The organism is Acinetobacter nosocomialis NIPH 2119 (assembly GCF_000368085.1).
In the GTDB taxonomy this organism is placed as follows: Bacteria; Pseudomonadota; Gammaproteobacteria; order Pseudomonadales; family Moraxellaceae; genus Acinetobacter; species Acinetobacter nosocomialis.
The window spans coordinates 57,672-115,342 of the sequence record NZ_KB849239.1 but is presented as its reverse complement, the minus strand read 5'-3'; the positions used below and the strand labels follow the sequence as shown (position 1 = coordinate 115,342).

Genomic DNA, 57,671 nt, shown 5'->3' with positions numbered 1-57,671 from the left:
AAGAGTATCGACCCAAAATAAGAGGCGGATCTAGCATAATTACTTGTGAAAAAAGCTCAGGGCGTTTAAAAGATGCCATTAAGGTTAAAACTGAACCTAACGAATGACCAAGTCCAATCACCTTGCGCCCCTTCGCTTGGCGTACAATACTATCAATCACCTGATCAACCAAAAAAGGCCAGTGATTGGTAATCGGATAACGTTTGTCAGGCCCAATGAGTGGAACATAAATTACGTCATACTCATCTTTTAATTGATCAAACAACTTTTGATACACCTTAGACGGCACGCCATTGGCATGCGCAAAGTGTATAACCGGTTTTACTGACATACCGTTATCCTGATTTAAATTATTGTAGCTTTGCGTCTTGGCTCGTCTGTAAACGTTGAGCAACTGACTCACTTAAACCTTTACCCATTTCTGCTCCCATTCGACCTAAAATAGATTGCAGTGGATTACGTTCAATTGTGTAGTCAACTTTATTATCAAGCTTCAGTTCACGCATCAAGCTCGTAATGTTACCTGAGCGGTCAGCGACACCCAACTGGATTGCTTGCTCGCCAGTCCAGAAAAGACCTGAGAAAATAGCAGGATCATTTGATTTTAAGCGTTTCCCGCGTCCTTCTTTCACTGCATTAATAAAATGAGTATGGACATTATCGAGTACAGATTGAATATGCTCTCGTTGTACAGGATTAATCGGTTTTGTCATACTTAAAATGTCTTTATTGGTGCCCGCTGTCAAAGTACGGTCTTCAATTCCAAGTTTTTGAGCTAAACCAGTAATGCCATAGTTCGGCATAATGACACCAATTGAGCCTACCAAACTTGATGGATTCACAATAATTTCATCAGCCGCAGAAGCAATATAATAAGCACCTGAAGCACCCATATCGCCAATCACTGCATAGACTTTCTTGTCAGGATGTTCTTTTTTCAAATAGCGAATTTCTTGCCAAATTTCATCCGACTGAACAGGAGAACCGCCAGGAGAATTAATATTAAGTGCAATTGCTTTGCTATTTGAAGCTTCAAAGGCGCGTTTAAGCGCTTTATTCGTATCTTCACTATTTACTGCTTGATTGCTTGAAGCATCAATGGTTCCAACAATATCAACCACAGCCAGATGAGCACTGCTACTACTTGCTGCTGAGCCTTCTTTGCTGGTCGAACAACCTTTGCCCATTAACACAACAATGAACAATAGATAAATAAAAGTAAGTGTTTTAAAGAATATACCCCAGCGACGACTACGGCGTTGTTCTTCTACAGAAGCCAGCACAGCTTTCTCAAGGATTTGCCATTCCGGTCCGTTCTGTTTAGAGGTTATAGGTTCATTTTGTGGTTTTGGTGGCCAATCGGACATAAAATTCCAATCCAAATCAATCGAAATGATGTCATTATATACGTTGATTTGATAAAAACTGTCTAAATAATATGATTTCATTTATAATATTTTTGTCTTTTTTTACTTGTTGTTTCCTCCTTACTGCTATAGATGACCAGACCAGATTCAAAAAGCATGAACTATCAATTACTCAAAACATTTAGCCGACTACCTATTCAATTTGGGCGTTCTATTGCTCGTCTATTGGCTGGCCTTGTAAATACTTTAAAAATTACTAAAACTTCAAAAAGTATAGAGCTTAACTTAAGAATTGCACTGCCCCACTTAACACCACAGCAACGTATAGCAATTACAGAAAAAGCTGTACGTAATGAATTAACCTCATATTTCGAGTTTTTAAGTATCTGGGGTTCATCTAATGAAGAGAATATTGCTCGTATCCATCGGATAGAAGGCGAACAATACTTTCACGATGCTTTAGCAGCAAAAAAAGGTGTTGTACTCATTGTTCCTCATTTTGGCACTTGGGAAGTCATGAATGCATGGTGTGCTCAGTTCACAGCAATGACTATTTTATATAAACCAGTGAAAAATGATGATGCTGACCGTTTTGTACGAGAAGCTCGCAGTCGTGAACAAGCAAATCTAGTCCCGACCGATGAAACTGGTGTAAGACAAATTTTTAAAGCACTCAAACAAGGTGAAACTACAGTAATTTTGCCAGATCATACTCCGAACATTGGGGGAGATATGGTGAACTATTTTGGTGTGCCACTTGCTTCAAGTAATTTAAGTGCAAAACTCATCCAGAAGACTAAGGCAAAAGCTTTATTCCTTTATGCGATCCGTAATGAAAATGATGGTTTTACCATGCATATCGAACCAATGGATGAGAAGATCTATGAAGGAACTGCAGACGATGGTACTTATGTCATCCATCAGGCAATTGAGCAACTCATCCATAAATATCCAGAACACTATCACTGGAGCTATAAACGCTTTAAAGCAAACCCAGCTTTAGACAATGTTTATAATATTGACCCTGCAGAAGCGATTAAAACCGTGAATAGGCTCAAGGCTGAAGCTTTAGGGAACTCTACGCAACCAGAGGCGCTCAAAACGTCGGTTGTGTAAAACTATTTTTTGGTTTTCCAAAACAAAACTTAACGTTCCTTGCTCTACTGTACTTTTAAGCGGGATATGAAGGGCTTTTAAACGATTGATAACCTCTTGGCTTGGATGGCCATAACGGTTATCAAACCCTGCCGATGCAATTGCCAGTTTTGGTTTTAGGGTTGCTAAAAAATCATAAGCCGAACTGTGCTTGCTTCCATGATGGCCTAATACCAAAACATCTACTTTTAAACTTGGATAGTCTTCTAACAATTCGTATTCTGCCTCCCATCCAGCGTCTCCCATAATCAGAAAATTTTGGTAATCACTAATTCCTTTAAAATGCAGATATACCACACAGGAATATTGATTCTGTTCAGAATGGACAAAAGCCAAATCTTTTTCTTTAGGCCATAAAATTTGAATATCTAACTCAGGATATTGCCATTGTTGACCTTGATGACAATACTGAAATGGCTGCTTTAGAGTAGTGGAAGATTGCTCATTTGAGAGAACCTGCTTTATAGGAATCTCCTGCTGAATGAAAGGAAAAGCCCCACTATGATCTTGATCAAGATGAGAGAGCACAACACGATCTAATCGCTTCACTCCTTGTTGGCGTAAGAATGGAACTACAACATTTTGACCAATACTAAAGATCTTTTCATCATAAGAACCACCTGTATCAATTAGCCAGTTTTGTTCAGGCTGCTGCAAGAAAATAGCCTGCCCCTGCCCAACATCTAAAATATGAAGTTGAATTGGTTGGTTCGTTTTATTCACAACAATGAGAGGTAAACAACAGAGCATTCCCCATGTTTTTGGCAAAATGCCTTTAGGCAAAAATAAAATAAGGATGCCTAAACTCACTGCGAATAAAGCCAGTGGCGTCAAGCTTATACCTTGTAGTGGTAAAGACAGTTTTTCTAATAAGCCTAAACAACTCAGCAATATACTGAGCAAGATATCATTGAAATAAAAAAGCATGTTTCCAAATGGTTTGACAATAAACCATGTACAAGCAGCCAGAATATTTAAAGGAACAATAATCCCACCAACGATAGGCACCGCAACAATATTGGTTAATGGAGCAATCCAAGAAATTTGTTGAAAGAAAAGTAAGGTTAAAGGACTCAATGCAATAAAGATTTTGCCTTGAGACTCAATTAACACCTTAGTCATAAAAATCATTTTCGAGCGTAAGCTTAAAAAATGTTGATCAGGTATTTGAACTATAGTTTGATAAATTCTTAATAAAATAAAACATGCCCCATAAGACAACCAAAACCCTGCAGACAAGACACTAAACGGGTCCATGAGTAATAATAAACTTGCGCTGTATATGAGCAATACAAATGGTTTAAGAGGTTGTTTTAATAATATAAAAGAAATAAATATAAAGACTGACAACAATGTTCTTAGTGCAGGAATTTCGAAACCCACAAAAGCTGTATAAATTAAAACACCGAAACAGCATGGTATAGCCATCAAAACTTGTTTGGGTTTCCATAAGTAAATTTGAGGATAATAACGGCAGATGACTTGATGACAGGACCAAGACAACATAATGGCAAAAATAAGTACATGTGGCCCTGAAATCGCTAACAAGTGAGCAATTCCCAATTGTTTAAATTGTATTTGGGTCTCATCTGATAAAAGGCTTTCATCACCAGTCAGCAAAGCTAAAATTAGTCCTTTTTGTTGTAGTGAAGAATTTTCCAATAGATGTCTAAAAGTTAAGCGCAGCTTTTCTATATTTATTTGAAATCTATTAAAAAAGGACTGCTGTTCTCTTGAATGCTGTTGATATCCCAATCGATAAATTTCATCAAGGCTTAAAGGCTCAATATACTGAACAATAAAACCAGACATTATATTTCGCTGAATAAACCACTTTTCCTGATCAAAAGCTCCTGCTGTGGCGTAACTATGAGCAGGTTTTGTTTTTCCAGATAGTCGATAGTAATGGCCTAATTGAAGTTCTTGATTGCTCTTCAACATACTTTGATTATCATTTTTTAAATACAGTAGCCAATTTACCGGATCTTTAGATAGGTTTAATACTTGAGCACTTTGTTGAACTTTATTGTCTTTTTCTTCACTTAGTTGATTTATATAAACAATAATATCGAGATTTTTTGAATCCATTTCTCTTTGTTGTAAGCGTTCGACCAACGCATTCTCGGCATATTGATACCCCACAACAAAAAGGCTGGCTGCACATAACAAAGAATACATTGCCTTTAAAAATGGTCGGCTAACGAATACTGAGCGTTTAAAAAGATAGAAAATAAAAGCAAGTAACAGCAGAGCTTTGCCTACTTTTCCATATTGCATAATTAAAGGTAAATTAATGCCCATCAATGCAATACCACCAACCCACCCCAATAAAATAATTTTAAACATTTAAAATCTTGTCGTTATCATTTTAGGGGCAAAATTAAAGCCCAACTCAGTGGGCTTTAACAATGTGATTTAATGACAATTTTTTAAGAACCGCTTACCCACAAACCATCTTCCATATGCAAGATAGAATCTGCTGCCTGAGCTAATTGCTCATCATGGGTCACAATGAGCATCGCCATATTTAGTTCTTTCTTCAAGTCGGTAAGTAATTGGAAAATACCTACAGCTGTTTTACGGTCCAAATTACCGGTTGGTTCATCAGCTAAAACGACCGCAGGCTTAGTCACCAATGCTCGAGCAAGAGCCACACGTTGACGTTCACCACCAGAAAGTTCACCTGGTTTATGGTCCATACGATGAGATAACCCAACTCGATCTAACAAATACTCAGCCTGAGCCTTAACCGACTTATATTGACTGTCCGCTCGAAGCATTAAAGGCATTGCCACATTTTCAAGCGCACTAAATTCAGGCAATAAATGGTGAAACTGGTAAACGAAACCTAAATACTGATTACGTTGAAAACCACGTTCTGCTTCACCTAAGTTATCAAAGCGCTGACCATTTAAAAAGACTTGGCCTTGAGTCGGTTGATCTAAGCCACCGAGTACATGTAACAAAGTACTTTTACCTGAACCACTTGCACCAACAATAGAGACAAACTGTCCTGCTTCAACTTGTAAAGAAAGACCTTTAATGACTTCAACCTTAGATTTACCATCATCAAAATGCTTATAAATATCTTTTGCTTCTAGAACGACTTTACTCATAACGCAATGCCTCGGCAGGTTGAACTTTGGCTGCACGAAGCGCCGGATAAATTGTTGCCAAGAAACTTAAGAGTAAAGAAACAATCACGATAATTGTCACGTCTTGCCATCTTAAGTACGAAGGTAAGTAATGTACAAAATAGGCATCGAACAAATTAAGTCCAAGAACATTATTAAACCAAGAAATAATATCACTGATCGTAAGTGCCAAAATTACACCTAAAACCGTGCCCGCAACTGTACCAATCACACCAATCACTGTACCTTGCACCATAAAGATTTTAGTAATCATGGATGGTGACGCACCTAAAGTACGTAAAATTGCAATGTCCGATTTTTTGTCAGTTACCACCATGACCAAAGAAGAAACAATGTTAAATGCAGCAACCACAATAATCAGTACAAGTAATAAACCAACTAATGTTTTTTCCATTTGAATGGCATTAAACAAATTACCGTGTGTATAGGTCCAGTTCGTTGCGTAGAAATTGCTTGGCAAGTTTTTCACAATATCATCGGCAACTTGAGGTGCTGCAAAAATATCATCCATTTTTAAACGGACGCCTTGAGCACCATCAGGTAAACGCAATAAAGTCGATGCATCATATAAAGCAATGTATCCGACCATTGAGTCCACTTCAGCACCTACGCTGAAAATACCCACCACTTTAAAGCGCTTAAAACGAGGCACAACACCTGCTGGTGATGGCGTTGCTTCTGGTAATACTAATGTCACACTGTCATTTAGACGTAAACCAAGTGAATCGGCCATGTCTTTACCAAGCACAATACCAAACTCACCCTTTTTAAGTGAGTCGAGGCTACCGGCAACAATATGATTTTGAATGATAGATACATTCTTTTCATATTTCGGATCAATACCCGTCACCATGATACCAGCCACTTGCCCTTGAGCAGTTAACATACCTTGTAATTGAGTAAAAGGTGCAACTCCAGTCACATGGGGATGATTTTCAACTCGTTTAATCAGCTCAGGCCAATCCGTAAGAATTTGCGTTGAAGAAACTGTCGCTTGCGGTACCATTCCCAAAACACGATTTTTCAATTCGCGGTCAAAACCGTTCATTACAGAAAGTACCGTGATCAGTACAGCGACACCAAGTGTCAAACCGACCATCGAAACCAATGCAATAAAAGAAATAAAATGATTACTGCGTCGTGCGCGAGTATATCTCAACCCTATATACAGTGAGATTGGTTTAAACATACCTTCTAAATCCAAGGTCATTGATGGAAAATAGAGAAGTGCGATCCACACTTCTTATTTAGCCATATCGTTAGATGCTGTATTAAGGTTTAAAAATCAGTAAGTTCTGACCTACCCTTAACAATCCTAATATTATATTGCTGCGCTATTTTCTACTACTTAAGATATGAGATCAATTTGATCATGCATTTAGCTACGAATTAGAACAATTTAATGAATAAGCTCAACAAATTACCCTCATCTTCTCCTATTTAGATTTAATATGTTGGGCAAAATTACGGTTTGCTTGAATGTCTTTATAGAAATACAGGAATAGACCAAACAAGATAATAAATGCCCCCACAAAAACCATCATTGAAAGATGTTCATGGTTTAAAACAGCACCAATCATCATAGCTAACATAGGCGTAATAACGGTTGTAAGCGATAAAGTAGTTGCTTTGATATTTTGTACAAGTTTGAAATAACAGAACATAGCAACGAGTGAAGCCATAAGAACTGTATAAATTAGAGCAAATAAGGATTTAGCTTGCGGCAAATGGGTCGGAGCATATTGCCAAATAAATGGAATAAGACAGCTCGCCAAAAGCGATGAGACCAAGATTGAACCTGTTGCCTGAGCCATAGGTTGAATTTGGGCATTCACTTTTTTTACCCAAAAAATAGAAAATGAATAAACAAAAACACTGATCAACATTAAAACAATGCCAAATGGATGCACGTGCTGACCAGATCCATTCAAACAAATGATTGCTAGACCACAAACGGCAATCGCCATACCAAGCCACTGCAATTTATAAAGATGCTGACCAAAAGCAAAACGGCCAATTAATCCAGCCATGATAGGCGCCAGACCAAACATGAGTGCGATCATGCCTGAACTTAAATATTGAGTTGCAGCATAAGTAAAAATTTGAGAGCCAATCAAACTAAAAGACCCTGCAAAATAACTATGGAGAGCTTGCTTATGAGTGGGAAAAGAAGTTTTTAGAATAAGTAAAACAATAACCGAAAGAGGTAAAGCAATATAAAAACGTAGTAGTAAGGCCCACATGACATGTAAGTCAGACACGCTCCATACAATGGCTAAAGGTGTCGTTGCCCAAATAAATACAAGCAAGACATAAGTTGAAGCCAAGTTGGTCTGGGATGGCATAAGAAGCTCACTAAGCAGTTTTACGTTTTTGCTTTAAAATTGTTTGGTCGAGTGCACTGGAAAATTCACGCTTATCACGTTCTGAAATTGGAGGAGGACCACCTGTCTGGACTCCAGCACCACGCAGCGTGTCCATAAAGTCACGTAAGTGCAATCGTGCCTTAACATTTGCAGTGGTATAAATCTCACCACGTGGATGAATCGCGATACCACCTTTTTCAATAACTTGAGCAGCAAGCGGAATATCTTGTGTAATTACAATGTCATTTTCAGACATACGATCAACGATTTCCTGATCGGCCTGATCAGCCCCACTTAAAACCTGTATTGATTTAATGCGTACCGATGGGGTAATGCCGACATTTTGATTGGCTACAAAAATCACTTCTAACTGATAACGATCTGAAGCTCGCAAAATGACTTCACGCAGAATTTTAGGTAATGCATCTGCGTCTACCCATAACTTAAATGGCAGCACGTTATTCTCTATTTCCACTAAAAATATAAGTCTAACAGATGCATTTCATTAGAGAATAGCGCTAAATATAAAACTTGTTTTCTAAATTTAATTTTAACAATCTCTTAACAGTCGACTAAATTCACTCTTAAAAGCACGTGTTTTGCCTATTGAAAGGCTTTTTAATAAGTAAATATGTGCTTTTGCAAGAGAATTTACATATGTTGACTTGAAAAATAGCAATTACCCTCGATTTAATATAACAAGTGAGATAAACCCAACATCAATCGTACTTATGAAAAATCAAAACAGTCCAGAAGTTATTACGGTAAACGACCAAAATTTTGGTAGTCATGGCGAGCATTGGAATCTACTGACCGCCCATCCAGAGACAGATGTACCAAAATGGCTTGGACTGGCGCTTGATGCTCCTGTAATGCCAATGGGTTTATGCCAAAGTGAAGATGAAATGGATCAATCTTTTTGGCTGATTCAAGGTCCTCAAGGGCAAAATGTCACCATTAACCAAATTATTGCAGTTGAAAATCAAAAGCCTCGTGCTTTAAAAACAGCATTTCCTAGTTTTGAAAGCCCGTATCAATATAATGCACAAATTGAACGCATCATTACTTGTGATTCAGCAACTCAGGCAGTATTAAGTTTAAGATTAAATAAAAATACGACTGTTTATGCATTTGATAATTTATTTAGTGTTAATCGTTGTCAATATGACAAAACCCAAACTTACCAAGTTCAATTTAATGCATGGGCTTATGAATTAGAGTCCGTCCCTGCCGGCGAAACAATTGTTGTAGATGATCCGGCATCAATTAAGCATCACCGTGCGTTAAATGCAATTTTAACTGAAAATAATGGTATTGCACCTGAAAACCTACAAGAACTCATTAATGAATGGCAACCAAAAACTGAGGAAGATCAACAACCTGTGACGGTTGATTTTTCAAAAATGGTTGCATATTTATATGGGGAAAATCTTGGTCAAGAAGACGAAGCATGGTTCCAAGGTAATATTGTCGGTAAAACTTCAATGACATTTATGGGTGCAGAATATACCCTTTACGATGTCACTTTAGTTTTAGAAGACAATCTTCCTGCCATATTAGTGCGCATCGCGACTCAAAATGATTTGTACAAAAACTTTAATATTGGTGAATATATTCGCGGTAATATCTGGATTCAGGCGAATATTTATGCTAAAAATAGTGAAACTAATTGAATTTCACTAATATTTTAAAAATTAGGCTATTGAATGAAGATTATACCTGAACAAACCACCAGCCTCATTCAAACTAGTAACCCACGTATAAGGGTCGATACTGGTGCGTTTTGCTTTTTCATTTTAGGTATGTTCTTAGCTGCGATGATGATACATCAATTTGGTTTTATGCCTTTTTAATTAATAAATTATATAAAAATAAAGCCCTCTTTTTGAGGGCTTTATTTTTTTGATTTACTTAACCATTACGTTTAGCAAAATCATCCATAAAGCGAATAAGTGCTTGCACGCCTTCTAATGGCACAGCGTTATAAATACTTGCACGCATACCCCCAACTGAGCGGTGACCGGCCAAGTTCAATAAATGATTTTCTTCAGCTTCTTTCAAGAATTGCTTTTCTAAAGCTTCATCTGCCAACGTGAATGGTACATTCATAATTGAACGGTTTGGAATAGCAATCGGGTTATTATAAAAATCGCTTGAATCGATATAACCATAAAGTAACTGAGCTTTTTCAAGGTTAACTTTATGAATAGCGTCTACCCCACCCTGCTCTAGTAACCATTCGAATACTAAACCAGACAAGTACCAAGCATAAGTTGATGGTGTATTTACCATAGAACCATTTTTCGCTTGGTCACCATATTTTAAAATGCTTGGAATTTCTGGCTTAGCTTGGTCAAGTAAATCATCACGAACAATAACGATTGTTAAACCAGCAGGACCAATATTTTTTTGTGCGCCGGCATAAATTAAACCAAACTTGGTCACATCTAATGGAGCTGATAAAATACTTGATGAATAGTCGCATACAAGTGGCGCTTTAACATCAGGAATACCTGCAAACTGTAATCCGCCAATTGTTTCGTTATCTGCATAATGAACATATGCTGCATCGTCAGACAAGTTCCATTCGCTTTGATCAGAGATGGCGAACTTACCATCTACTTTAATACCTGCTTCTACAGTATTAATATCGCCATAGCGTTTTGCTTCTTTTAACGCTTTTTCAGACCAAATTCCTGTATGGATATAATCTGCTTTGTTATTTTTACCAAGCAGGTTTAAAGGAATTGCTGAAAATTGTAATGACGCGCCACCTTGTAAAAACAGCACTTTATAGTTTTCAGGAATATTCATAAGCTTACGCAAATCTGCTTCAGCTTTTTCAGCTACGGCAACATAGTCAGCACTACGATGACTCATTTCCATGATGGATAGACCTTTACCTTGCCAATCCAACAACTCTTTTTGAGCTTTTTCTAAAACGGCAGTAGGTAATGCAGCAGGACCAGCACAGAAATTGTACGCGCGCATGATTTTTCCCTTGTAAAGTGAAACACAATAAAAAAAGGCATTTAACCACAGATTGCTTAAGCTTGCAGCAGCTTCTCTAGTAAATATTTCAATGCTAGGGCGTATTTAGGTTTATTTTTTCAATAACTATTTTATTTATTTCTTTGCTTTCACTTATTTTTTTATAAGTTTTATTAAATAAAGTTCAACTTGACTTGTTAATCGAGTTCCCCATACTGTGAGGAATATATAAAGTTTGCTGTATGATTTTCCGTCAAGCAAAATAAACTCAAAATCATTTTGTGCTTTTATACAATTGTATAATAAACAATATGATAATTGAATTTAATAACAAGAAATTTAAACTATAAGGGATGATCAAAAATTGTTATATAAAATGCCAACACATCAGTATCGACAGTCAATACGCCCTTTTTTCTTTAAACCCAATTACCTTGCGTTGGTATTGGGAGTATTTATTGCAACGCCTATTTATGCACAAAGCTTAAGTTATGCTGAAGCAGAACAACAAGCTTTAAAAAGCTCGTATAGCACTCAAGCCAACCAAGCTTTACAACAAGCCTCTCAATTAGAAGCCGAAGCAGTAAAAGGTTTAGGCTTACCCAGAGTTGATTTAAACGTTAGAGCATACGCGTTTCATAGTGAAACAGATGTGCCACTTAGTGGTTTTAAGCAAAAACTTGAGAATGATTTAAGCCAAGGATTAAACGACAAATTGTCTCAGTGGAACAATGTCATTCCATCAGATGTTTTAGGACAAGTTCAAGAAGGTTCAAACCAAATCATCCATGATGGAATCAATCGTTTTCCTAACTACGCTAATTTGACTGTAGAAGACCAAGTGGTTCGCCCATCTATTTCAGTTGTGATGCCAATCTATACAGGAGGCTTGACGACTAGTGCAAAGAAAATAGCTAATATTCAAGCTCAACGTTCCGAGCTTTCAAGCCAACAACAGCAAGACATACAGCGCTTCGAAGTCGTACAAAGTTACTTTAATGTGCAATTACAACAACAACTGGTCGCGAGTAGCTTATTTAACTTTAATGCAATGCAAAAACATTACAGCAACGCGCTAAAGCTCGAACAGCAAGGTTTTATTAGTAAAGGACAACGCATGCAATTTGAAGTTGCCCGTAACAATGCCGAACGAACTTTACAAAATGCTCAAGCAAATCTGAATGCTAGCCAATTCAGTTTAAACAATCTTCTTCATCAGCAAAGTAATCCTGATTTGAGTACTCCTCTTTTTGTAAATACAGTTCGTAGCCAATCTTTAGAAGCACTGCTAAGTAGTTACGCTCAAAAATCGAGCCTTGTGCAAAAAATGCAGTTAGACATCCAATTGGCTAATGCGAATATTCAGGCTCAACAAGCAGCTAAAAAGCCAAGCCTCTTTGCTTTTGGTGAATATTCACTCGATGAAAATGAAAACTGGATTGTAGGTGTCATGGCAAAATACAATCTGTTTTCTGGCGTAGATAAAAATAAGAATATTCATGCTGCCGAGTTAAAACGTTATGCCTCAGAACTCATGACTGAACGAACTAAACAAGAGATTGAAGCTTTATTGAATAAGTCTTATAACGAGCTCAATTCAGCGCAGCAAAGTCATACCTTACTTCAAAGAAATATCAATGCAGCTCAAGAAAACTTACGTATTCAGGAGCTTTCTTTCCGTGAAGGTATGGGAACAGCCACACAAGTCATTGACGCGCAAAATGCGTTAAGTGCTTTAAAAACAGAAATGGCTTTAAATGCTTATAAATATGTCATGTCGCTCGCAACGCTATTGCAAAGCCATGGTTCTATGGACCAGTTTAAAGCTTATGTGACTCAACCACACACCGACTATATCCGCTAATGGGGGCATAACATGAATCAAGACTCAGCTCATTCAGAACAAAATTCTCCTGTTGCGGATACGGCAGAAACTAACCAAAATCAGCAGAACACTCAAACCGACAATGCGCAAGAAGTAAAAACGAGTAAAAGTTCTCAACCGCCTAAAAGTTCAAAAATTAAACTAATTATTGCGGTGGTCATTATTGCTCTATTAGGGCTAATCATTTTCGGTTTATGGAAAAGTTATCAACCTAAGCCTATTCAGTTACAAGGCAGAGTTGAGGCTGAAACGATTCACGTCAGTACTAAAGTTCCAAGTCGTATTGAAGAAATTTATGTGCAAGAAGGCCAAAAAGTTTCTAAAGGACAACCTCTGGTTCGTTTAGTCAGCCCAGAAATTGAAGCTAAAAAGCAGCAAGCTTTAGCTACACTACAATCAGCTTTAGCTTTTCAGTCTACTGTAGACCGTGGTTCGCAGCAGGAAAATATTGATACTCTTTATGCCAACTGGCAAAGTATGAAAGCTCAAGCGAACCTTGCAAAAACCACTTATCAACGTGGTGAAAATTTATATAGACAAGGTGTTATTTCTCGTCAAAGACGAGATGAGATGTTAGCTGCACAGACCTCTGCTCAAGAGTTAAGTGAAGCAGCTTATCAACAATATGCACGAGCAAAGCGCGGAAGTACCAGTCAGCAGAAATCTACGGCAGATGCACAAGTTGATATTGCCAAAGCAGCAGTCAGCGAAGCTCAAGCACTTGAGGCAGAAACCCGCCTACTCGCTCCTATTTCAGGTACAGTTTCAAAAACTTATGGCAAACCTTCTGAACTCGTTGCGATGGGTGTACCGGTTGTCAGCATTTTAGAAGATGATGATTTGTGGGTGAGTTTAAATGTCGGTGAAAATCAGTACGCTTCTGTTTATAAAAACAAAACGCTAGAGGGATTCATTCCTGCGCTGAACCAAACCGTAATGTTTAAAGTGAAAAATATTGATGCCGAAGGTGAATTTGCCACCATTAAAACCACACGTCAAACCGGCGGTTATGATATCCGTAGCTTTAAATTGCATTTGGTACCTGAGCGTCCTGTCAAAGATTTAAAAGTTGGCATGAGTGTTCTATTTAAAATTAAAGAAGAAAAATAAAGCATGTTTGCCAGTATATTACGTGAACTAAACTATCTAAGAAGCAATAAATGGGATTTGTGTATGGTGACACTCATCCCTGCTTTTATCATTTTTTTGTTTAGCAGCATGTTTTATGCAGGTAAGGCTGAACATTTACCTATCGCGATTATTGATCAGGATCAAAGTGAGCTGAGCCGCAATATTGAAAAGTATCTTTCGTTAAATCATACAGTAGATGTTAAAACAATTACTACAAGCTCGACCGAAGCTGAAAAACTACTCAATGAAACCAAAATTTGGGGCTATGTTTTTATTCCTGACGGCGCTGAAAAACGTTTTGTAAAAGCTCAAGACGCACAAATCAGTATTGCTTTTAATCAGTCATTTTTTAGCGTAGGAAATACGATTTCCTCAGCAATGCTAGTCAGTACACTCAATGCTTTAGCAGACTATGCAGGCCAGAGTTATCTTGCAAATAATATTCCTTATTTAGATGTCCCTACAGCACACGTCAAAATTTCAACCCTCTATAACCCAAGTATGAGCTATGAATTTTATTTAGAACCTTTCATGGTTCCTGCTGTTTTGCATCTATTACTCTGTTGTTGTGTGGCTTTTGCTATTGGACAAGAGCTTAAACGCGGCACATTAACCCAGTGGGTTAACCGTGAAAATTTTATTCGCGGCTTATTGGCTAAAAATTTACTTTATAGCTTTATTTTTTGTCTCTGGACTTGGTTATGGATGTTTTGGCTCGTTGAGATTCGCGGTTGGTTTGTCGCCGGTTCTCTCAGTTTCTTATTAGTTGCTCAGTTCTTGCTTTATTTTTCTTATGCACTCATTAGTAGTACTGTTATTTTAGCTACCAAAAATTTAAGTAAAACTTTTGGTTTTATTGCAGTATACGGCGGGTCTTCTTTAAGTTTTGCAGGGGTTACCCTACCTTTAAATAATGCACCGATTTTCACTAAATTTTGGTCTTTAATTATTCCATATACACCTTATGCAAAGCTCCAAACCGAACAATGGGTGATTGGAAGTCCACTTTTTATTTCAATGACGCCCTTTTTAATACTGATTGGCTACTGCCTTATTTATTTTATTTTGAGTTCCTTGCTGCTTAAAAAACTAGTTCGGGGGGCAGCGCAATGAAAGAGTTCTTAAAGGCTTATGCCCAAACGTTTAAAGATATTGTTGGTAACAGTTCGGTTTTCACGACACTGATTTTATCAGTCATTCTTTATAGCTTTTTTTATCCAACTGCTTATAAAGCTGAACGTGCCGAATCAATTCCAATTGTCGTGGTTGATGAAGAACAGAGTCTTTTAAGCTCTCAAATTATTGGACAAGCAAGCAATAGTCCGCACGTTAAAATTGTTAATGTGACTGCTAATTTTCTTCAAGCTGAGCAAATGGTTCGCGAGCAAAAAGCAGATGGTATTTTGCTTTTACCCAACAACTTAACCCAGAGCCTACGCCGCGGAGAAACTGGTGGGATTGGCTTGTACTTAAGTACAACCAACTTCTTAAAAACTAAAGAAATTGGGCTAGGTCTTGCTACATCTATTGAAGCTACATTAAAAGAATATGTTGAAAAATTTGGAGAGCGCACACATTTCCAACCAGCTCTTTCTATTCATCAGGTTCCTTTATTTAACCCCCTTTCAGGTTATGGAAGCTATATTTTTCCAGCAGTTGCAACACTCATTATTCACCAAACGATTGTATTAGGTTTAGCCATGCTGATTGCAAGCTACCGCGAACAGCATGAAAAAATTACTTCCATTCGCTTTGCTGGAATTTTTGCCAGCCTGTTTACTATTGGTTGTTTAAGCAGCTTTTATCTTTTTGGTTTTACCTTGTGGTTCAACGACTACCCACATGGTGGAAACTTTATTGGTTTACTCGTCGCGGTTCCTATTTTTATTAGTTGTGTGATTGGATTAGGCATGTTAGTTGGTTCACTTTTAGATATGCCTGAACGTGCCGGACATATTATTGTATTTAGTTCAGTTCCTCTTTTCTTATTAACTGGTACCGCATGGCCCCACCATGCCATGCCTGAATGGCTAGAATGGTTTGCTTGGTGCTTACCTTCTACACACGGTGTACAAATGTTTGTACAGCTTAATCAAATGGGTGTTCCTTTAAATGTTGTGATTCCTAAATTGATTTTTCTTGCAACAATTGGAATCATTTTTTTAATTATTGCTCATTCACGTTTAAAAAATTCCAAATAAATTTAAGGGCTCATAAATGTGCATAAATTATATTTTTATTTACTATAAAATCTTATAGTTAAAACTTATTTCTTAAATAATTGACCAAAAAAATCTAAAAAAACAAATGAATTCAAAGTATTAATTTGTATCAATTGTCATGAAACCTTAAGAAAACTTTAAGTTGAAATTAAGAAATTTTCTCCATAGTAATTAGTATAGTTTTTCAGCAGCTACGCAGAGTATTCTGTAATCCTGCCTATGACGGAATCTGGATATGGCAAAAGTGTGTTATTGCGCAGATGACTTTGCAATGAATGCAGAAATATCAGACGCAATTATTCAACTCATTGAACAAGGTGCCCTACAGGCAACCTCATGTATGACCCAATCTGAATTGTGGGAAACTGCTGCTGCTAAATTAAAACCTTTTAGCGATCAAATTGATATCGGTTTGCATTTAAATCTTACCCATCAATTCGCTTCAGGTAATACTGTTTTTTCCTTACCTATGCTTATTTTACGTGCATGGTCTTCAAGCCTGAATCGTGAATTAATTACGAAATGTATTGAAGAGCAATGGGACTTATTTGTTTCAGTCATGGGAAAACAGCCAGACTTTATTGATGGACATCAACATATTCATCAATTTCCGTTTATACGCGATATTTTGCTGCAATTGTTAAAAGAGAAAAAATTTACGGGTTGGATTCGAAATTTACAACATCCGATAGATTTACCTCACTATCGTTTTAAGACTCGTGTGCTCTCTGCACTTGGTTCTAACTCTTTGGCAAAAGCATGTCAAACATATCAATTTAATCAGAACGACCAATTTGCTGGTATTTATGATTTTAAGCAAACTGACTATGGCGAACTCAATCAATACTGGCTTGCACATGCAAAAGACCATTTACTGATAATGTGCCATCCAGCACTTGCAGAATCAAATGATCAAGATCCGATTCAGCACGCCCGAATACAAGAATATGAATATTTTAGTTCGGATCAGTTTCAAATTGATTGTCAGCAATATGGTATCCAGCTCACTAGACTAGGGGCAATGCAATGAACACAAAACCATTTTTATCCTGCGTTGTTCCAGCTTATAACGAAGCAGAAAATTTAAAAACTTTTATTCCTGCTTTAGCAAATAGTCTAAAACAGCAAAATCTTAGCTTTGAAATTATTGTGGTCGATGATGGGAGTAAAGACGACACCATTCCTATTCTACAAACAATGATTGATGACTATCCCTTAGTTGTGCTTGAACTTTCACGCAACTTTGGTAAAGAAGCAGCTTTAAGTGCGGGTTTAGATCATGTGACAGGCGAAGTTACTTTACTAATTGATGCGGATTTTCAACACCCATTTGAAGCAATTCCAACCATGATCAACCTTTGGAAAAATGGTTATGACATGGTGTATGGCATTCGTAATCGCTCCACTGAATCTTGGCTTAAACGTGTTTTAACTCAAGGTTACTATCGTATATTAAACTTAAGCTCACCGATCGATATTCCAGAAAGTGCTGGAGACTTTCGTCTATTAGACGCAAAAGTTGTTGAAGCAATTAAACAATTGCCAGAAAAAAATCGCTATATGAAAGGTCTATATGCTTGGGTTGGTTTTAAAAGTATAGGCGTTAATTTTTCTGAACAGGAACGTCAGCACGGCCGTTCTAGTTTTAACGTAAAATCTCTATTTAACTTGGCTATGTCAGGTTTAACTGGTTTTTCAGATTTACCTTTACGCATCTGTATCTATTTAGGTGCAATTCTGGCTTTAGGTGCTATGGGCTACGGCGTATGGATCATCATTAAAACGTTGATAGAAGGAATTTCTGTCCCAGGTTGGGCAACACTTGCAGCAGGTATGACTTTACTTGGCGGTATACAGCTGTTATTCCTAGGTATTGTTGGTGAATATATTAGTCGTATTTATGCTGAAGTAAAAAATAGACCAAAATATATTGTTGCATCCGAACATTCTCGTATTAAACAAGAAAAATCTATCACAAAGCCGGAAAATACTTTCTCTAGTTTCTAACATGTTTGCTCATATTCTTCAGCTCACGCGGTTTGCTACTACCGGAGCCGCAGCAGCACTTACTCACTACAGTGTCGCCATGCTTCTGTTTAAGAAGCATGTTGCACTGCAATATGCCAATTTACTCGCATTTTTAGTTGCCTATTGGGTGAGCTATTTCGGGCATCGTATTTTTACTTTTAAAGCACAGCATCTTGATCATCGTCAGACTCTACCAAAATTCACATTGGTTGCAGGCTTAGGTTTTTTATTTAATGAAAGTTTTCTTCTACTCTCGAACCTCTATTTTAACGTCCCTGTTTCAACCTTAGTGTGTATTGCAATTGTTCTGACTTCTGTCGTGACTTTCTTGCTTAACCGTTTTTTTGCATTTCAACATTAAGGATTGTGTATGCAGCAATGGCTTCGTAATTCCAAATTTTTATTATTTTTTTTACCGTGTTGGTTACTTCTTCTTTCTTGGATAAGACCTCTATCTGTACCTGATGAAGGACGCTATGGAGATATTAGCCGAGCTATGGTCGAGTCTGGAGATTGGTTAACTCCACGAATCGATGGTTTGCCATTCATGCATAAACCCCCTCTACTACACTGGTTAAGTTCTATTTTTATGGAGCTTTTTGGCGTACATGTATGGGTGTTACGGTTAGTACCAGTTTTAGCTGGTACCCTCATGTTAGTGGGACTATTCTTATTTGTAAAAAAGCATATTTCGGAAGGCGTAGCACAGCTTACGGTTATCATTTTAGCGACCAACCTGCTTTTTTTTGGCAGTAGTCAATATATTAACCATGATTTACTAGTAGCCTCATGGATTACGATTAGTGTTTTATGCTTTGCTGATTTCACCATTTCTGCACGTAAACCTATTTTATTTTTAGCTTACATCGCTGGCGCAGCTGCTTTTCTAAGTAAAGGTCTCATTGGCGTTCTCATTCCAGGTATGATCCTGTTGCCGTGGATACTCTACACAAAACAATGGAAGAAAATACCTTCGCTTCTTAATCCATTGGCGATCTTGCTATTTTTGCTCATTATTAGTCCATGGCTCTACGCAGTACAAAGTAAATATCCTCAATTTTTACATTACTTCTTTATTGACCAACAATTTAGTCGATTTAGTTCAAAAGAATTTAATAATAAACAACCATGGTGTTTCTATCTGCTTATTTTATTTGTCAGCTGCTTACCATGGTTTTTTGCGAGTAGATTTGAATCTATTAAGACCATCTTTAAAGACTATAAGCAATCAGGTGTATTTACCCTGCTTGTATGGTGGTTTATTTCTGTTACGGTTTTCTTCTCTATTCCGCCTTCCAAGCTAGCAGGCTATATTTTACCTGCTGTGCCACCTCTTGCTATTTTCTTAGCACTTGTGATGAATAAGGTTCTTGAAAGCAGTTATAAAACCAAATTACAGATTTGGGGTACTCCTGTATTTATTATACTTCTTGGAATTGGTATTACTGCTACACCTCGTTTTATTCGTGCAAATCAACCTTTTTTCCAACACGAAGCTGTATTTATTTATACCATTGGTGCGCTGTTAATTGTGCTCCCACTGGTTTTAGTGTGGTTATACAAAAAACAAAAAGTGAGCTATTTAAACTATATTTTTATAAGTTTAATTGTTTTATGTAGCTCTGTTCCTTTTGCCGTTCGTATTTTAGATACCAAAAATAATGTTGGCCAAACAGATTTTGCTGAGTACGTTACTCCATCTACAAAAATAGTTTTCTACAATTACTATTTTTATGATGTGCCATTCCTTTTAAAGCTTAAACAGCCTGTCTATATTGTAAATGAATGGGATAGTGTCCATTCCGATAGTGCTTCTTTAGAAATTAAAGATGGCTTGTTATTTGAGCCCCAACTTAAAAAGTATTTGTGGAGCGAACAGCAGCTCAAAGATGCTTTATCTCAAAAGCAAGATCTAATCGTGGTAAGTCAACCAAATAATTTTTCGACTAAAGACCCATCGGTAAAAACTCTACATTACCGAAACTATGATGTATTTATTTTCCATCCGGCAAAATAAATAGACGAAAAATAAAAAAAGGAAGCCTAGGCTTCCTTTTTTTATTTTAAAACGTTTTACTCTTCAGAAGTATCTTCATTATTAGATACAACTTCTTCGCTATCAGTTTCAGTCGTATCTACTTCGCCTTCAAGAAGTTCTTCTTCGTCTTCTACAGCTTCAATTGAAACTACACCAACGAGGGTTTCTTCTTCACTTAAACGGATGAGACGAACACCTTGAGCATTACGGCCTGTCATTGCAACTTCTGCTGCACGTGTACGAACAAGCGTACCACCATCAGAAATCAACAATAATTCTTTAGTTTCATCAATAGAAACTGCACCAACTAGCTCACCGTTACGTTCACTTGTTTTAATTGCAATAACGCCCTTACCACCACGTTTCTTGGTTGGGAAGTCATTTACAGGAGTACGTTTACCGTAACCGTTGGCACTTGCACATAGTACTTCACCTGTTTCAGGTACAACGACAAGCGATACGATACGACTTACTAGATTCGAATCTGCTGAATCATCATTATCATCTGATTCATCATTTTCTACATCTGCATCTTCTTCACTTAGGATACTGCTAGCAAAGCTCACGCGCATACCACGTACACCTTTGGCCGTACGACCCATTGCACGTACGTCAGTTTCAGCAAAACGAATTGCCTTACCTTCGTTAGAGAACAACATGATTTGCTGATTACCATCAGTAATCGCAACACCAATTAAGGTATCTTCTTCATTAAGCTCAATAGCACGTAGACCATTTGAACGAATGTTTGCAAATTGTTCTAACTCAACACGCTTAACCGTACCAGAAGCTGTGGCCATAAACACATAGTGGTTTTCTGGGAACTCTGTTAACGGCAAGATTGCAGTTACTGTTTCTGTTGCATCTAGAGGTAACAAGTTCACGATTGGACGACCTTTTGCCCCACGTGATGCTTGAGGAACCTCAAATACTTTTAGACGGTACACTTTACCTACATTGGTAAAGCAAAGTACAGTCGCGTGATTCGATGCCACAATCAGATGTTGAATAAAGTCATCATCTTTCATTGAGGTTGCAGACTTACCACGTCCACCACGGCGCTGTGCCTGATAGTCTGAAAGTGGTTGAGTTTTTGCATAACCCGTTTGTGAAACAGTTAATACAACTTGCTCTTCCGGAATCAAATCTTCACGGCAAAAATCAACACGAGATTCAACAATTTCAGTACGACGTGCATCGCCATATTGTTGTAATACTTGTGCTAACTCTTCACGAATAACGCCCATCAACAAGTTGAAGTCGTTTAAAATTGCTGTAAGTTCAGCAATTTGACCTAAAATTTCAGTATATTCTGCGTGTAACTTGTCTTGTTCCAGACCTGTTAAACGGTGTAAACGTAACTCTAAAATTGCGCCTACTTGTGTCGGAGATAAGCGGTAAATTGAATCGCTTAGACCAAATGGACGATTTGGATCTTCACCTTCAATTTCATCTGGGCGAACAGAAATAGCACCTGCTTTTTCAAGTAATGAAACAACACCACCACCTGCCCACTCACCAGCAAGTAAACGCTCACGCGCTTCAGCAGGGTTAGCAGAAGTTTTGATGGTTTCAATAATTTCATCAATATTAGCTAAGGCAACTGTCAAACCTTCCAAGATATGACCACGTTCACGTGCTTTACGTAATTCGAACATGGTACGGCGTGTCACAACTTCTTGGCGATGACGAATAAATGCCGCAATAATATCTTTCAGATTCATCAACTTTGGCTGTCCATTGTCTAGACAAACCATGTTGATGCTGAATGAGTTTTCAAGCTGGGTATTTAAGAATAAGTTATTTACAACGACTTCTGCGTTCTCACCGCGTTTTAAGTCAATTGCAATACGCATACCTTCTTTGTCAGACTCATCACGAAGTTCTGAAATACCTTCAAGTTTTTTCTCTTTTACTAACTCGGCAATACGTTCAATCACTCTTGCTTTGTTTACTTGATATGGAATTTCAGTAAAGACGATGGTTGTACGCCCCGTCTTTTCATCTTCTTCGAAATGGTATTTACCACGAATGTGTAAACGACCTTTACCGGTACGATAGGCATCAACAATACCTGATTTACCGTAAATAATACCGCCTGTAGGGAAGTCAGGACCGGTAATATATTCCATCAACCCTTCAATCGAGATATTCGGATTGTCAGCATAAGCCAAACATGCATTCACAACTTCAGTCATGTTATGTGGTGCCATGTTGGTAGCCATACCTACAGCAATACCTGCAGCACCGTTAATTAACAAGTTTGGAACACGTGTCGGAAGTACTTCAGGAATACGTTCCGAACCGTCGTAGTTATCTTCCCAGTCAACTGTGTCTTTTTCTAAATCTGCAAGAAGCTCATGTGCCAGCTTAGTCATACGGACTTCGGTATAACGCATCGCCGCGGCGCTATCGCCATCGATCGAACCGAAATTACCCTGACCATCAACCAATAAATAACGTAAGCTAAAGTCTTGAGCCATACGAACAATGGTTTCATAAACAGCTGAGTCACCATGCGGGTGATATTTACCGATTACGTCCCCAACGACACGAGCAGATTTCTTGTAGGCTTTGTTATAGTCATTGCCCAATTCGTGCATGGCATAAAGCACACGACGGTGAACAGGTTTAAGACCGTCTCTCACATCCGGCAATGCACGAGATACGATTACACTCATTGCGTAATCTAAATATGAATGCTTGAGTTCGTCCTCAATGGCAATCGGTCGGATTTCCGATACGCTCATGCATACTCCTTCTTACAGATAGATATTTCTATCCGTTTATATGTCTTGATCTTGCAAAAAATTTAGTTCCGGAAAGTGAACTAAAATCGAAAAAAATATAGCTGTATACTATAGCATAAATTGCTCGATAACTGGGAGTTTAGCGATCTGAAAATAGCATTTTTTTACAATAAAAATTCTATTAGAATTAATAAGTTAAAATTATAGGTTTCTACTTTTAAATGTATTCATTAAAACTCAATTATTCGACCAAAATATAAACAGCATGAAAGTGCTCTTTTTAGAACACATTTCATCTATTTAAAGAATCTAACTTTTCGTCTTAGCTCAACTTAGCGATATTTGAGTTAAAGATTCCGAGTTCATTTTTAAAGCTAATTACACTTTTTGAAGAATCAATTTACAGGGCGATATTGAGCCGGTATCCATTGGTATCCTGTTGAGCTTTTACCAATGTGTCCAATGCCAGGAAAAGCAATATGTGCCGCCCCTATCCACCAATGGTTTTTATAGGCTTGCTCAAAGATATCTTTACGGACAGCTATGGCTAGTTTCGAGTCAGTATCGGGCTTATAGCTTGCTTCAGGATAAGGAAATTGTACCGCACCGTAGTGCACAACATCACCTAGACCTAAGAACTTTTGTCCGTTTTTTCCATCTACTAAGTATGAAGAATGACCTTCCGTATGACCATGAGTCACGATGAGTTGAACATTCGGTACGTTAAAAGAGGATTTGGTAAACGCAACTAACTGTCCTGCCTTTTGGTATGGCTGTAATGCATCACGCGTCATTTTAAATATTGGTTTAAAAAAATCAGTGGCTTTTGCTTCATTAACAGGCGATGTCCAAAAATCTACATCTTCTTTAGCTAGATAAACTTTCGCATTTGGATAAGCCATTTTGCCATCGAGTGTAATACCGCATAAGTGATCGGGATGGGCATGTGTAATTAAAATCGTATCTATTTGTTCAGGCTGTACGCCTGCTTTCTTCAAGTTTTCACGTACATGACCTAAAGTTGGGCCAAAACATTTTGCAGTCCCTGCATCAATCAAAATATTTTGCGTAGGCGTTTGCACAAGATAGGCAGAAAAATCCGTGACAATCTGATTATGCTCGTCTACAGGAACAAAGTTTTCTTCAAACAGTCGATTGGCTTTTTCAGCTGAAATACCCAGTAAATCACTACGAGGCAATCCTAACTCTCCATCAAATAAAGCCGTTACTTTAAGGTTTCCTACTGGTTGTAAAAAGTATCCATCAACCTGATGTACACTTGGCTTTTGTTCTGCATGTATAACTGTACTGGCACTCAGCAGTAATAATATCGCAAGTGATTTTAATGATTTCATCATAGAGTCCTTGGTATTTTCATACTTTAACTCTATTGGTTTTTATCTATTTAAATCGCTCAATAAGCGATAAGAAACGCTCATATTAACTTATTCTGCAGCAAGAACAGCTGGATCTATCCCATAACGCTCTACAAAGCGTTCACGAAAAATAGCAACAGACTGATATCCAGATTTTGCTGCAATCGTTTTCATCGGTAGTTTTTTCGAATACAACAACTCAAGTGCATAACTAAGACGTGCATGCATAATCGTTTCTCTTAAAGTTGTATCTTCATGGTTAAGTTTGCGGCGAAGTGTTGCACTGCTCAAACCTAAACGCATTTCAAACTCACTAGACTGCCAATGGTGCTGTGGATTCTCTATCACCCAATCGTGAATGATTTTTGTCAATTTAGGTGGCGATACAATTAGCACATCTGAGAAGTGCTGTTGACATAACTGTACTAGTATAGCGGTAATACATAAACGCGCTTTCACCACATCATGACTAAATAAAGCGGTTTGCCACTCGGTTAAAGAGGTAGCGAAATCATCAATTGAAAACTTTAATATTGCGTCGGTTCTGTCTACAACTGGCTTTGCCCAAATCATTTGTGCAGCTTGAATAACTTCATCACACATAGGCACAAGAATAGTGAGGTATTCACCCGTTATAGGGTCAGGCAAATTAACTGCATCGATAACCGTATCGGGTTTTATAATGTACAGATCACCGGCATTAAAATTGAATTGTTTTTTTTGAAGATTTAATTGTTGCTGCCCATATAAAATAAATCCCATGTGCAACTGGTTAACTTTAATATTGGCTAGTCCATGCTGATTTTTAGATCGAATACATAAATAATCTCGTGCCATATCTGCCCGTGCCAATCTCACCAATGACTGATGCAATTGATGAGCTTTTATGGAAGCAGAATAGTTAATATTCATAATAATGATCGAAATAAAAAACGCCCTTGGCTAGTTATAGCACAAGGGCGTTTTTCGAATAAGTATTAAGCTGTAAATTACAACTTGCTTACCAACTCTGGTACTACAGCATTTAAATCACCAACTAACCAGTAGTCAGCAACGCTGTTAATTGGCGCTTCTTCGTCTTTGTTGATTGCAACAATAACTTTAGAATCTTTCATACCAGCCAAGTGCTGAATCGCACCAGAAATACCTACAGCAATGTAAAGCTCAGGTGCAACGATTTTACCAGTTTGACCAACTTGGAAATCGTTAGGTACGAAACCTGCATCAACTGCTGCACGTGAAGCACCTTGTGCTGCACCAAGCTTGTCAGCTAATGGATCAAGTACTTTGTGGTAGTTCTCACCAGAACCTACACCACGACCACCAGATACAACAATACGAGCAGCGGTTAATTCTGGACGATCAAGTTTAACGATTTCTTCAGATACGAATTTAGAAATGCCAGCGTCTTTTACTTCGCCAACAGTCTCAATCGCAGCCGAACCACCTTCCGCAGCAACTGGATCAAATGCTGTACCACGAACAGTACCAACAATGATTGCTTCGTCAGATTGAACAGTTGCAATCGCGTTACCAGCGTAGATTGGACGCTTGAATGTGTTCGCAGATTCAACAGAAATAATGTCTGTGATCATGCTTACATCAAGAAGCGCAGCAACACGTGGAAGAATGTTCTTACCAGTCGTTGTAGAAGCAGCTAAAACGTATTTGTAACCTTTAGCCAAGTCAGCAACTAAGCCAGCTACGTTTTCAGCTAATTGGTTTGCATAAGCAGCGTTGTCAGCAAGTAATACTTTGCTTACACCAGCAACTTTAGCAGCAGCGTCAGCAACTGCTTGAGCGCCTGAACCAGCAACTAATACAGTAATATCACCACCGATTTTTTGAGCTGCAGCAACAACGTTTAAAGTAGCACCGTTAAGTGTCTGGTTGTTGTGATCAGCGATAACTAAAATACTCATGATTTTATCCTTCCGTATTAGATCACTTTCGCTTCATTTTTCAATTTTTCAACAAGCTCATCTACAGATTTCACTTGTACGCCAGCTTTACGTTCTGCTGGAGCTTCAACTTTAACAGTTTTAAGCTTAGTACCAGCTGTAACACCGTAATCAGCAGGAGATTTAGTATCAAGCGGTTTTTTACGAGCTTTCATAATGTTAGGCAATGCAGCATAACGTGGCTCGTTTAAACGCAAGTCAGTTGTAATAATTGCAGGAAGCGCAAGTTCAACAGTTTGTAAACCACCGTCGATTTCACGAGTCACTTGTACTTTACCGCCATCCACTTTCACTTCAGAAGCAAACGTACCTTGACCAGCACCTAATAATGCGCCAAGCATTTGACCTACTTGGTTAGAGTCATCATCAATTGCTTGCTTACCAAGAAGGATAAGTTCTGGTTTCTCAGCATCAACAACACCTTTTAAGATTTTAGCAACTTCTAGAGCGCCAATTTCGTCAGTAGTTTCAACTAAAATACCGCGGTCTGCACCCAAAGCCATTGCAGAACGGATTTGTTCTTGAGCTTCTTTAGGACCAATAGAAACAACAACGATTTCTGATACTGTTCCTTTTTCTTTTAAGCGAACCGCTTCTTCCACTGCGATTTCACAAAATGGGTTAATTGACATTTTAACGTTGGTAAGGTCAACCCCACTATTGTCCGGCTTAACACGAACTTTAACGTTGGCATCAACCACACGTTTTACAGCAACAAGAGCCTTCATGTAATCCTCGGCTGTTCTAGCAAAAGTAAATGTTGAGAAAAGTATATTAACTCTTCAATTCAAATTTTTTAGGTACCCTATCTTGCAATGTGTTTGGCATTTCGGTCAAGTCACAATTTTCTGGAACAGTACAAAAAAAATGAAATCATCAGTTCATAAAAAAAATTTCACACCTGACTCGCACTTATTTTATTCTTTTTAAAGTCTATTTTATACATTGATTTTTATTATCTTTTTATCTTATTTACCTTATTAGTCAGAAACATAAACGCCTTATAAATGAGTCAAATTTTATCGTTTTTAGGCCATATATGCCGACAAAATGTGCAAAGTTCAAAATGGTCAATTGGGTAATTTCACATATTTCTTTTAAACAAATTTGTAAAAAAGTACAAATGATCTCTACATTCATCTTATTCAATGCAATCAAAGTTGCTTATTGATGGATAATTTATCTTAAATGACTTAATGCTTGGTCGCTCGCGGATGGGCCTGATCGTACACTTGAGCCAAATGATCAAAATCGATATGCGTATAAATTTGGGTAGTCGATAAGTTGCTATGGCCTAACATTTCCTGGACTGAACGCAAATCACCACTACTTGATAACATATGGCTAGCAAAACAATGTCGAAGTAAATGCGGATGTAAGTCGACATTTACACCTGCTCGTTGTGCCTGAAGTTTTACACGTTTCTCGATTTGCCGTGGAGTGAGCACACCACCACGCTGTGAAATAAATACAAAAGCATTTTGATCAAAATGCCCTTTCCAGATTTTATAAACTTTGAGCCAGTTCAATAGACTTTCTTTTGCCTTTTTCCCAAACGGGACAATACGGGTTTTATTTCCTTTACCCATAATACGAACAAGATGACGATTAAAATCGATATCTTTAATTGTGAGGCCTTGTAGTTCAGCAAGTCGTAAACCACTTGAATACAGTAGTTCCAACATGGCTTTGTCTCTTAACCAAAGCTGCTGATCAATTGGTTTTTCCGGCATAGGTTGATCTAAAATTTGATTAACCGTTTCTATATCAATCATGCCCGGTAAAGGTCTAGGCTGACGTTTCAATTTAAAATCGTCAGTAGGATTAATTTCTAGGTATTTGCCCTGTTCAGCCCACTTCATAAACTGGCGTATAGAAGTGAGATGACGCTGCATGCTACTTGCGCTTAACTGGTCTTGCTCAACACGCTGAGCCAGATATTCACGTAAATCTGAAGCTTCAACATTTCTTAAATCAATTTTTTTTAGGTCGCAGAATTCAAGAAAGCTTTTCACATCTCGCTCATAAGCCGTGATTGTATGCTCAGACTGGTTCTGAATTTTTCTTTCTTTTAACCACATTGAGAGCAGTTGTAATGCAAAATCCAAATTGCTCTCCATTATTTGCCCATTTTTTTGAGTGTACCAAAAACTATTTGAACATAAAAATTTCATATCGCACAGCATAATGAATCTAACTTATATATTACAATTTATACCAAGTATTCATTGGACCTTACTGCCATGACCACCATACTCATACCTTATTTAATTGCAATTACTTTACTTACGCTTACTCCCGGCTTAGATACAACTTTAATTATTCGCACTGCCACACTTGAAGGTAAATCTAAAGCATTTCAAGCAGCTCTTGGAATTAGTCTTGGCTGTATTGCTTGGGGAATTGTCGTGGCATGCGGACTAGGTGCCCTACTGATGGCATCCGACTTAGCATTTAATATATTGAAATGGATGGGCGCCGCTTATTTAGCATGGCTGGGTTTAAATATGATTTTAAAACCTCGTAGTCAGCTCGCAGATATACAAGAAAATAATCCAAATCGCTCTACATCAGAGAATTGGTTTGTTAAGGGTTTCTTTGGCAATTTACTCAATCCCAAAGTTGGCATTTTTTATATTTCATTTCTTCCGCAATTCATTCCAGCCCAAGCATCTGCTGTCACTTGGGTGATGGGACTTGTGATGATTCATGTCGTGATTGGCGTATTATGGTCGAGTCTATTAATTATGGCTATGCAACCACTTTCACGTTATTTAAAACAACCTAAATTTGTGAAATATATGGACCGAATTACGGGCAGTATTTTTGTTCTGTTCGCATTGAAATTAGCTTTAAGTAAAAGATAATAAAATTAAAAAATTATTGTGTATATAAAAGAAAGCCTCTTTTATCACTTTAACTGATGAAAAGAGGCTTCTATTTAGGCTACGCGATTAACCTTGGAAATAACGTAAATCCAAACGTCCATCATATACATGGGTTGTTGGACCAGTCATCCAGACCACATCACCTTCTTGCCATTCAATTTGCAACTTACCACCAGCAAGTTCAACTTCAACTGAGTTCGCAAGCAAACCACGGCGCATACCACTTACCGCAGCAGCACATGCCCCTGTACCACAAGCTAATGTTTCACCAACACCACGTTCAAATACACGTAAGCGAACATGTTTTTCATCAATTACTTGCATAAAGCCAGCATTAACACGCTCAGGGAAACGTTTATGTGATTCAACTTGTGGACCAATACCTGCTACATCAGCAGTGAGTACGTCTGGAACAATAGTGACTGCATGAGGATTCCCCATGTTGACTACGTCAATACTAATGTTTTGGTCATTTGCCAATTCAAGCGTATATAAGGCTTCTGGCTCTTCCGCAACAAATGGAATTTCATTTGGTAGAAACTTTGGGTAGCCCATATTTACGCGTACCCAACCATTTTGCCCAAGCTCAGGCTTAACAATACCTGCTTTGGTTTGTACGGTAATGTTGGTTTTATTGGTTAAATGACGTTCATGCACAAAACGAGCGAAACAACGTACGCCATTACCACATTGTTCAACCTCAGAACCATCTGCGTTGAAAATACGGTATTTAAAGTCAGCTTCTGGTACATCTGGTGGTTCAACAATTAAAAGCTGGTCAAAGCCAACACCAAAGTGTCGATCTGCCAAACGTTGAATGGTTGCTGTATCTAAATAAGCTCTTTGGCTAATTAGGTCAACCACCATGAAATCATTGCCCAAACCATGCATTTTGGTAAATTCTAATAACATCTCATTTACTCCTCAGGCAATAAACGTTCTTTTTCCCAAAGCGACTCAACCGTTTCACGTTCACGAATTAAATAGCTGTTTTCACCTGATACCATGACTTCTGCAGCACGGCCACGCGTGTTGTAATTTGAACTCATCACAAAGCCATAAGCCCCTGCACCGAGTACAGCCAACAAGTCATTTTCTTGTAATGCAAGTGAGCGGTCTTTACCAATAAAGTCACCTGTTTCACAAATTGCACCAACGAGGTCCCATACTTTTTCTTCAGTATCGGTACGTGGCACAACAGGCTGAATATCCATCCAAGCTTCATATAAAGCAGGACGGATTAAATCATTCATTGCTGCATCAATAATAGCGAAGTTACGATGTGTCGTTGGTTTAAGCAAATCAACTTTAGTTAAAAGTATGCCCGCATTTGCACTGATGCTACGGCCCGGCTCCATATAGACTTTTAAGCCTAATTTTTCTAAAGCAGGTTTCATAGAGTTTGCATATTCTTCAACACTTGGCGGTGTCTCATCTTTATAACAAACCCCTAAACCACCACCGATATCGATATGTTTAAGATTGATGCCTAGTTTTTTCAACTCATCAATCATCACAATGACACGGTCTAAAGCATCAACAAATGGTTTAGTTTCAGTGAGCTGTGAACCAATGTGACAGTCAATACCTACAATTTCAAGGTTAGGTAAAGAAGCTGCGTATTGATAAGTTTCATAAACGGTATCACTTGGAATACCAAATTTATTTTCTTTTAAACCAGTTGAAATATAAGGATGTGTTTTTGCATCGACATCAGGATTTACACGCAAAGAAATAGGCGCTTTTTTACCTAAGCGAGCAGCTACTTTTTGAATGCGGTCTAGCTCTGCATAAGACTCAACATTAAAACAAGCAATGCCTACATTGAGTGAGGTTTCAATATCGACTTCAGTTTTACCTAAACCTGAAAATACGATTTTAGAAGCATCCCCACCCGCTTTTAAAACACGAGCCAGCTCACCACCAGACACAATATCAAAACCCGCACCAAGTTTTGCCAAGACACTAAGAACAGCCAAGTTTGAGTTAGACTTCACCGCAAAACAGATTTGATGATCAATAAAGTCAAAGGCACGGTCCATATCTAAATAATGTTTTTCAAAAGCTGTTTTTGAATAAACATATAACGGTGTGCCAAATTGCTGCGCAAGCTGCTCTAGAGAACATTGCTCTGCATGCAATACTCCATTAATGCGGGTGAAACTCATGAATGTGTCCTTATTTCAAAGCTTAAGGTGAAGTTGTTTGGGTTGGAGCTGATGATGACTCGACTGGCTGTTCAGCCTTTTCATCCTTTTGCACAACTTGTTTTGATTCTTTATTACGATAGAGCAAGTATTTTGCACGGTGGTCATAATTTGGATCAGAAGGTAGCTGTAATGCTCCTGACTGACCGCAAGCTGTAAGCAAAATACTGCTGCTCAATAAACTGATGAGGCAAATGACACGAAGCATCTGAGCACCTGATTTAAACAATTCGATGCAGTATACCGTGATCATGCAAGCGGCTAAAGAGTAAACTTGAATAGAAAAACAATATGCATAAAAAACGCCAGCTTTTCAGCTGGCGTTTAGTCATAAGTAAATCAATTTCATTACTTTTTATGACGTGGTTTATAGAAGAAGAAATAACCAATGATCAGAATAACAAACCAGATTGGGCTGACTTTCAGTGCTTTAAAAGTATCTGGCTCTAAAGACAGCACATAAATCATGCCAACAAAGAAAATAATCGTGATCCAACAAGTAAATAGGCCGCCCGGCAATTTAAATGTTGATTTAGCATGCAGTTCAGGGCGTGTCGTGTAGTAACGGATATAACTCCAGATAATTAGTAACCACACGCAAATGAAAAAAATAGTTGAAAGCGTTGTTGCAAGAGTGAATGCTTCAACTGTATTTGGTACAAAATACTGTAATGCCGCACCTAACAATAAACATGCAGCAGAAAAATACAATGCATTTGCAGGTACTGCACGTCTGTTCAATTTACCAAAAGCTTTTGGACCTTGATCTTCACGAGATAAACCAAACAACATACGGCTTGTTGAGAATACACCGCTGTTCATCGAAGACATAACTGATGACAATACTACTAAGTTCATCAAGATCGCTGCTGCCGCAATACCAGCTTGGCTAAACAAGTTTACAAATGGGCTGATTGCCGGATCAATTCTATTCCACGGAGTTACCGACATCACAATAAGCAATGCCAAGACGTAGAAAATAATGATACGAACTGGAATTGAGTTAATCGCTTTAGGTAAGTTACGCTCAGGATCTTTGGTTTCAGCAGCTGTTGTTCCAACAAGTTCTACACCCACGAAAGCAAAGATCGCGATCTGGAAGCCAGCCAAGAAGCCATGCACCCCTGTTGGGAAGAAACCGCCATTTGCCCATAAATGAGTAAATGAAGCCACCTCGCCCGTACTAGAAGTAAAGCCAGTAAAGATCATCCATAGACCCACTGCAATTAAAATAATAATCGCAAGAATCTTAATAAGTGCAAACCAGAACTCTAATTCACCAAATAGGCGTACAGTTAACAGGTTCAAACCCATAATAAATACAATAGCAGCCACACTAATCATTGCCCCTTCAACTGGTGAGAAAGGCTGGCCGTTATTGAAAAATTGTAAGTAATAGATAATTGCAGACAGATCGGCAATACCAATCGTGATCCAGCACAACCAATAGGTCCATCCCACAAAATAACCTGCCCATGGGCCAATTAAATCTGTGGTGAAATCAATAAATGATTTATAGGTTAAATTTGACAGGAGTAATTCGCCAAGCGCACGCATGACAAAAAACACCATCACACCAATAATCAAATAAATGAATAAGATAGATGGGCCGGCAAGACTAATTGTTTTACCTGACCCCATGAATAAACCAGTACCAATGGCACCACCAATTGCAATCAGCTGTAAATGCCGATTGGAAAGACTACGATGGAGCTCACCTTGTTCATGAGGATCACTCAGATTTTGATTCGACATTTTATGAATACACTCCAGTAATTTTTTTAGTCCGTTAGCTAAATTCAAATCAAAAAGACGATATCGCACCATTTGCAGGTATCTTTTAAATGTATATTTTTTGACAACTTTTCAGCTAACCAATTTTTGTCTGTATGGCTGATAATTTCAAGATACATACAATTAAATCCGATAATACGCACAAGAACATAGCAATACAACGCACCTTCCAGTCTAAAATTAAGACTTGAACCACTTTGATTTTTCAATTAAAAAAGGCAATCAGATCGATTGCCTTTTTATATTTTGCTTCTAAGTTATTTATTCTTGGGCAAAATTACGTTTTATTTTTGACTTATAAAAACCAAAGTAACCAATTGCAAGAACGAGGAACCAAATTGGACTGACCATAAGCGACTTAGCTGTGTCTGCTTCAAGGCTTAAAATCGCAATCGTAAATAAGAAGAAAACAATAACGACATAACTCATCGCTACCCCACCCGGCATTTTAAAATTCGATTTTTCATGCAGTTCAGGAGATAACTTACGGTAGCGGATATAACACACCAAAATCAAAATCCATACCGTTAAAAATAAAATGGTGCATAACGTTGTTGCCAAGGTAAATGCTTCAATCGTATTGGGCACAAAATATTGTAATAAAGCACCACCCATAATACAGGCACAGGAAAAAATTAAACCATTTGCTGGAACTGCGCTTTTAGTCAACTGACCTAATGTTTCAGGTGCCTGACCATCACGCGATAAGCCATACATCATTCGGCTAGTTGAAAAAATACCGCTGTTCATCGATGACATGACCGATGACAACACCACTAGGTTCATAATAATTGCAGCAGTTGGAATACCTGCCATTAAGAATAATTCAACGAATGGACTACGGTCTGCTTTTACCTGATCCCAAGGCGTTACAGACATCACCACCATTAATGCCAATACATAGAATAAAATGACGCGAATCGGAATTGCGTTAATTGCTTTAGGCAAATGTTTATGAGGGTCTTTAGTTTCAGCAGCTGTAGTCCCGACCAGTTCTACCCCAATAAAAGCAAAGATCGCAATCTGGAAGCCGGCAAGGAAACCATTTACCCCATGAGGAAACATACCGCCATGATTCCAAATATTAGAAATAGCCGCAACAGAGCCAGATGGTGATTGGAACTTGGTCACTACCATATAGATGCCGGCAAGAACTAAAGCAATAATGGCAACAATTTTGATAATCGCAAACCAAAATTCGACTTCGCCAAATAAACGAACCGTCAATAAATTTAAAATCAATAGAAAGAGAACACAGCCTGCACTAATCATTGCCTGTTCTATTGGGCTAAAACTAACTCCATTGGGGAGCCAAAAGCTCAGATAGCTCGTCACCGCAGTTAAATCTGCCATACCTACGAGCACCCAACTTACCCAGTAGGTCCACCCGACATAAAAACCAGCCCAAGGCCCAATCAGGTCATAAGCCATATCGACAAACGACTTATAATTTAGGTTTGAAAGTAAAACCTCTCCCAAAGCACGCATAAGAAAGAAAATCATGGTGCCAATAATTAAATAGATAAATAAAATTGATGGCCCCGCCAATGAAATAGTTTTGCCCGACCCCATAAACAGGCCTGTTCCAATGGCCCCTCCAATAGCGATCAATTGTAAATGGCGATTGGTCAGCTTACGCTGTAAGTCGCCAGCATGATCATGATGCTGAAGATTAGACATAGGTAAATATCCTAAAAATTTCCCACCTTAGCTAAAGCAAAATACATTCCAATATTTTTGGACAACGCGTGAAAAATAGACCCTTGAAAAATGATCGGGTTCTGCCTACGTTCAGGGTGTCGTTTTGCTATACTCTGTTTTTACTGATTATGAAGTTAACAAACCGAAGTCGAATATGAGCAAAGTCAAAACTGTTTACCGTTGCGAACAATGTGGTGCGGATCATCCTAAATGGGCTGGTCAATGTTCAGAGTGTGGTGAATGGAATTCTCTGACTGAAGTTAAACTCGAACCTACTACAGCCCATCGCGCTCGTCCTAAAATTGGGGGCTACGCAGGCCAAGTTGCCAATATAACAACACTAAATAAAGTCTCGGTTTCTCATGAAACCCGCTTACCTACAGGTATTAGCGAGTTTGACCGCGTACTTGGCGGTGGCTTGGTCACAGGCTCAGTAGTCCTGATTGGTGGTGACCCAGGTATTGGTAAATCGACCATTCTTTTACAAACAGCAACCCACATGGCAAGTGCAAAAAGTTCTGCACTTTATATTACGGGTGAAGAATCATTGTCTCAGGTGGCCTTACGTGCTCAGCGCCTTGACTTGCCTACAGACCAGTTAAAAGTCATGGCTGAAACCTGTGTCGAACGCATTTGTGAAGTTTTAGAGCAAGAACGCCCTGTGGTAGCAATTTTGGACTCGATTCAAACGCTTTACACAGAAACGCTTCAATCTGCACCCGGTGGGGTTTCACAAATTCGTGAATCTGCTGCGTTATTAACCCGCTATGCAAAAAATAGTGGCACGGCGTTATTTATTGTTGGTCACGTGACCAAAGAAGGTGCACTGGCAGGCCCACGTGTTTTAGAACATATGGTGGACTGTGTGCTTTATTTTGAAGGCCAATCAGACTCACGCTATCGTATGATTCGTGCGGTGAAAAACCGTTTTGGTGCAGTCAATGAACTTGGTGTATTTGGCATGACCGATAAAGGCTTACGTGAAGTGGCTAACCCTTCTGCTATTTTCTTAAGTCGTTATGACGAAGCCATTCCCGGTTCAATTGTCATGATTAGCCGTGAAGGAACGCGCCCGCTTTTAGTTGAAGTTCAAGCTTTAGTCGATGATGCTCAAGGACAACCTAGACGTGTCGCTCTTGGTCTTGAACAAAACCGTTTAAACATGCTGCTTGCTGTAATGCACCGTCATGGGGGTGTACAAACTACAGGGCAAGACGTTTATGTCAACATTGTCGGTGGTTTAAAAATTACTGAAACAGGTTCTGACTTGGCTGTTTTACTGGCGTGTGCATCAAGTTTACGTACCAAGGCATTGCCTCAGCAACTTGCAGTTTTTGGTGAAGTTGGTCTTTCAGGTGAAATCCGACCTGTACCGAATGGACAAGAGCGCTTAAAAGAAGCAGCAAAACATGGCTTTAAATATGTCATTTTACCTAGAGGCAACGCACCACAAAAAGCGATTCCGGGAGTACAAGTAATTGCTGTGGCACGCTTACATGAAGCCCTTACCGAAGCGATGCAGCTCAGCGATGAATTGACATAAAAAAACATATTTTTATAGTTGAAATTTAGTGTAAATGACTGCATAAATACAATTACAAATTAATTTTAAACAGGAATTTCCTATGGAAGTACACCAGCGCGGCTTGATAACCGGTATTTTAATGGCTGCTTTGGCAATTTCTCCTCTTGCTGAAGCAAAACGTGCAGGTGGTGGTAAAAGCCACGGCATGGCACGCTCTACCACTTCAAGCCAGTCATATCAACAACCTCGTCAAGTGACTCCAGTTCAACAACCTGCTACAGCACCTCAAAGATCTGGTCCGGGTATTGGTTCAATGGTTGCAGCTGGTGTAGCTGGTGCTGCCGTAGGTGCTGTTGCAGCACATGCTTTAGCTGATGACAAACCAACATCAACTGAACAACGTGTAACCCAGCCAGATAACGAGCAACAAGCCGTTCAAGCTCAACAGCAACAAGAGAAGAAAGGTGGTATCCCAGGCTGGTTATGGGTATTACTTGCTGCTGCTGTTGCCTTTTTTGTATTCCGCAAATTGGGCGGGAAAAAAAAATTAGCAGCAAATAATCCTTACGCTCCAAACAGCAACGGTCAAAACACATTTGGCCGTTCAGCTGCACCAACTAACTCAAACGACAATACCAATATTTTTGGTCAGTCTATTGGTGGTGGTACAGCAACTCAAGCACCGTTTGGTGGTGCAACAACAAGTAATGGCAACCAGTTACCAGATGGTAGTGAACCTGCTTCTTTCTTACGTGTTGCCCGTCAGCGTTTTAACCACATTCAGTCAATCAACAGTGCAAGTAACATCGAAGAAATTCGTCGCTACTTAACACCTGAACTTTATAACTCTATGTATAACGACATCATGGAGAATCAAGATCAGGACGTTGCCGAGTTTAGTAACTTAAATGCAATGGTTGTAGACAGTGCGACTGAAAATGGTCAATACATCGTGAGCGTACGCTTCACAGGTACAGTAAGTGAAGATTTAAATAGCTTGCCACAGCCATTTACAGAAATCTGGCACTTTGTAAAACCTGTTGGCTCTCAGCAAGACTGGGTTGTTGCAGGTATTCAACAAGCTTAATTTAAATAAGCTCCAAATAAAAAAGCCACAATATGTGGCTTTTTTATTTGCTCGCCCTCAGGCAATTTCGGCTGGAAATGCGATGACTTTTTCAATTTTAAGTTGTTCGGTTGCAACCATGAGTAATCGGTCTATGCCTAAAGCAATTCCTGAACATTCTGGCATATGAGGCAAAGCTGCTAACAAATACTCATCTAATGGCATAACATGAAGCCGTTGCTTAGCCCGTTCTGCATTGTCTGCTTCAAAGCGTGAACGTAACACGTCTGCATCGAGCAATTCATCGTAAGCATTGGCAAGCTCTAAGCCTTCGATATAAACCTCAAAACGCGCTGCGACCTCTTCCCCATCTTCATCTACTTTCACTTTTGCCAAAGACGCCATTTCTGGTGGAAAGTCAGTTAAAAAGACAGGTGCATCAAAACCTAAACTTGGCTCAACAAAATGAGAAAACAACAAGTCCATATAAGCTAAGCGGTCATCACCTAAATCGAGATTTAACCCCACACGATTTGCAGTATCTTTGAGTTGCTTTAAAGTTGCTTGTAACGGATTAATATCTAAACGGTCCTGAAAGGCATGCTTATAGCTCAAAATAAATGGACGAACTTCGCCAAAACGATGCTGCAAACAGGTTTGCAATAAATCGGCTGTTTCATGCATTAATGCTTTTAAGTCTAAACCCGGACGATACCATTCGAGCATGGTAAATTCACTGTTGTGTTTACGCCCGTGTTCATCGTCACGAAAAACCTTGCATATTTGATAAATCGGCCCGCTCCCACTTGCTAGCAAACGTTTCATAGCAAACTCAGGAGAAGTCTGTAAATACTGAGTCTGTAATTTGCCATTGATATGGCGTAACGCCTGAACCGAAGCCAAATGCACATCGGTAACGCCTGCTTGTGAAACTACAGGTGTTTCAACTTCCATGACCCCACGTTCTGCAAAGAACTGGCGAATTTGGGTATAAAGCTTGGCACGAGCCTTTAAAGCATCAATTGAACACGTAGGTTGATAACTTAAACTCATGCTTGCGGTCCCCCGTGTGCTGCCCATTCACGACGCAGCGGATAATTCTTACGTAATAAATCAAATGCTTTTTGCTCTACTTTGCCGTCTTTAACACAGGCACGAATATTGGCATCATCTTGAGCAATATCATAAATTTGAGATAGTTTTTGCTTTAACACTGCTTTTAAGTCATGTCCTGAAAAATAATCTTCGCATGCAGGCAACTGCGTTTCGAAACGCTTATTAATGTCGTAGCCAAATTTTTGGCAAAACGCTTCATAAATCATTTGTGTACCACGAGCTTTTCCTTCCAAGCTATAACCTGCAATATGCGGTGTCGCCAAAGCCAACATATTTAAAAGCTCATCTGATATCACTGGCTCATGTTCAAATACATCAAGTACAACTTTACGTTTGGTACGTTGAATGTCTTCGATTAAAGCAGCTTCTTTCACAACTGGACCACGAGCGCTATTAATTAAAATCGTATCTGGTTGAAGCGCTGAAAAATTTTCTTCATTGAAAAGATGATATGTCGCATGTTCACCGTTTTTGGTAAGCGGCACATGAATTGAAATAGCATTGGCTTGTTGTAATAGGGCTTTAAAGTTCACATTTTCAATTGAATCTAACTTTACATATGGGTCAAAGCCAATTACGTTCCAGCCAAGCAACCGAGCCATATAAGCTAAACGTTTCCCCACGTTTCCAAGCCCCACAATGCCTAGCGTAAATTTTTCTTGTTGTTCTAAAAGGCTAGCATCTAAATGAAGTAAAGCGGTAATGACATATTCAGCAACTGCCTGTGCATTACAACCTGCGGCATTGGCCCATGTAATATTATGCTTTTCTAGGGCTTGAATATCTAAATGATCAGTCCCGATTGTGGCACTACCTACATATTTTAAAGCAGTGTTTTGAATTAAACTTTCATTTACAGCAGTAACTGAGCGGACCAATAAAGCTTCAGCATCTTTCACATCTGCGTGCGTTAAGGTGCGTCCTGCATGGTGTTGAATATCGCCAAATTCTGAAAAAAAGTAATCGGTAAACGCCAAATTTTCATCTGCGACGATTTTCATGGTCTGCAACCCATAGTTTATAAAAACGTTATTATCCTTTGAGTTGTAGCAAAGCACAATGTTAAGGATATTAAATTCGCACAGGTTTTAAGACTCAGTTCAACTACAAACCACCACCAAAATAAAAGTAAGCCATCACGGCAAGTGTGAGCCAAATTAAAATAATCAGTACAGCAACCAAATAATTTCGTGGCCCTTTCTCATGTTCATCTAACCATTCTTTGGCTTGTTGTTCAGCATCGAAAATGACTTGCTGAGGCGTAAAACGAAGCGCTAGCCAAATGAGTATCGGTAAAATGATAGCATCATCAATAAAGCCTAAAATAGGAATAAAATCTGGAATTAAGTCGATAGGACTAAACGCATAAGCCACAGCCACTACCGCAATAACTTTGGGTAACCACGGCATTTGAGGATGCCTTGAGGCAAACCAAAGCATAATAATTTGTTTTTTTAGACGTTTTGCCCATTCTTTTAGTGATTGTAACCAAGACATTTGGACAGACTCTGAACCTTTTGAGTTTTATAATAATCTATAAAATCTATCCTTAGCTTAAAAGCAACAGAGATGTTAGATGAGCTTCGTTTTAAGCCCATCATATTAAACGATATATTTTAAATTTCCGTATATAAAACAAACCGGTCTCCCCTACAGAAACTTGCCAATGTGAGGCCAGATTGTTTGGCTAACTGAATGGCCATACTGGTCGGTGCTGAAATTGAAGCAAGCAAGCTAATATTCAGCTGGGCACATTTTCGTATTAGTTCATAACTTGCCCGACTAGTCATGACAACAAAACCTAAACTGGTGTCGTAGTTTTCTTGCGCTATATAACCAATTAATTTATCCAAAGCATTATGGCGGCCAACATCTTCAAATAACGCCACGATTTGACCATCAACCACCCACGCTGCGGCATGTGCCCCACCTGTTAAAGCGGTAATTTCTTGCTGGGCTTTTAAATGGGAAATGGCACTCGGAATTTGCTCAAGCCATAGCTTTGATGCATGCGTTGTAATTTTGGGAACATCTAACTGAAACTGCTCCAAACTTTCAATGCCACATAAACCACAACCTGTACGACCAACCATCATGCGTCGATGCTCTTTTAATGCAGCAAATGCTCTCGATGAAATGGTCATTTCAACCGTAATGCCTAATTCATTTTGATTTACATCAAGGACATATAGCTCTTTTAAACTGGTCAAAATGCCTTCTGAGAGACTAAAACCTTTGGCAAATAATTCGACATCGGTCGGTGTTGCCATCATCACCGCATGTGAAATACCGTTATATACCAAAGCAATTGGGTACTCTTGCACAATATGATCTAAAACATTTTCAGATTCGGTTTTGTTAAACCGCTGTACTTGTAATGTTTCAACCCCATAAGCATGTGGTGTCAAAATTATTTCCTTTATTTCAAGAATGGCGCTTGTTTAGAGTGCCATTTGCTTAGATTTCATTTTAAAAAACAGGTTCACTTAGAGGCTGCTGACTTTCTTATTGGCATCTTCAGGGTCAACTGCTGTTGCCAAGTTAAAGTGCTCTGGTACATTCCCTGGATGTAAAATCACAGGAACACTTTTAGAAGCCGGAATCTTGGCATATTTGTCATGACTGCTTAAGGCCACCAAAGGATTGGTTTCCGGATAGTAAGCCGCCAAGCTCCCTCGCGGAATGTTGTAGGGCACAATACGGAAACTGTGCACAATGCGCTTCACACCATCCGAGAAAACACTTTCAATATCGACCCACTGATTTGCTTCAAAGCCTGCTTCATCAATATCGGCTTGGTTCATAAACAACACACGGCGCTGACCAAATACCCCACGGTAACGGTCATCCAGACCATATAAAGTGGTGTTGTATTGGTCATGAGAACGGGTGGTCATTAAGGTATACACCTTACTTTCGGTATATGCAGCAGCGTATTGGTTTTCTTCATCCGCGTAGACTTCTTCAAGTGGCGTAATCAGAAATTGCGCTTTACCACTCTTGGTATTCCAGATGTGCTGATTAGCAGGATGCTCGAGGTGGAAACCGCCCGGTTTATAAACACGTAAATTAAAGTCATGGAACTCATCAAACACATCGGCAATGGAGTCACGAATGCGGTCATAGCTTTCGATGTACCATTTCCATTTAATCTGACTGTCTGGAAGAACAGCTTCAGCCATTCTTGCCACAATATCGGGTTCAGACAATATGTTTTTAGAAATTGGCGTATTACGTCCTGCCGACAAGTGAACATTACTCATGGAGTCTTCAACCGAAATGGCTTGTGGGCCATGAAGCTGCTCGTCTATTTCGGTACGGCCTAAACATGGCAAAATAAGTGCATCTTTACCGCATACCAAATGACTACGATTTAACTTGGTTGCGACATGGACGGTTAAATCACATTTTCTAAGCGCTTCTTGCGTATATGGGGTATCAGGAGTTGCAACTGCAAAATTTCCACCTAAACCAATAAAGACTTTTATCTCGCCTTCAGCCATGGCTTTAATCGTTTCGACCACGCCATATCCATTTTTTCTTGGTGATTTAATACCGAATACACGGTCAATGTTATCGAGTAGTTTAGGGCTAGGTAGCTCATTGATGCCCATGGTGCGGTCGCCTTGCACGTTACTGTGCCCACGAACCGGACACAGCCCTGCACCTGGTCTACCAATTTGACCACGTGCCAACAATAAATTTGCCAGCATATGTACGTTAGCAGTTCCGTGACGGTGCTGGGTAATTCCCATCCCCCAACAGAAAATGGAGCGCTCGGACTCTAAAAAGAGTTTAGCGAGTTTTTCTAAATGTTCAGGCGACAGGCCTGAGTGCTTATAAATATCTGCCCACTCAGTTCTTTCCACCTCAGCAATCATCTCATCAAAACCAACGGTATTCACCGCAATAAAGTTTCGGTCAAAAACGCTTGGTTTACCTGAAGCAAGTGCTTTTTTATCCCATTCATTTAAGTGCTTTAACATTCCTAACATCAGTGCATAGTCGCCACCAATTTTAGGCTGGAAATAATAACGGCTAATTGGCGTACTGCCGTTGGTCATCATTTCAAGCGGTGCTTGCGGGTCTTGGAAACGCTCTAAGCCTCGCTCTTTAATCGGGTTAATCGCAATAATGTTGCCACCGCGTTTAGACACTTCACGCAAAGTACCTAACATACGTGGATGGTTGGTTCCCGGGTTGTGCCCAAAACTAAAAATGGCATCGGCTAAATCAAAATCTTCTAAAGTAACGGTGCCCTTTCCTAAACCAATTGAGTCGAGCAAGCCTACACTTGTGGTTTCATGGCACATATTTGAACAGTCTGGAAAGTTATTTGTACCAAAGCTTCTCACAAACAATTGATATAAAAATGCTGCTTCGTTACTGGCACGGCCAGATGTATAAAATGCCGCTTGGTCTGGGTTGTCTAGCGCATGTAAATGTTGAGCAATGAGCTTAAAGGCATCGTCCCATGAAATAGGAACATATTTATCGGTTGCAGCATCATAACGAACTGGGTCTGTTAAGCGGCCTAAGTCCTCTAGAAAAAAGTCACTTTGTTCTGATAGCCAACTAACCGTATGGCCTGCGAAATATTCGGGAGTAACGGTTTTACTGGTTGCTTCAAAAGCAACTGCTTTGGCACCATTTTCACAGAAGTTAAAGGCATGGGCATCTTTCTTTTCTGGCCATGCACAACCGGGACAGTCAAAACCTGTAGGCTGGTTAATGTTGAGTAAGGTAATTGAACCTTTACCTAAAATATCTTGTCGCTTTAGGTTTCGAGCGACACTAAGGAGTGCGCCCCACCCGCCAGCAGGATGAGTATATGGCTCAATTCGCGCAAAACCGTTATTTTCCTGTATATGCTTTTGTTCTTCTGAATTATCCACTTTTTCATCCTCTTATTTCTTTTACACTCAACAGATCCAATAAAATCACAATTTAAATTATGGTTATATCAAGACAATCTGCTGTTTAGCTTATTTGTAGAGTCTACTTTTTATAGGTTTCCGCTATTTTAAAAGCTGGCTCAACCGTTCTTATAATATGTGCCATATTGTTTACAATTACAATCATTCAAAACAACCATACTATTTATATAAAAATTTATAAAACAATGGCTTAAAAATTTTATAATCCAAATTTTTACAGATAAAAACATTATTGATTTTCATTTTTATCAGATTGAAATATTTAAAAATTGACGCCTACATGTGTTTATCTATGTTTTTTTCGTATTAAGCAGTATAAAACAATGAGAAATTTATCCGTATTAGAACGTTTATGAAGCTTGTGATTGCCCCTGACTCATTTAAAGACAGCTTATCTGCTTTGAAGGTAGCTCAAGCCATTGCCAAAGGATGGCAAGCTGTTTTTCCCGATGCCGAAACTGTTTTGTGCCCGATGGCAGACGGCGGTGAAGGCACCATTGAAGCTGTTTTAGAAGTCTGTGAGGGTCAATGGCGTGAAAAAACGGTGGTTGGGCCATTAGGTCAGCCTGTTCAAGCCAAATGGGGATGGTTAGAAAAGCAAAAAATCGCCATCATTGAAATGGCTCAAGCAAGCGGCATACAGTTAGTCCCACCGTCTGAGCGTGATGCTTGCCACAGTACAACCTTTGGCACAGGGCAGCTCATTTTAGATGCTTTAGATGCAGGTGCAAAAGAGATTATTTTAACTGTGGGCGGCAGCGCCACCAATGATGGCGGTACAGGTTTACTCAGTGCTTTGGGTGCTGTTTTACTCGATACTAACCAAAACGCCTTACCCGCCGGTGGACTTGCTCTAAGCAACCTATCCAAAATTGATTTAACACATTTCGACTCACGCATTCAGCACACACGGTTTTTACTGGCTGCCGATGTGACTAATCCACTTTGTGGCCCAAATGGCGCATCACATATTTTTGGCCCACAAAAAGGGGCTTCTCCGGCTCAAGTACAGTTACTCGATACAGCGCTTGCACATTTTGCCGATGTCTCAGCGAAGCTTTTAGGTTTCGACAAACGAAATGAAGCAGGTTCTGGTGCTGCTGGTGGCTTGGGTTTTGCGGCCAAAAGTTATTTAAATGCAGACTTTAAAGCTGGCGTTAAAGTGGTGGCTGAACTAAACCAACTTGAACATAAAATTGCTAACGCAGATTGGGTAATTACGGGTGAAGGTAAATTTGACCAGCAAACTTTAAGTGGCAAAACTGTTTTTGGGGTGAGCCAAATTGCTAAAGCTCACAACGTACCTGTGATTGTGATTGCTGGGACTTTAGGCGAAGGCTACCAAGCACTTTATGAGCACGGCGTAAGCGCTGCTTTTTCGCTAGCAAACGGCCCGATCACATTAGAACAAGCTTGCGAACATGCAGCAGAACTCATTTATGAAAGAACCGTAGATATTGCGAAATTAATTCAATTTAGCCAAATGAACTGGAAAGATAAAAAAGCTTAATTGGCTAATTTTAAAAGGCTCTCTTTACAGCTTTCTAAGATTTCATCGCTAAGGTTAGATTGGTCTGGACATGCGCGAGATAAGGCAATTGCCCCTACAGACTGGGCAAGAATATTAATGGCTTGCTTTCTTAACTCAGGCGCTTCTAAAGAAACTTGTTTGGCTCGCTCGTTCATAATGAACTGAATAAGTTGCTCAATGCCCTCTTCAAACTCGACTTTTACTTCATCGGGCTGTCTTGCAGCATCACAAGATAACGCTGTTAGTGTGCAGCCCAAATCCCGATTATCTCGATGAGTGCGAGACACATAAAGCTGAATAAATTGAGTTAAGTTTAAACCTTCTATTCTTTTTAAAACCTGCTCAAGTCCATGTTTAACAGTAATTGAGACAAGGTCTGTTTTCGAACTGAAATGTTTATAAAAGCCGCCGTGGGTAAAACCTGCGCTAGACATTAACTCGGCAATGCCGACCCCATCGTAGCCTTTGCTACGAAACAGTTGAGTCGCCTTTTCAACAATTTTATCTCGGTTTTCTTTTACCTGAGTTTTACTGACTTTCATGTTGGCGCACCCAATTTTATTCACCCTACTGGTCATAATTATACATTGATTATGATTGACATCAAAAATTAGTTATTTTAGATTATGATCATCATCTAAAAAATAAAGCGTGGAGACATCACATGTCAGCTCAATCAAAAGTACTTATTACAGGAGCTTCGTCAGGGATTGGTTCTGTTTATGCAGACCGTTTTGCACAACGTGGCCATCACTTAATCTTGGTTGCACGAGACACCAACCGCTTAGACAAAATCTCGAGAGACCTTCAAGAAAAATACGGTGTACAGGTCGAATTTATTCAGGCCGATTTATCAAAGGATCAAGACATTAGCAAAATTGAAGATGTTCTAAAAAACGATGCTGATATTGAAATTTTGGTAAATAACGCAGGTATTACACTTAACGGAAATTTTTTAACTCAAGATATTAAAGAAATTGAAACACTCATGACTTTAAATATGACGGCGGTTGTTCGTTTGTCTCATGCGGTTTCCGAGCAACTCGTACGTAAAGGTAAAGGCTCAATTATTAATTTAGGTTCTGTTGTTGGGTTGTCTCCTGAATTTGGTTCTACCATTTATGGTGCAAGTAAGTCCTTTATACATTTTTTTAGCCAAGGCTTACATTTAGAGTTAAAAGATCATGGCGTACATGTGCAAGCCGTATTGCCTTCTGCAACCAAAACTGAAATTTGGGAACGTTCAGGTATCGATTTAAGCCAAGTTCCGCCATTAATGGACGTCAATGATTTGGTGGATGCTGCTCTAATCGGCTTTGATCGTAAAGAAACAATTACAATTCCTGTGCTGAAAGACGAAAATCAATGGAATAATTTTGAAAAATCACGTATGACATTATTACCAAACTTTTCTTCGGCTGAAGTAGCCCAACGTTATACAAACTAACAAGTACAGCTACCCAATTCTCAAGTAGGAAAATCTTATGAATGTTATTGATGCTCTCCGTAAGCGCCGTGCAATTAAACGCTTCGACCCTTCTTTTCAGTTATCTGAAGATAACAAAAAGCAGTTATTACAAGAAGTTTTAGCAAATGCACCAAGTGCTTTTAACTTGCAGCATTGGCGTCCGGTTGTTGTCGAAGATGCTGAGTTAAGACAAAAAATTCGTGCTATTGCTTGGGACCAACCACAAGTTACAGAAGCATCTTTACTCATTGTATTATGTGCAAAATTAAATACATGGGAAGTTGATGCTAAACGTGTATGGGATGGTGCGACTCCAGAAGTTCAAAATATTATGGCTGGCGCGATTGACCAGTATTACCGTGACCGCCCACAAACCCAACGTGACGAAGTTATGCGTAGTGCAGGGATTTTTGCTCAAACTCTGATGTTACTTGCCCAAGAACATGGTTTAGATAGCTGCCCGATGGATGGTTTTGACTTTGACGCAATGGCGAAGCTCGTTAACTTGCCTGAAGACCATGTGGTTTGTTTAATGATTGCTGTTGGTAAGTCAGCTTCTGAACCTTACCCACGTGTGGGTAAACTTCCTTTCGATGAAGTCATTATTCAAAATACATTCTAAGTCGTTATTCAAATTTTAGGCTTTCATTCTATTTGTTCATTTTATTATAAATAGTTGAAAGCCTTTAATTTGGTATTGATTATAAAGCTGATTTAGACTCATTCATAAACCACATCCTCACCTAAATACCATAACCGCCATCAATATTAATATTTGAACCAGTGATATATCCCGCATGCTCGCTACAGAGCCATAAAACTAAATCTGCAATTTCATTTCTATTACCATAACGTTTAATCGCCATAAGGTCTAAAAGTGAATTTGCCATTTCGCCTTCTGCCGGATTCATATCAGTATCGACAGGTCCCGGTTGAATATTATTTACGGTAATAAATCGTTCACCCAAATCTCGCGCCATACCTTTGGTTAAGCCATTCACCGCAGATTTAGTCATAGCATATAAAGTTAATCCAGCTGTAGGCACACGTTCAGCATTGATACTTCCTATATTAATAATACGCCCATAATCAGGCATATATTTAACAACCTCATGGCAGGCTACAATCACGCTTTTAATATTTACGGCCATGATCTTTTCTATTTCTTCTAATGTCACATCTTGTATTTTGTTCATCACAAAAATACCAACATTATTCACTAAGATATTAATTCGACCGAACTCATCTGCAACTTTATGAATGGCGTGAATAACCTGTTCTGGTGAACCACTATCAGCTTTAATTCCCATCACTTTTAAGCCATTCGCTTTAAGATCATCTACCAAACGGTTAGCTGCCTGATCTGAGTTTGCATAAGTAAAGGCTACTGTTGCTCCGTGTTCAGCCAATTTAGTGACAATAGCCGCACCTATACCACGTGAACCACCTTGTACAAATGCAATTTTACGTTCTAAATCATGTGATGAAGTCGTGTTCATAACTTATTCCTCTCACAAACTATTTAATTTAATTGAATTTAAATAAATTATTTTCATCTTGGTAACAGACCAAAATAGTTAGTTGTATTTCTTTAATGTTCCGATCAAAGCATCATGAAACATTTTAGGATTTTGCATTTGTGGCGAATGCCCCATGCCTTCAAACTCAATTAATTCAGCATTTGGAATCATTTTTACGGTTTCTTTACCCAAAACGCTGTATTGACCAATTTTTTGTTTAACGTCAGGTGGGGCTATATCGCTACCAATTGCAGTCGTATCACCCGTACCGATATAAAGCACGGTAGGTACTTTAAGTTGAGGAAACTCATAATAGACGGGTTGTGTAAAAATCATGTCGTAAATAAGAGCTGAATTCCATGCGACCTTTTCGTGTCCTTTGCCCGCATTTAGTCCAGCCAACATATCAACCCATTTGTCATATTCTGGCTTCCATACGCCTTGATAATAAGTTTTTAATTCATAGGCTTTGATTGACTCAGCACTCACCTTCAGTTCACGCTGATACCATTGATCAATAGTACGGTACGGAACCCCTTTTGCTTTCCAATCTTCTAGTCCAATTGGATTAACCATTGCGAGGAGTTTTATTTGTTGGGGATACATAAGAGCATATCGCGTTGCGAGCATGCCACCTGTTGAATGTCCTAATAAAATCGGTTGTTTAACACCTAGTTTTTCGAGTAAAGCATGAGTGTTTTGTGCAAGCTGTTGGAAACTATATTGATAATGATCGGGTTTACTAGAAGTACAAAAACCGATCTGATCGGGAGCAATCACCCGATAACCATTTTGTGTTAGAAAATTAATGGTTTCTTCCCAAGTTGCAGCACAAAAATTTTTGCCATGAAAAACCACTACTGTTTGTCCATTCGGCTTCTTGGGTTGAACATCCATATATCCCATTTTTAAATCTTGCTGTTGGGATGAGAAATTAAAATACTGGAGCGGGTAAGGATATTTAAATCCTTCTAAATGCTCTCCATAAACATTATTTGCATAACTAACTGATGACGCAGTAAGACAAGCAAAAAATAAAGACAAGAATGGAAGTTTATTTTTCATCTATCATTTCTCCCAACCACTTGGAATAAAGATGTTTTAGGTGAGTTACATCCGAACCTAAGATAGGTTCGGATGTAAAAGTTTTAGTCATTATTTAAATAAAAAGTTCGATAAACTTTTTTCAACACCTTCGGCATTTTCTTCCACCATCCAGTGTCCTGTATCTGGCAAAATAATGGCAGTGTATTGGGCAGGATCAGCGACAAATCTTGCTCGCATCTCTTTCACCAAAACATCATTTACGCCTTTTTGGCCAGTAAGCGCCATAGAAGGTATTGTTAACTTTTTACCATTAGCGAGCAGTGCTTCATTTTGACGAATTGAGTCGGCATGCGAACGGTAATATCCAAAAGCTGCTTTTAATTTATCTCGAGTCGAATACGGCTCAATCAACTCAGCAAGCAGTTCAGGCGTAAAAATTTCTTTTTTACCTGCATACGTTTTAATAAAGTATGAGAAAAATAAATTTGGATCATTCGCAATTTGCTTCTCAGCAATATCACCAAAACTAAAATAACCAAAGTGCCAACCTAGACCCGGACCATCTGCGGTATACCCCGGATATTCGAACATCGCACGATCCGGAATTGGCGAGTCCATAAATACCGCTTTTTTGATATAGCCTTGATTATTGGCAACGAGTGGATAAGAAGCCGTATTACCTAAATCGTGGCTGACATAATAAATCGGCCCCTTCCCAGCAATTTTCTTAATCGCACCAATTAAAATTTTTGAGGTATTTTCTGCTGAATAATCATCGTTAAGTATGGGACCAGATTGGCCTAGACCCGGCAAATCAATCGCAATGACTTTATGATCTTTCATATAAGAAAGCATGACAGGTTCCCACATTTTCCATGTCGAACCAAAACCATGAATAAATACGATCGGCGTGCCTTTAGATCCACCTTCAACATAATGGAGTTTTACGCCTTCAGACTCGATAAACTTACTAGATAGGCCCTTTGCATAAGCATATTGCCCTAGTCCATTAGATTTCACCTTATTAAACATTTGTTGTGAAACGGCTGGTGGCGTATCAATCGACTTTAAGTTTGGGTCATATTCTGCATTTGCTTGATTTAACCCAAACATCCCCATTGCTGCGGATAAAGCCATAAATTTAAAAAACTTTTTCATTTTCTTAACCTTAATTTATCGTGTGAGCTTATTGAGCAGTAGGATAGTCGGTATAACCCGTTGCATCGCCACCATAGAAATATTCAGATTTGGCTTGCGCTAAAGCATGGCCTGACTGTAAACGCTCAACTAAATCTGGGTTGGAAATAAAAGGACGTCCAAATGCCACTGCATCTGCTAAGTCTTTATCAAGAATAGATTCGGCTCTTTCGAGTGAATAATTTCCACAAACAATTAATGTATTTGTGAACAATGAACGAAGTTTTTCTCTGAAACCTACTGGATAAGTATCACCATGTGGAAGCATGTCCCACTCAGCCAAATGGATATAGGCAATATTTCTTCTTTGTAATTGTTCAGCTAAATAAAGAGTAATTTCTTCGGGTTGTTGGTCTGTCATGCCATTAATCGTTCCCCAAGGTGATAAACGCACACCTACTCGGCCGGCACCAATCGCATCAATCAATGCGTCGACAGTTTCCAATAAGAAACGTGCACGATTTTCAACAGATCCACCATAGTTATCAGTACGCTGGTTCGCATCTGTAGATAAGAACTGGTCAAATAAATAACCATTCGCGGCATGAATTTCGACTAAATCAAAACCTGCTTGTACAGCATTGCGAGCAGCTTGAATAAATTCCTGTTTAACGTTTTGAATATCATCAAAATCCATTGCTCTTGGCATTTCGGCAGGCACCATTGCCCCTTCACCTTTTTCATTGGCAATAAATACTGAAGCTTTGGCCTGAATAGCAGATGGTGCAATGGGTTGTTCGTGGTTGCTATGCAGTGAAGAGTGCGACATACGCCCAACATGCCATAACTGAGCAGCAATTTTTCCGCCTTTTTCATGTACAGCTTGAGTCGCTAAAGCCCAACCTTTGATTTGTTCTTCTGAATAAATACCGGGTGTAAAAGAATAACCTTTACCCACATCAGAAACTTGTGTGCCTTCGGTGATAATCAAACCAGCACTTGCACGTTGACCGTAATAAAGTGCATTAAGCTCGGTCGGCACATCATTAGGTTGTGCTGCTCTTGATCTGGTCATCGGTGCCATAACAATACGATTGCTTAGTTCAACATCGCCCACAATCACTGGATTAAATAATTTGTGATTCATATGTTAGCCCTTAAAATATGCATAAGATTATTTATGTAGTGATCACTATATAATCGTGCTAAAATACAGTCAACATGTTTTTGTAGTGATTGATACAAAATGGAGAGCAAAATGAATAAAACCGCAGGTCGTGGCCGCCCTCGTAATTTCGATCGAGATGCTGCATTAGACAAAGCGATGAATCTATTTTGGCGAAATGGTTATGAAGCGACGTCGATTAATGACCTGACAAAAGCAATGGAAATCAACCCGCCAAGTCTTTACGCTTCTTTTGGAAACAAAGAAAAATTGTTTATTGAAGCTGTTGATTATTATGTTAAAAATTTTGGTAATTATCGAATTGAGGCACTCAAAGAGTCTTTAACTGCTCAAGAAGGCATTAAAAATTTGTTAATCAGAACGATTGATCAATTTTATAGTAAGCCTGATAAAACAGGCTGTTTAGTTGTCTCTGCTGCATTATCAGGTTCATCTGAAAGTAAAAATGTACAAGACATCTTGAGTAATGAACGCAGAAAAACCGTTGCTCTTATTAGAGCGAGACTTGAACAAGGTCAAAAAGATGGTGATGTGGCTGAAAGTTTAAACTTAGATGTTTTAGCAGATTATTTTGGCATGATTCTATTTGGTATTACGGTTCAAGCAAAAGATAATGTGCCTATTGAAAATCTATACGACAGTGTAGAAATGGCTTTAAAAACTTTAAACAATTAATTTTAATGATTTTATAGTTGAAATCATTTGGTTTGATTTCAACTTAAATCACTAAGATAAGATTGCTTTAAACAACCAATAAGGTTTGTAGGTTAGTGAAAAAAAACGCTCACCTTGATGGTTTTTATTGTTTCTAACTTTTCATTTCCACACTTTTAGCTAAGCCAAAGCATTTAGAAAGTAATTAAATAACCTCTCTTTTTGATCGATCTGTTCTGAGCTTAAAAGCTGAATAATTGCGCCTTCAATCATATATAGCAATATTTTGGCATCATTAAAGGCTGCATCGTTTTTTAGTAATCTAAGCTGACTATAAATTTCATTGCTAAGCCATGTTCTGTATCTGACCGCAGTTTGGTAAGCGTTTGGATAACTGTTTTTAGTTTCAAAAATGGCCTTAAATAATAAGTAGTACGGCCCTTCTAAGTCGGTATGTAATATATAAAGTTTTTTAAGTTTATCGATTGTGCTTGTGTCATGGTCGTACTCCACTATTGCAACCACTTGGTCTTGGAGCCTTTCTTTTTGCACAATTAAACAAATATCAATGAAGCGTTCTTTAGAGTGAAAATAATTATAAAACGTCATTTTATTCACTTCGGTTTCTTTCACAATTTTGTCGACGCCGACCATATGAAAGCCACCGTAGTGAAATAAGTCGATCCCTTTTTTTACAACCTCAAAAGCACGTGTTGGGAGAATTAAATTTGGCATAGTTTTACCGTTATAAAATAAATTGTTGTTGTATATAAATGAGATATAAAAGCCTTTTATTTTTTAAAGCTGAAAAAAAGGCATAGCAAAGCCATAAAGACTGTGCTTGGCACATCTCAAGTTTTATTGTTGCTGCAAGTTTTTAGTCGTGACGATTTAAAGCCTAATCAGCCTCATGGCGATTAAACTTGTTAAAAACTAAGTTGTGTTGTTATAGCGTTTGGCAATGGTTGCCAAGAAATAATGGATGTGCAAAGCCAACTCCTTTTTATTGGGAGTTCTGCCAGACATTTATAGAATTATGGTGGCAGAACGAGAAAGGGTTCGCAGACTAGTATTATCTCAAACTAGCACACCCGTAGGTGTCCCTCTCCCGTCCTACCGCTACGGGAAAGGAACGAGTGGCTACCACATATGAGTATTCCTCAGAAGGAATGGCTCTGATGCGGGAGATAATATGCAGTCTGCGACGACTGACTGGCAATGTAGGCCAGCAGGCAAAGAATAGTGCCCAACCCTTTTGCAGTCAAGCACACAAAATGACATTTGTTTTAAATTAGATCATTAAAAAGCAAGGATAAATAATGAGTGAGTTATTGTTAAATGGGGGTTTATAAAGGGAGAAAGAAATTGGCTTGGAAGGCTGTTTTTATTTGAGGATGGATTAATATTAATTTTATAAAAACAAAATATTTTTATCTAAATTTTTAAGGATACTCAAGACATATCTACAAATGCTTGTATTCCAAAGATAAGAAGAATAAAAAAAATGGCAATTACCATATTCAATGGTTTTTGTATTTTTTCTAAATTCTCTGTATTTTTTAGCTTATCAACAACAACAGAAAAAATATAACCCATAACTCCTGCATAAATTATTGTTACTATAAAACTAACAATGTAATTTTCTTGCCAACCAAACACACTACATATTGCTGTATATGCAATCTTTGATACCTTAGCAAATATTAGGCTGATTCCAACCGACAAGCTATATATAACAATTTCAGCTACAGTTTTTCTCACGCTATTCTCCTTTAATTTTTTAAACAAATTCTATATATTTCTTAATTATAATTTTATATCCTAATTCAACTCCCTTTTAGTATATAGATCCAATATATGATAATTACTAAATTTTTAAATATAATGAATCTCTATTATTAATACATTCAATTTATCAAAATTTTTAATCAAAAAACTTCTAAACAAATTTAATTTTAAATTAGCAGCATTATTAAAATTAAGTTTTTCTTTAAATAAAATATGATTTATATTTCAGCACCACCAGCATATAATTACTACACTTACAAACCATTAAAATAATCACCAATATATCAACCCAAGTCAGAACAAGATTATTATGACTTATAAATAAAATTATATTAAATTCATCTTTTAAAAAAATAACAGCCTCTTATTATCTTCCACACCCCAGTAATCTGTCGAAACATTATAACTTTCATTTTTTACCTCAGAATACAAATCATTTAGGGTTTTTTCAGGATAAACATCAAAATTCTTTTTCCAGCTATCAGAATAATACATTGAAATAATTTTAATAAAAAAAATTGATGGATTTAGTATTCGTTGCACTGGCCATCTATTTTCAGAGTGAAAGCCAATATGAAAATGAGAAGCAGGGTGAAATTTTTCTTCATATTGGCTTGGAGTATAATCATATCTAATTAAAGGTATATCTAAAACAAATTCAGCCTCATTAATTAATTGCTCATATTCTTCAGAAGACAATTCGCCAGTTTCAAATAAGTCCTGAATAGATTTTACTTCTTTTTTAAACTCAACAAATTGATAAGGATTGGGATAATATGCATATCTTAACTCCTGCTCATTTCTCCTATTCCTTGATTCTGAGAATTGAAAACAAGCTTGATCCTTTAACATTAAATTATATTGATTATATGTAGAAATATAATCGTATACCTCCCGATAATAAGGAGAAGTTTTACATAATTTCTTTAACTCTGCTGAAACACTTAATGATTCTCTGGTACCATGATGTAAATCAAGATCAAGTTTTTGTGCAATTGTTGCAACTTTTCGAATATGGTGACTTAAATCAATATCAGTCACAATCATACCCTCCCATCATTCTTTGCATTTCTTCTTCCATTTCATCGACTGAAAAGCCGAATTCTTGTAACTTTTGTATTTCTTCTCTGAAGCGTAATTTTAGTTGTTCCTTTTGACCTAAATCACGCTGAATATGATCTAAATTCTGTTTATTTGGAACAATAAATTCGATATTTGGTGATTTATTTAAACTAATTTCTATTTCTTCAAAAAAATGCTGAGCCCCCGTGCCTATTCCTGAGACTCTAAGCCATGCCTTAGTTCTAGTAAAAGCTGTAAATATTTTATTTCTGGTCTGTCTATATTTTTTTGAAGGGTAAAGCGAATCTATACCTAATACGAACACACAAGCAGCCTCATTTCCTTTGGCTCTATGCACAGTAGTAAGAGTTATCATATTCTCTAGAATAAAAGGAGGGTTTTCCATTCGTGATGAAATTATATTATTACTTAAGATCCCATTTTCACTTAATTTAAATGATAAATTTTTAAAATATAATTTTGCATATCTATCATCTAATGAAATAATCATTATATCTTCAGGCTTCAGACCTTGACTTAAAAAATCTTTAATTTCTCTAACGATATAATCAGTCTCATTGTCTAAATCAGCTGCTAAAAATGTCTTTATAATTTCATTTTTATCTTGATACTTTGAAATTGATAACGGACTATTTTCAGGTTTTCTTCTTAAAGTAACTTTCTGACCTTCTATATATTGTCCTTGTACCAACTCATATCCCACATCTTGCCAGTGTTCTATATTTTCTAAAATTTGTACAGGCTCATCATACAGCCCAAAACCAAGAGTATGTGCAGTAACTAATACATCTAATGGATTTCTATAACACTTATAGAGTACTAAATCATTAGATTGCCCCCACGACAGATTTCTAGAAAATAATCTTAAATCAATTAATGGTTTTCCATTACTATCTTTTCCAAATAAATCCATAGGCGTTCTTGTATATATATTAAAAATAGTTTGTAGGTCATCGTAGGCCCATACGATATTTTTTTCACTACCAGAATCTCCGTGTGCCAATAAATAACAGAGCTTAAAGAACTCATCTGGAAGGTCTTGAGCTTCATCAATTAGAATATAATCGTATTTTTTATTAATATTTTTATCGATTAACTGCGAACACACATAAAGAAATGGATCTTTACTATTAAATTTTTTAGCATTATCTAAATGTATAGGATTAAATCCATTTTCTATAGCTGCATTAAAATAAACACCTTCTACTCTATATCCACCCCATGCATGTAGAACATCAATATTATCCCAATTTGGTTCACTACTTGCAAAATGTCTATAAAATTTATTAATAACATTAATAACTAAAGTATATAAACTTTTCGTGTAAAATGTGAACAATATTTTTTTATCAGGATATTGTAAATGAATATAAGCCAATTTCATTGCTAAAATAATTGTTTTTCCCGAACCAGCTAAGCCTCTTATACGTTGTGGGCCATTAATTAAATTAATTGCAGCCTTTCTTTGTTCAGCATCAAAATTAATAATTTCATCTTCGAGTTTTATTAATATATTTAATTTATTCTTATCATCTTCATTGATAGACCTTCTTTGAGTAGGTTTTGATAAGGCTTTTGCACCCTCTATTACTGAGCGAATTTCATCTACTTGTTCTTCAGTAAGGTCTTCATTTTTTTCAGATAAAAAATCGGTTATGCCTTGTAGTGATGCTATTAAGTCTTCATCTTCAATTTTACTAGATGGTGAGAATAGTTTAGTTTCAACTTCGAATATAAGTTTTTTTCTTTTTCTTAAAATAGAACTCTTAATAAGTAAACTATTTACATGACTGTAAGCCTCATTTAATGACTCAAAATTCTGGTCAATATAGTTTTCACTCGATGTAGCTAGAAGCACTACGCCTACTTTTTTAGAAATTAGCAGGAAATTAGTTTTTACAGTATTTTCTTCATATCCTTTAAAAACAGGATATCCATAATAGAGTATCCCATCTTGAATTCCTATTTCTTTATCATATGCATTTAAATGGTCAATTAATTGATCATCAAGTCCATGCGGCTCTAGCTCTGTAGCAATAATAGTTTCAATAGTCACAGAATTTCCAGATTTATTTAAATAATGCCTTATATTAACGTATTTATTTTAAGAATAAAATTAAGTTATTAGCATCTTTTTATCTAGTACAGCAATAAGAACTAGTTAGTAAATCTAATCAATTACCATTTTTATGCTTTACCTATCATAATAAGTTAAAAACTAAAAGTTTTATAAGCTTTGTTATGTGATTTATTCCTTATATAAACTGTATTTCGAGAAAATTTCTTTCCAAGGTATTACATAATCTACATTTTTGAATGACTCAATGCTAAAAAAAGCCCCTGTTCTACAGAGGCTTTTTTTCAATTCAACACTGAATTATTTATGAACCCAAGGCACGGCTGGTGAACCAATCCAAGCAGATTTAGCTGGAATATTTTCACCTTTCATGACCAGTGTTAATGGACCTAACACAGCATGGTTGCTTACGTTGGCGTTATACAAAATAATACTGCGTGTATTTACCACAACATCGTTACCAATATTCACTTGCCCGATTTTCATAATACGGTCTTCAAACAAGTGAGTTTGTGGGCCCG

52 protein-coding genes and 1 pseudogene (2 of these 53 cut by a window edge) are annotated in these 57,671 nt (G+C 38.1%); 19 read left to right on the top strand and 34 right to left on the bottom strand.

The genetic code is table 11. The features are described 5' to 3' along the window. Both F984_RS04665 and sppA read right to left on the bottom strand, forming a co-directional pair. Nucleotides 1-331, bottom strand: the start of a protein-coding gene (locus F984_RS04665; RefSeq protein WP_002052584.1) for an alpha/beta fold hydrolase. 479 nt of this gene lie to the left of the window's left edge; the window shows 331 of its 810 coding nt (coding positions 1-331); it begins with the start codon at nucleotides 329-331; the stop codon falls past the left edge of the window. Nucleotides 332-350: 19 nt separating this feature from the next. Beyond that, entirely contained in the window at nucleotides 351-1,367 is a 1,017-nt protein-coding gene (gene sppA / locus F984_RS04660; RefSeq protein WP_002052797.1) for a signal peptide peptidase SppA, read from the bottom strand. A gap of 132 nt (nucleotides 1,368-1,499) precedes the next feature. Here sppA and F984_RS04655 point away from each other — a divergent pair, with 132 nt between their 5' ends. Further along, a complete protein-coding gene (locus F984_RS04655; protein ID WP_004707465.1) occupies nucleotides 1,500-2,483 on the top strand; it encodes a lysophospholipid acyltransferase family protein in 984 nt (327 codons plus the stop codon). Here F984_RS04655 and F984_RS04650 read toward each other — a convergent pair. The 3 genes from F984_RS04650 to F984_RS04640 form a co-directional block, all read right to left on the bottom strand. Further along, complete coding sequence (locus F984_RS04650) at nucleotides 2,436-4,868, bottom strand: DNA internalization-related competence protein ComEC/Rec2 (RefSeq protein ID WP_004707462.1); 2,433 nt, start codon at nucleotides 4,866-4,868, stop codon at nucleotides 2,436-2,438. The genes F984_RS04655 and F984_RS04650 overlap by 48 nt on opposite strands. An 83-nt stretch (nucleotides 4,869-4,951) precedes the next feature. Beyond that, nucleotides 4,952-5,638: a lipoprotein-releasing ABC transporter ATP-binding protein LolD gene (gene lolD / locus F984_RS04645; protein ID WP_004707461.1), complete on the bottom strand. Its 687-nt coding sequence runs from the start codon at nucleotides 5,636-5,638 to the stop codon at nucleotides 4,952-4,954. Further along, nucleotides 5,631-6,866, bottom strand: a complete 1,236-nt coding sequence (locus tag F984_RS04640) for a lipoprotein-releasing ABC transporter permease subunit (protein WP_004707458.1) — start codon at nucleotides 6,864-6,866, stop codon at nucleotides 5,631-5,633. Before F984_RS04640 ends, lolD begins: the two co-directional genes overlap by 8 nt. Nucleotides 6,867-7,003: 137 nt before the next feature. Between F984_RS04640 and F984_RS23125 the strand changes: the two are divergent. Continuing rightward, nucleotides 7,004-7,084 (top strand): annotated as a pseudogene (locus tag F984_RS23125) (PilZ domain-containing protein); the annotation flags it as partial. 29 nt (nucleotides 7,085-7,113) lie between these two features. Here the strand turns inward: F984_RS23125 and F984_RS04635 are convergent. Continuing rightward, the gene (locus F984_RS04635) at nucleotides 7,114-8,022 is read right to left on the bottom strand and encodes a DMT family transporter (RefSeq protein ID WP_004707455.1); all 909 of its coding nucleotides are present in this window, start codon (nucleotides 8,020-8,022) and stop codon (nucleotides 7,114-7,116) included. A gap of 10 nt (nucleotides 8,023-8,032) precedes the next feature. Beyond that, nucleotides 8,033-8,518, bottom strand: a complete 486-nt coding sequence (locus F984_RS04630) for a YaiI/YqxD family protein (RefSeq protein WP_079377047.1) — start codon at nucleotides 8,516-8,518, stop codon at nucleotides 8,033-8,035. A gap of 256 nt (nucleotides 8,519-8,774) precedes the next feature. Between F984_RS04630 and F984_RS04625 the strand changes: the two genes are divergently transcribed. Together F984_RS04625 and F984_RS22850 are read left to right on the top strand one after the other, a co-directional pair. Beyond that, nucleotides 8,775-9,716 carry a hypothetical protein gene (locus F984_RS04625; RefSeq protein ID WP_004707450.1) on the top strand — a complete coding sequence of 314 codons (942 nt, stop codon included), beginning with the start codon at nucleotides 8,775-8,777 and terminating at the stop codon, nucleotides 9,714-9,716. A 33-nt stretch (nucleotides 9,717-9,749) separates the two neighbouring features. After that, nucleotides 9,750-9,896, top strand: coding sequence for a hypothetical protein (locus tag F984_RS22850; protein ID WP_000691793.1), 147 nt, complete (start codon nucleotides 9,750-9,752; stop codon nucleotides 9,894-9,896). Between the two features lie 58 nt (nucleotides 9,897-9,954). On the opposite strand, the gene serC is transcribed toward F984_RS22850, so the two are convergent. Then, entirely contained in the window at nucleotides 9,955-11,034 is a 1,080-nt protein-coding gene (gene serC / locus F984_RS04620) for a 3-phosphoserine/phosphohydroxythreonine transaminase (protein WP_001203175.1), read from the bottom strand. Nucleotides 11,035-11,410: 376 nt separating this feature from the next. On the opposite strand from serC, the gene F984_RS04615 reads away from it, so the two are divergent. The 8 genes from F984_RS04615 (at nucleotide 11,411) to F984_RS04580 (ending at nucleotide 20,317) form a co-directional block, all read left to right on the top strand. Beyond that, entirely contained in the window at nucleotides 11,411-12,898 is a 1,488-nt protein-coding gene (locus F984_RS04615) for a TolC family protein (protein WP_004707447.1), read from the top strand. Nucleotides 12,899-12,910: 12 nt separating this feature from the next. Next, nucleotides 12,911-14,029: an HlyD family secretion protein gene (locus F984_RS04610; protein ID WP_004707445.1), complete on the top strand. Its 1,119-nt coding sequence runs from the start codon at nucleotides 12,911-12,913 to the stop codon at nucleotides 14,027-14,029. A gap of 3 nt (nucleotides 14,030-14,032) precedes the next feature. Continuing rightward, nucleotides 14,033-15,163 carry an ABC transporter permease gene (locus F984_RS04605; RefSeq protein WP_339328773.1) on the top strand — a complete coding sequence of 377 codons (1,131 nt, stop codon included), beginning with the start codon at nucleotides 14,033-14,035 and terminating at the stop codon, nucleotides 15,161-15,163. Further along, a complete protein-coding gene (locus tag F984_RS04600; RefSeq protein WP_004707441.1) occupies nucleotides 15,160-16,251 on the top strand; it encodes an A1S_2622 family ABC transporter permease subunit in 1,092 nt (363 codons plus the stop codon). The genes F984_RS04605 and F984_RS04600 overlap by 4 nt, the downstream gene beginning before the upstream one ends. A gap of 256 nt (nucleotides 16,252-16,507) precedes the next feature. Next, nucleotides 16,508-17,302, top strand: coding sequence for a ChbG/HpnK family deacetylase (locus F984_RS04595; RefSeq protein ID WP_002048545.1), 795 nt, complete (start codon nucleotides 16,508-16,510; stop codon nucleotides 17,300-17,302). Further along, a complete protein-coding gene (locus F984_RS04590; RefSeq protein WP_004707439.1) occupies nucleotides 17,299-18,279 on the top strand; it encodes a glycosyltransferase family 2 protein in 981 nt (326 codons plus the stop codon). The genes F984_RS04595 and F984_RS04590 overlap by 4 nt, the downstream gene beginning before the upstream one ends. A gap of 1 nt (nucleotide 18,280) precedes the next feature. After that, complete coding sequence (locus tag F984_RS04585) at nucleotides 18,281-18,661, top strand: GtrA family protein (RefSeq protein WP_004707438.1); 381 nt, start codon at nucleotides 18,281-18,283, stop codon at nucleotides 18,659-18,661. Nucleotides 18,662-18,670: 9 nt separating this feature from the next. Beyond that, nucleotides 18,671-20,317 (top strand): ArnT family glycosyltransferase, encoded by a 1,647-nt coding sequence (locus F984_RS04580; protein WP_004707437.1) that lies wholly within the window; start codon nucleotides 18,671-18,673, stop codon nucleotides 20,315-20,317. Nucleotides 20,318-20,373: 56 nt separating this feature from the next. Here the strand turns inward: F984_RS04580 and gyrA are convergent, their stop codons facing one another. From gyrA to xerA, 6 genes are all read right to left on the bottom strand, one after another. Then, a complete protein-coding gene (gene gyrA / locus F984_RS04575) occupies nucleotides 20,374-23,088 on the bottom strand; it encodes a DNA gyrase subunit A (protein ID WP_002048588.1) in 2,715 nt (904 codons plus the stop codon). Nucleotides 23,089-23,483: 395 nt separating this feature from the next. After that, the gene (locus tag F984_RS04570) at nucleotides 23,484-24,443 is read right to left on the bottom strand and encodes an MBL fold metallo-hydrolase (protein ID WP_004707430.1); all 960 of its coding nucleotides are present in this window, start codon (nucleotides 24,441-24,443) and stop codon (nucleotides 23,484-23,486) included. Between the two features lie 90 nt (nucleotides 24,444-24,533). Beyond that, nucleotides 24,534-25,376: a helix-turn-helix domain-containing protein gene (locus tag F984_RS04565; RefSeq protein WP_004707429.1), complete on the bottom strand. Its 843-nt coding sequence runs from the start codon at nucleotides 25,374-25,376 to the stop codon at nucleotides 24,534-24,536. Between the two features lie 77 nt (nucleotides 25,377-25,453). Further along, nucleotides 25,454-26,386, bottom strand: a complete 933-nt coding sequence (locus F984_RS04560; RefSeq protein ID WP_004699815.1) for an electron transfer flavoprotein subunit alpha/FixB family protein — start codon at nucleotides 26,384-26,386, stop codon at nucleotides 25,454-25,456. Between the two features lie 17 nt (nucleotides 26,387-26,403). Then, nucleotides 26,404-27,153 carry an electron transfer flavoprotein subunit beta/FixA family protein gene (locus F984_RS04555; protein ID WP_000646180.1) on the bottom strand — a complete coding sequence of 250 codons (750 nt, stop codon included), beginning with the start codon at nucleotides 27,151-27,153 and terminating at the stop codon, nucleotides 26,404-26,406. A gap of 465 nt (nucleotides 27,154-27,618) precedes the next feature. Next, nucleotides 27,619-28,506, bottom strand: coding sequence for a site-specific tyrosine recombinase/integron integrase (gene xerA / locus F984_RS04550; RefSeq protein WP_080631596.1), 888 nt, complete (start codon nucleotides 28,504-28,506; stop codon nucleotides 27,619-27,621). Nucleotides 28,507-28,668: 162 nt separating this feature from the next. On the opposite strand from xerA, the gene F984_RS04545 reads away from it, so the two are divergent. Beyond that, the gene (locus F984_RS04545; RefSeq protein WP_004707427.1) at nucleotides 28,669-29,292 is read left to right on the top strand and encodes a LysE family translocator; all 624 of its coding nucleotides are present in this window, start codon (nucleotides 28,669-28,671) and stop codon (nucleotides 29,290-29,292) included. Nucleotides 29,293-29,379: 87 nt separating this feature from the next. Here the strand turns inward: F984_RS04545 and dapF are convergent, their stop codons facing one another. From dapF to F984_RS04520, 5 genes are all read right to left on the bottom strand, one after another. Then, nucleotides 29,380-30,225, bottom strand: a complete 846-nt coding sequence (gene dapF / locus F984_RS04540; protein ID WP_002048521.1) for a diaminopimelate epimerase — start codon at nucleotides 30,223-30,225, stop codon at nucleotides 29,380-29,382. A 5-nt stretch (nucleotides 30,226-30,230) separates the two neighbouring features. After that, nucleotides 30,231-31,481 carry a diaminopimelate decarboxylase gene (gene lysA / locus F984_RS04535; RefSeq protein WP_004707425.1) on the bottom strand — a complete coding sequence of 417 codons (1,251 nt, stop codon included), beginning with the start codon at nucleotides 31,479-31,481 and terminating at the stop codon, nucleotides 30,231-30,233. Between the two features lie 22 nt (nucleotides 31,482-31,503). Beyond that, nucleotides 31,504-31,728 carry an LPS translocon maturation chaperone LptM gene (lptM, locus tag F984_RS04530; protein ID WP_002048546.1) on the bottom strand — a complete coding sequence of 75 codons (225 nt, stop codon included), beginning with the start codon at nucleotides 31,726-31,728 and terminating at the stop codon, nucleotides 31,504-31,506. Nucleotides 31,729-31,868: 140 nt separating this feature from the next. Continuing rightward, on the bottom strand, nucleotides 31,869-33,275 hold the full coding sequence (locus F984_RS04525) for an amino acid permease (RefSeq protein WP_004707422.1): 1,407 nt from the start codon (nucleotides 33,273-33,275) through the stop codon (nucleotides 31,869-31,871). A gap of 300 nt (nucleotides 33,276-33,575) precedes the next feature. Next, on the bottom strand, nucleotides 33,576-34,994 hold the full coding sequence (locus tag F984_RS04520) for an amino acid permease (protein WP_002048578.1): 1,419 nt from the start codon (nucleotides 34,992-34,994) through the stop codon (nucleotides 33,576-33,578). Nucleotides 34,995-35,169: 175 nt separating this feature from the next. Between F984_RS04520 and radA the strand changes: the two genes are divergently transcribed. Together radA and F984_RS04510 are read left to right on the top strand one after the other, a co-directional pair. Further along, a complete protein-coding gene (gene radA, locus F984_RS04515) occupies nucleotides 35,170-36,558 on the top strand; it encodes a DNA repair protein RadA (RefSeq protein WP_004707421.1) in 1,389 nt (462 codons plus the stop codon). A gap of 82 nt (nucleotides 36,559-36,640) precedes the next feature. Further along, nucleotides 36,641-37,627 carry a Tim44 domain-containing protein gene (locus F984_RS04510; RefSeq protein WP_004707420.1) on the top strand — a complete coding sequence of 329 codons (987 nt, stop codon included), beginning with the start codon at nucleotides 36,641-36,643 and terminating at the stop codon, nucleotides 37,625-37,627. 57 nt (nucleotides 37,628-37,684) lie between these two features. Here the strand turns inward: F984_RS04510 and epmA are convergent, their stop codons facing one another. The 5 genes from epmA to F984_RS04485 all read right to left on the bottom strand — a co-directional run bounded on the left by epmA (nucleotide 37,685) and on the right by F984_RS04485 (nucleotide 43,617). Continuing rightward, nucleotides 37,685-38,659, bottom strand: a complete 975-nt coding sequence (epmA, locus tag F984_RS04505; protein WP_004707419.1) for an EF-P lysine aminoacylase EpmA — start codon at nucleotides 38,657-38,659, stop codon at nucleotides 37,685-37,687. Beyond that, nucleotides 38,656-39,723 carry a 4-phosphoerythronate dehydrogenase gene (locus F984_RS04500; RefSeq protein WP_004707417.1) on the bottom strand — a complete coding sequence of 356 codons (1,068 nt, stop codon included), beginning with the start codon at nucleotides 39,721-39,723 and terminating at the stop codon, nucleotides 38,656-38,658. The genes epmA and F984_RS04500 overlap by 4 nt, the downstream gene beginning before the upstream one ends. 103 nt (nucleotides 39,724-39,826) lie before the next feature. Continuing rightward, nucleotides 39,827-40,219 (bottom strand): YkvA family protein, encoded by a 393-nt coding sequence (locus F984_RS04495; RefSeq protein ID WP_004707416.1) that lies wholly within the window; start codon nucleotides 40,217-40,219, stop codon nucleotides 39,827-39,829. A gap of 119 nt (nucleotides 40,220-40,338) precedes the next feature. After that, nucleotides 40,339-41,130, bottom strand: coding sequence for a formate dehydrogenase accessory sulfurtransferase FdhD (fdhD, locus tag F984_RS04490; protein WP_004707413.1), 792 nt, complete (start codon nucleotides 41,128-41,130; stop codon nucleotides 40,339-40,341). Nucleotides 41,131-41,208: 78 nt separating this feature from the next. Continuing rightward, on the bottom strand, nucleotides 41,209-43,617 hold the full coding sequence (locus F984_RS04485) for an FdhF/YdeP family oxidoreductase (protein WP_004707412.1): 2,409 nt from the start codon (nucleotides 43,615-43,617) through the stop codon (nucleotides 41,209-41,211). Between the two features lie 394 nt (nucleotides 43,618-44,011). On the opposite strand from F984_RS04485, the gene F984_RS04480 reads away from it, so the two are divergent. Beyond that, a complete protein-coding gene (locus tag F984_RS04480) occupies nucleotides 44,012-45,169 on the top strand; it encodes a glycerate kinase (RefSeq protein ID WP_004707406.1) in 1,158 nt (385 codons plus the stop codon). On the opposite strand, the gene F984_RS04475 is transcribed toward F984_RS04480, so the two are convergent. Then, complete coding sequence (locus tag F984_RS04475) at nucleotides 45,166-45,732, bottom strand: TetR/AcrR family transcriptional regulator (protein WP_004707404.1); 567 nt, start codon at nucleotides 45,730-45,732, stop codon at nucleotides 45,166-45,168. The two genes, F984_RS04480 and F984_RS04475, sit on opposite strands and share 4 nt — an antisense overlap. A gap of 122 nt (nucleotides 45,733-45,854) precedes the next feature. Between F984_RS04475 and F984_RS04470 the strand changes: the two genes are divergently transcribed. After that, entirely contained in the window at nucleotides 45,855-46,637 is a 783-nt protein-coding gene (locus F984_RS04470) for an SDR family NAD(P)-dependent oxidoreductase (protein WP_004707402.1), read from the top strand. Nucleotides 46,638-46,674: 37 nt separating this feature from the next. After that, nucleotides 46,675-47,280 (top strand): nitroreductase family protein, encoded by a 606-nt coding sequence (locus tag F984_RS04465; protein WP_002048541.1) that lies wholly within the window; start codon nucleotides 46,675-46,677, stop codon nucleotides 47,278-47,280. Nucleotides 47,281-47,401: 121 nt separating this feature from the next. On the opposite strand, the gene F984_RS04460 is transcribed toward F984_RS04465, so the two are convergent. The 4 genes from F984_RS04460 to F984_RS04445 all read right to left on the bottom strand — a co-directional run bounded on the left by F984_RS04460 (nucleotide 47,402) and on the right by F984_RS04445 (nucleotide 51,509). Next, nucleotides 47,402-48,157 carry an SDR family NAD(P)-dependent oxidoreductase gene (locus tag F984_RS04460; RefSeq protein WP_004707400.1) on the bottom strand — a complete coding sequence of 252 codons (756 nt, stop codon included), beginning with the start codon at nucleotides 48,155-48,157 and terminating at the stop codon, nucleotides 47,402-47,404. A 78-nt stretch (nucleotides 48,158-48,235) separates the two neighbouring features. Then, nucleotides 48,236-49,243: an alpha/beta fold hydrolase gene (locus F984_RS04455; protein ID WP_004707398.1), complete on the bottom strand. Its 1,008-nt coding sequence runs from the start codon at nucleotides 49,241-49,243 to the stop codon at nucleotides 48,236-48,238. Nucleotides 49,244-49,333: 90 nt separating this feature from the next. After that, nucleotides 49,334-50,383, bottom strand: coding sequence for an alpha/beta fold hydrolase (locus tag F984_RS04450; protein WP_004707397.1), 1,050 nt, complete (start codon nucleotides 50,381-50,383; stop codon nucleotides 49,334-49,336). Nucleotides 50,384-50,411: 28 nt separating this feature from the next. Then, nucleotides 50,412-51,509: an alkene reductase gene (locus tag F984_RS04445; RefSeq protein WP_004707395.1), complete on the bottom strand. Its 1,098-nt coding sequence runs from the start codon at nucleotides 51,507-51,509 to the stop codon at nucleotides 50,412-50,414. Nucleotides 51,510-51,620: 111 nt separating this feature from the next. On the opposite strand from F984_RS04445, the gene F984_RS04440 reads away from it, so the two are divergent. After that, the gene (locus F984_RS04440; protein WP_004707394.1) at nucleotides 51,621-52,223 is read left to right on the top strand and encodes a TetR/AcrR family transcriptional regulator; all 603 of its coding nucleotides are present in this window, start codon (nucleotides 51,621-51,623) and stop codon (nucleotides 52,221-52,223) included. A 159-nt stretch (nucleotides 52,224-52,382) separates the two neighbouring features. On the opposite strand, the gene F984_RS04435 is transcribed toward F984_RS04440, so the two are convergent. The 5 genes from F984_RS04435 to posA all read right to left on the bottom strand — a co-directional run. Next, the gene (locus tag F984_RS04435) at nucleotides 52,383-52,937 is read right to left on the bottom strand and encodes a TetR/AcrR family transcriptional regulator (protein ID WP_004707392.1); all 555 of its coding nucleotides are present in this window, start codon (nucleotides 52,935-52,937) and stop codon (nucleotides 52,383-52,385) included. A gap of 717 nt (nucleotides 52,938-53,654) precedes the next feature. Further along, a complete protein-coding gene (locus tag F984_RS04430) occupies nucleotides 53,655-53,963 on the bottom strand; it encodes a hypothetical protein (RefSeq protein ID WP_004707391.1) in 309 nt (102 codons plus the stop codon). Nucleotides 53,964-54,335: 372 nt separating this feature from the next. Further along, the gene (locus F984_RS04425; RefSeq protein WP_409360439.1) at nucleotides 54,336-55,037 is read right to left on the bottom strand and encodes a DUF2290 domain-containing protein; all 702 of its coding nucleotides are present in this window, start codon (nucleotides 55,035-55,037) and stop codon (nucleotides 54,336-54,338) included. After that, on the bottom strand, nucleotides 55,024-57,129 hold the full coding sequence (locus F984_RS04420; RefSeq protein ID WP_004707384.1) for a DEAD/DEAH box helicase: 2,106 nt from the start codon (nucleotides 57,127-57,129) through the stop codon (nucleotides 55,024-55,026). The genes F984_RS04425 and F984_RS04420 overlap by 14 nt, the downstream gene beginning before the upstream one ends. 321 nt (nucleotides 57,130-57,450) lie before the next feature. Then, on the bottom strand, nucleotides 57,451-57,671 hold the 3' portion of the coding sequence (posA, locus tag F984_RS04415) for a delta-poly-L-ornithine synthetase PosA (RefSeq protein ID WP_004707382.1). 3,778 nt of this gene lie beyond the right edge of the window; the window shows 221 of its 3,999 coding nt (coding positions 3,779-3,999); its start codon lies beyond the right edge, outside the window; it ends in the stop codon at nucleotides 57,451-57,453.

What these genes read in the sequence shown, in the direction of transcription:
- sppA (WP_002052797.1), bottom strand. Translation starts at nt 1,367, where the DNA reads ATGTCCGATTGGCCACCAAAACCACAAAATGAACCTATAACCTCTAAA.
- F984_RS04655 (WP_004707465.1), top strand. Translation starts at nt 1,500, where the DNA reads ATGACCAGACCAGATTCAAAAAGCATGAACTATCAATTACTCAAAACA.
- F984_RS04650 (WP_004707462.1), bottom strand. Translation starts at nt 4,868, where the DNA reads ATGTTTAAAATTATTTTATTGGGGTGGGTTGGTGGTATTGCATTGATG.
- lolD (WP_004707461.1), bottom strand. Translation starts at nt 5,638, where the DNA reads ATGAGTAAAGTCGTTCTAGAAGCAAAAGATATTTATAAGCATTTTGAT.
- F984_RS04640 (WP_004707458.1), bottom strand. Translation starts at nt 6,866, where the DNA reads ATGTTTAAACCAATCTCACTGTATATAGGGTTGAGATATACTCGCGCA.
- F984_RS04635 (WP_004707455.1), bottom strand. Translation starts at nt 8,022, where the DNA reads ATGCCATCCCAGACCAACTTGGCTTCAACTTATGTCTTGCTTGTATTT.
- F984_RS04625 (WP_004707450.1), top strand. Translation starts at nt 8,775, where the DNA reads ATGAAAAATCAAAACAGTCCAGAAGTTATTACGGTAAACGACCAAAAT.
- F984_RS22850 (WP_000691793.1), top strand. Translation starts at nt 9,750, where the DNA reads ATGAAGATTATACCTGAACAAACCACCAGCCTCATTCAAACTAGTAAC.
- serC (WP_001203175.1), bottom strand. Translation starts at nt 11,034, where the DNA reads ATGCGCGCGTACAATTTCTGTGCTGGTCCTGCTGCATTACCTACTGCC.
- F984_RS04615 (WP_004707447.1), top strand. Translation starts at nt 11,411, where the DNA reads ATGCCAACACATCAGTATCGACAGTCAATACGCCCTTTTTTCTTTAAA.
- F984_RS04610 (WP_004707445.1), top strand. Translation starts at nt 12,911, where the DNA reads ATGAATCAAGACTCAGCTCATTCAGAACAAAATTCTCCTGTTGCGGAT.
- F984_RS04605 (WP_339328773.1), top strand. Translation starts at nt 14,033, where the DNA reads ATGTTTGCCAGTATATTACGTGAACTAAACTATCTAAGAAGCAATAAA.
- F984_RS04600 (WP_004707441.1), top strand. Translation starts at nt 15,160, where the DNA reads ATGAAAGAGTTCTTAAAGGCTTATGCCCAAACGTTTAAAGATATTGTT.
- F984_RS04595 (WP_002048545.1), top strand. Translation starts at nt 16,508, where the DNA reads ATGGCAAAAGTGTGTTATTGCGCAGATGACTTTGCAATGAATGCAGAA.
- F984_RS04590 (WP_004707439.1), top strand. Translation starts at nt 17,299, where the DNA reads ATGAACACAAAACCATTTTTATCCTGCGTTGTTCCAGCTTATAACGAA.
- F984_RS04585 (WP_004707438.1), top strand. Translation starts at nt 18,281, where the DNA reads ATGTTTGCTCATATTCTTCAGCTCACGCGGTTTGCTACTACCGGAGCC.
- F984_RS04580 (WP_004707437.1), top strand. Translation starts at nt 18,671, where the DNA reads ATGCAGCAATGGCTTCGTAATTCCAAATTTTTATTATTTTTTTTACCG.
- gyrA (WP_002048588.1), bottom strand. Translation starts at nt 23,088, where the DNA reads ATGAGCGTATCGGAAATCCGACCGATTGCCATTGAGGACGAACTCAAG.
- F984_RS04570 (WP_004707430.1), bottom strand. Translation starts at nt 24,443, where the DNA reads ATGAAATCATTAAAATCACTTGCGATATTATTACTGCTGAGTGCCAGT.
- F984_RS04565 (WP_004707429.1), bottom strand. Translation starts at nt 25,376, where the DNA reads ATGAATATTAACTATTCTGCTTCCATAAAAGCTCATCAATTGCATCAG.
- F984_RS04560 (WP_004699815.1), bottom strand. Translation starts at nt 26,386, where the DNA reads ATGAGTATTTTAGTTATCGCTGATCACAACAACCAGACACTTAACGGT.
- F984_RS04555 (WP_000646180.1), bottom strand. Translation starts at nt 27,153, where the DNA reads ATGAAGGCTCTTGTTGCTGTAAAACGTGTGGTTGATGCCAACGTTAAA.
- xerA (WP_080631596.1), bottom strand. Translation starts at nt 28,506, where the DNA reads ATGTGGTTAAAAGAAAGAAAAATTCAGAACCAGTCTGAGCATACAATC.
- F984_RS04545 (WP_004707427.1), top strand. Translation starts at nt 28,669, where the DNA reads ATGACCACCATACTCATACCTTATTTAATTGCAATTACTTTACTTACG.
- dapF (WP_002048521.1), bottom strand. Translation starts at nt 30,225, where the DNA reads ATGTTATTAGAATTTACCAAAATGCATGGTTTGGGCAATGATTTCATG.
- lysA (WP_004707425.1), bottom strand. Translation starts at nt 31,481, where the DNA reads ATGAGTTTCACCCGCATTAATGGAGTATTGCATGCAGAGCAATGTTCT.
- lptM (WP_002048546.1), bottom strand. Translation starts at nt 31,728, where the DNA reads ATGCTTCGTGTCATTTGCCTCATCAGTTTATTGAGCAGCAGTATTTTG.
- F984_RS04525 (WP_004707422.1), bottom strand. Translation starts at nt 33,275, where the DNA reads ATGTCGAATCAAAATCTGAGTGATCCTCATGAACAAGGTGAGCTCCAT.
- F984_RS04520 (WP_002048578.1), bottom strand. Translation starts at nt 34,994, where the DNA reads ATGTCTAATCTTCAGCATCATGATCATGCTGGCGACTTACAGCGTAAG.
- radA (WP_004707421.1), top strand. Translation starts at nt 35,170, where the DNA reads ATGAGCAAAGTCAAAACTGTTTACCGTTGCGAACAATGTGGTGCGGAT.
- F984_RS04510 (WP_004707420.1), top strand. Translation starts at nt 36,641, where the DNA reads ATGGAAGTACACCAGCGCGGCTTGATAACCGGTATTTTAATGGCTGCT.
- epmA (WP_004707419.1), bottom strand. Translation starts at nt 38,659, where the DNA reads ATGAGTTTAAGTTATCAACCTACGTGTTCAATTGATGCTTTAAAGGCT.
- F984_RS04500 (WP_004707417.1), bottom strand. Translation starts at nt 39,723, where the DNA reads ATGAAAATCGTCGCAGATGAAAATTTGGCGTTTACCGATTACTTTTTT.
- F984_RS04495 (WP_004707416.1), bottom strand. Translation starts at nt 40,219, where the DNA reads ATGTCTTGGTTACAATCACTAAAAGAATGGGCAAAACGTCTAAAAAAA.
- F984_RS04480 (WP_004707406.1), top strand. Translation starts at nt 44,012, where the DNA reads ATGAAGCTTGTGATTGCCCCTGACTCATTTAAAGACAGCTTATCTGCT.
- F984_RS04475 (WP_004707404.1), bottom strand. Translation starts at nt 45,732, where the DNA reads ATGAAAGTCAGTAAAACTCAGGTAAAAGAAAACCGAGATAAAATTGTT.
- F984_RS04470 (WP_004707402.1), top strand. Translation starts at nt 45,855, where the DNA reads ATGTCAGCTCAATCAAAAGTACTTATTACAGGAGCTTCGTCAGGGATT.
- F984_RS04465 (WP_002048541.1), top strand. Translation starts at nt 46,675, where the DNA reads ATGAATGTTATTGATGCTCTCCGTAAGCGCCGTGCAATTAAACGCTTC.
- F984_RS04460 (WP_004707400.1), bottom strand. Translation starts at nt 48,157, where the DNA reads ATGAACACGACTTCATCACATGATTTAGAACGTAAAATTGCATTTGTA.
- F984_RS04455 (WP_004707398.1), bottom strand. Translation starts at nt 49,243, where the DNA reads ATGAAAAATAAACTTCCATTCTTGTCTTTATTTTTTGCTTGTCTTACT.
- F984_RS04450 (WP_004707397.1), bottom strand. Translation starts at nt 50,383, where the DNA reads ATGAAAAAGTTTTTTAAATTTATGGCTTTATCCGCAGCAATGGGGATG.
- F984_RS04445 (WP_004707395.1), bottom strand. Translation starts at nt 51,509, where the DNA reads ATGAATCACAAATTATTTAATCCAGTGATTGTGGGCGATGTTGAACTA.
- F984_RS04440 (WP_004707394.1), top strand. Translation starts at nt 51,621, where the DNA reads ATGAATAAAACCGCAGGTCGTGGCCGCCCTCGTAATTTCGATCGAGAT.
- F984_RS04435 (WP_004707392.1), bottom strand. Translation starts at nt 52,937, where the DNA reads ATGCCAAATTTAATTCTCCCAACACGTGCTTTTGAGGTTGTAAAAAAA.
- F984_RS04425 (WP_409360439.1), bottom strand. Translation starts at nt 55,037, where the DNA reads ATGATTGTGACTGATATTGATTTAAGTCACCATATTCGAAAAGTTGCA.